Raw genomic sequence first — 57215 nt, 5'->3', positions numbered from 1 at the left:
GCGGACCGGCCCGGTTCGGTCTCGCCGCGCACAACGCCTGGGGTCAGGCCTGACAGGAGATAGGCAACGACCCGGACAAGGAGGTCCTGATCCTCACCGGCACCGGCGAGCACTGGCTCGCGCCCGACGCCGGCCGACCGCGACCCGCCACGACCGGTGAGGGCGAGGCCGGTCCGGCCGACCGGGCCAGGGCGCTCATGCGTGAGCCCCGCCCCAAGGACTTCGCCTACGAACACACCTATTACGACGCGGTCAAGCTGCTGGAGAACTTCGTCTTCGGGATCGACATCCCCACGATCGCAGCGATCAACGGGCCGAGCATCGCACACACCGAGTTCGCGCTGCTCTGTGACATCACGCTGGCCTCGGAGACCGCTACCATCGTCGATCCCCACCTGCCGACCGGAGTCGCACCCGGCAACGGGCAGCAGTTGACCCTGCAGGAACTCCTCGGCACGAAACGTGCCGCCTACCACCTCTACACCGGGGAGCCCATCGGGGCGCGACTGGCGCTCGAACTGGGCCTGGTCAACGAGGTGCTACCGGCGGAGCGACTGCTGCCACGCGCGTGGGAGATCGCCGAGAGCATCATGAGGAGCCCGCGGGCGGCCCGGCGGCTCACTCACACCATCGTGCAGCGCCGGCTGGTCAACGATCTCGCCTTCGGCGTCACCCACGAGATGTTCGGCATCTCCGCCGACCGGCTCCGGGGCTGAAGCAGGGGGAGAGGCGACGAACCCGCCCAGCCGTACGGCCGGCGACCGCTCACGGTCGACGGGCGGGCTCGCCCGGCCGGACGACTCCGTGGGTGAGGCCGTCGGCCACCAGGCGGGCCAGGTCCTCGCCGAGTGCCGCGGCCTCGCGCAGGGCCGCGCGGAAGTCCGCCAGGCGCCGGAACGCCTCGCCGTACCGGCGTTGCTCGGCCATCGGCAGCAACGGCACCTCCGCGCGTCGCACGTCCACCCGGTAGCGGGAGGACATGGTGCTGTAGTGACGCACGTTCATGGACGCGCACACGAACCCGGCGAGGAAGTAGGGGTCGAGCGCCTCCGGGTCCGGCCGCAGCAGGGAGAGGTACGGGCCGAGCAGGGCGTCGCCGGTCGTCAGGACCCGGGCGACCGGGGCGGCGACGACCTGCGGCACCACGACGTCACCAGGCCGCGTGACGATCGCCTTCTCCACGGCCCGCTGCGCCCCGGTGGCCGCACGTCCCTCCATCACGTCCTCGGCGGTGAGGACGGGCAGCCCGTACGGCGGCTCCGGTCCCTCCGCCACACCCGCGGGCCCCAGGGCGAGCATGCCCCGCCGCACGAGCTCGGGCAGCGGAACCAGCACGAGGTCCTCCGGCGGCCGCCCCCCGGCTCCGGGCATGAGGCCGGAGACCCGGTCGATCAGCCCGCCCAGCCGGTCACGCGCTCCGGTGATGCGTTCCGGTGACACGTCGTCGGCGGCGGTGGACAGATAGCGGGCCGGGGTGAGGTCCACGTCCTCGTCGAGCAGGTCGACGAGCGGGACCGACCGGCTCACCTCCGGCTCGTCCAGCTCGCGCCCCTCGCCGAACTCCCGCCACGCCTCGACGGCCACCCTGGCGTAGTCGTCCTGCCTGCCCGAGGTGTCGACCATCAGGACGTGGCTCGGCGTGCCGCCCTCCGCGGGCTGGCGGAGGATCCACAGCGCCAGCCCGACCGCGACGTTGGGCACGACGCCCTGCGGGAGCGCGATGACCGCGCGCAGCGCGCCGCGCCGCAGGAGCTGGGCCCTGATCCGCCGGCCGGACCTGCGGGCGGCGACGGCCGGCGGCATCAGCAGCACCGCCACGCCCTCGGGCGCGAGGTGGGCGAGGGCGTGCTGCACCCAGGCGAGTTCGGGTTCCACGCGCGGCGGCAGGCCGTACTCCCATCGGGGGTCGGCGGTCAGCTCCTCATAGCCCCAGTTGCGGTCGTTGAACGGCGGGTTGCACACCACCGCGTCCACCAGTTCACCGGGAAAGGCGTCCGCGCGCAGGGAGTCGCCCGCCCTGATCTGGACGTTGTCGCTGCGCAGCGCGAGCCGTACGGCGGTGAGCCGGGCCGACGCCGGGTCGACGTCCTGGCCGAACAGGCGGGCCCCGGGCGAGCGCTCCAACGCGCGGCCGAGGATGCGCCCGGAACCGCAGGCCGGGTCGAGCACCGAGCCGACGCGGTCGCCCACGAGGTCGAGCGCGAGCAGGACGATCTCGACCGGGGTGGAGTAGACGCGCCGGGTGTGCACCTCGAAGTACCGCTCGCGCAGGAACTCGAAGGTGGCGGACGCGCCGCGCTCCGCCGCCAGCGAGGCGATCGACCTGACCAGCGGCATCCGGGCCGGCGCGAGCGCCTCCGGGAACGCCCGGTCGCTGATGGTCTTGGCGCAGGCGGCCCTGACCCTGGCCGGGATCTCACGCGCGACCGTCTCGTCGTCTCCGGACGAGAGCCTCTCCCAGTCGTCCGCCTCGTGCTGCAGGTAGACGAGGAAGGCCCCGAGGTCGGCGATCAGGTCGGCGAGTTCGTCGTCGTCGGCCGTCGTGCGCAGTTCCTGCCAGAGCCACTCGTCCGGGGGCAGTTCCCTGCCCTCCGCGTGCCCGCGCAGCCAGTCCCGGACCTCGGCCAGCGAGAACGCGGGGCTGGTGGACGTGCCGCCCACGGGATGGGGGAAGTCGTCGTGGCGGCGTCGCCAGTTGCTCACCGCCGCACGGCCCACACCGGCCATGCGCGCGATGTCTGCCGCGGTGACGTGTACGTCTCGGCGCACGTCCACCGTCCTTCCCCCCCGTTCTACGAACAGAGGGGACGATAACCCACACCCGAGACACAGGCAACGTCGCGTCAAAGTCTGGTTGATGGCGTCAACACATGCTTCAATGGACGGCAAGCCCCGTCACAGAAGGGACCAGGGATCGTGACCTCTCCCATCACGCGACTCAGGTCGCTGCGCCGCGGACGCGCGATCCATCTCCTGGACATCGAGAACCTCGCCGGGTCCCCCCGGCCCACGACGTACGACGTGCGGCAGACGATGGGCGCCTACCGGCACGCGGTGCCGATCGGGCCGCTCGACCAGTTCATCGTGGCGGTCAACCACAACGCGCTGGTGCCGGTCGGGGTCGCCATGGGGCTCGCGCTCGGCGGCGTGCAGCTGCTGGTCCGCTCGGGTCCCGACGGCGCCGACCAGGCCCTCGACGAGGCCGCCCGTACGGACCGGGTCGACCTGCGCTTCGAGCGGGTCGTGATCGGGTCGGGCGACGGTTACTTCGCCGACCTGGCCGGGTGGCTGGCGGGACGCGGCCTGCACGTCACCGTCGCCTCCCGGCGCGACCGCCTGAGCTGGCGGCTCTACACGGCGGTCCCCGACACCGTCACCTTCTCGCTTCCCGTTCCCCAGGCCGCCTGACCGCGTTTCGATTTCGAGAAAAATTCATCGGCCGGTCCGCTGGGGAGACATTTCGGCGGCGGATACGCAAAGGGAGTTCCACGGTCGGGGCGAATCTGGGAATATTGCCGGGCCAGCCGAGTACGGCAGAGCTTCGGGCACGGAATGCGAGATGACGCATGAATGTCGAGCCATCCGGCACCTCCCCCCAATCGCCTCTCAGAGCCGCGTCGGCCCTGCGACGCACCCAGGCGTTGTTCGACGCGATGTCGGGCGACCATCTGTTCCGCGAACAGTTCGTGACCGATCCGGCGCAGATTTATTCGGAGTACGTCCAGAGCGCGCCCCTCGATCGGCATCGGGCGGACGTCATCAACCAGTTCGTCTACGCCGTGCTGGCCAGCGACGAGCTGATGCAGTGGATCATCCGTTACCGCGGCGAGCGGAACGGCGTCGCGCCGTCGGACGGTGAGCTCGCGACGCAGTTCGCCCGGGCGGTGGTCGACACGAACGCGCACCACGTGGCGCTCGCCCTGATGCGAGCGGCGACCGAGCAGCAGCCGATCTTCCCGCTGGACAGGTCGATCAAGGATCTGATCTTCGGTGGCGTCGGGATCGGCCAGGGCCGTACCGGAATCCAGCTCACCGGAACCGCGGAAGGCACCGGCACCGTCACCGCCGAGACCAACACGGGAACCGGCACAGAGATGAGCACCGGAACCGGCACAGGCACCGGCACAGAGATGAGCACCGGGACAGGCACCGGCACAGAGATGAGCACCGGGACAGGCACCGGCACAGAGATGAGCACCGGGACGGGCACCGGCACTGGAACGGAGATGAGCACCGGGACAGGCACCGGCACTGGAACGGAGATGAGCACCGGGACAGGCACCGGCACTGGAACGGAGATGAGCACCGGGACGGGCACCGGTACGGGAACCGGAACCGAGCCAGGGACGGAAACCGGAACAGGCACGGGAACGGGAACGGGAACAGGCACCGGGACGGAAACAGGCACCGGCACTGAGACCGGCCCCCCGGCCACCATTCCCGGCACCGATGTGACATTCACCTTCGGAAGCACTGAAGAGCATACATTTCCCCCAATTACCCATACGACCGAAATCACGTCAATCACCCAAATCACCACGCTGACGCCGCCGGGCACGTCCCCCGGGACATTCGGCGGAACGTCCCCGGGAACGTTCGGCACATTCGGCGGGACATTCGGTGGCACCTTCGGCGGAACGTTCGGGCACTTCAACATCAACGCCCTCGACTCGGGCGCGGCGCAGGTCACCCTGGAAACCCTGCGTGAATTCGCCGCTCAACTCCGCGATTCCGGTGTGCTCGACGAGATCGGGGGCGGCGGATGACCACCACCGGCACCGGCTCCCTGCGACAGACGACCCGGGCGCTGCTGGAAGCCGGCCACCAGAGCGAGGCCTTCGCGCTGTGGTCAGGCGCGGACTTCTCCGACGACGATCTGGGCTGGCTGTCCGAACAGACCGGCGAACTGATGCGGTCCACGGACCTCACGCTCGCGGGCGAGTTCGCGCATCTGCTGGCCTCCATCCGCCGGGGCAGCCGGTGGTTCCCCGTCCAGAGCGCGGACGGCGCCACGCGCCCGGTCAACCGTTTCATCACGATCCACAAGTTGCGGCACGACATCGAGCAGTTCACCTACCTGCTGGAGTCGGGCATCCTGGGCGGCGAGTTCGGGGCGGTCGTCCAGGCCTACACGGACACGGTCGACCGCCTGCTGGAGGCCGGCGTCGATCCCGACCAGCACGTGCCGTTCGACGAGCAGGCGGAGGCGGCGATAGGGGACGTCTTCAACCGCATCGTCACGCTTCAACCGGCGCCGCGCCTGCCGCGGGCGCTGTCGGCTTCGTGGAACGGCCGGGAGGTCACCGAACGCTACCTGGCCAGTCGTGCCGGGCTGGTCGTCGTGGACGACTTCCTCTCCCCGGCCGCGCTGGACGCCGTCCGGCGCTTCTGCCTCGGGTCGACGGTCTGGTTCGGCAACCGCTACGCGAACGGCCGGCTCGGGGCGTTCTTCCACGACGGCTTCAACTGCCCGCTGCTCCTGCAGGTCGCGGAGGAACTCCGCGGCACGCTGCCGCAGGTGCTCGGCCCCTATCCGCTCCGCCAGCTGTGGGGATTCAAGAACAAGGACTACCTGCCCGGTGACACCACGACGCACGCCGACTTCGCCGCGGTCAACGTGAACTTCTGGATCACACCGTCGGAGGCCAACCTGGACGAGAGCAGCGGCGGCCTGATCGTGTACGGGGTCGACGCGCCGCCCGACTGGAACTTCCACATGTACAACGGCCGCCAGGACCTGATCAAACCCTTCCTGGCCCAGCGGAAGGCGGAGGCGGTGCGGATTCCGTACCGCGCCAACCGGGCGATCATCTTCAACTCCGACCTGTTCCACGCGACCGCCGAGGTGCGCTTCCGGGCCGGTTACGAGAACCGCAGAGTGAACATCACCATGCTCTACGGCGAACGGGCCGACGACGTCCACCACCCCAGCCTGTCGCGGCAGGCGACGCCGAACCAGCTCCCCTACCGTCCGGCGTGGCGCTCCAACGCGCTGGCCCGGCGGCGAGCGGGACGTTGACGTCGCACGGTGACGTCGCAAGGTGACGTCACAACATGGCCAGGACGCCTACGTACTCGCCGCCCTCGGGCACAAGCGGGCGGGATACTTCCTGGATTCGGGCGCCTCGAATGGGGTCCGATGCAGCAACACCAGGCTGCTGGAGCAGGAATACGGCTGGACGGGAATCTGCGTCGAGCCCAATCCGCACTACTACGCGGAGCTGACGGCGAACCGCCGCTGCCTCTGCGTGAACTGCTGCCTGTACGACCACGATGGCACGGTGGAGTTCGTGGAGGCGGGCACCATCGGCGGGATCCCCGGCGAGTACTCCCCGCAGCTGATCCCGTACGTGCGCCGGGCCCTGGACCTGCCGGACGACGCGCCGATGCCCGCGACGGTCATGCCGTGCCGGACGGTCGGCTCGCTGTTGCGGCAGTTCGACGCTCCCCGTGTGATCGACTACTGGAGCCTGGACACCGAGGGTTCCGAGCTGGCGATCCTCCGCACGTTCCCCTTCGGCCGATACCTGCTGCGGATGCTGACGGTGGAGCACAACTGGGGGCCCCAGCGCCGCCCCATCCGCGAGCTGCTGGCGCGGCACGGCTATCTGCGCGTCGCCGAGCTGGGCTGCGACGACGTCTACGCGCACCGGTCGGTGGTGTCCCGGAGCGGGAGCGGGGTGTGGCGATCACGGGCGTCGCCGGTCCGCGGACGCCCCCGCTCGTCCTGATCCCCCGCCCCGGCCCGGCTCTCAGATCTCGGCGACGGCCAGGGAACGCGCCGGCAGGTCGAGGACGTGATCGGTCAGGCGGGCCGACTCGTCGGAGGCGAGCAGGAGGCGCGACGCGGCGAGCCGTACGGAGACCGGGTCGAAGGCGAGGTTGGCGGCGACCCGCAGCGAGCCGCGCTCGATCACCACGACCCGGCGCTCCTCGTCCACGTCGACCCGCACCCGGTCCATCCGGGGGTCGGTGAGGTCGGGATGTGACCTGCGCAGGGCGATCAGGGCGCGGTACCAGCCCAGCAGGGAGGCGTGCTCGTCCTTCGACAGCTCCTCCCAGTCGAGCTTGGACCGCAGGAAGGTGTCCTCCTCGCCCGGCTCGGGGGCCTTCCAGTCATAGCCGAAGCCCTCGAACTCCTTCCTGCGCCGCTCGCCCTCGCCCTCGGCGAGGTGCCGCTCGAAGTGGTCGGTGAAGAAGTAGAACGGCGTCGTGGCGCCCCACTCCTCGCCCATGAACAGCATCGGCGTGAACGGTGAGGTCAGCAGCAGACCGGAGGCCAGGCGGAGCTGGTCGGGCCGCATGCGGTCGCCCTCGGGCCGGTTGCCGATCTGGTCGTGGTTCTGCGCGCAGCAGACGAACCGGTGCCCCGGGATCCCGGCGGCCGGACGGCCGTGCGAGCGGCCCCGGAAGGACGAATAGGTGCCGTCATGGAAATATCCGGAGGTGAGCACCTTGGCCAGGGACGACAGCGTGCCGAAGTCGCCGTAGTAGGCGTTCGTCTCCCCGGTGACGTTCGCGTGGATGGCGTGGTGGACGTCGTCGTTCCAGCTCGCGTGCATGCCGAGGCCGCCCGCCTCGCGCGGGGTGACCATGCGGGGGTCGTTGAGGTCCGACTCGGCGACGAGCGTGAGCGGGCGGCCCACCGCGGCGGACAGCGCGTCGACCTCCACCGACAGTTCCTCCAGGAAGTGGACGGCGCGCTTGTCGTGCAGCGCGTGCACGGCGTCGACGCGCAGCCCGTCGACGTGGTAGTCGCGCAGCCACTGCAGGGCGTTCTCGATGAAGTAGCGCCGCACCCCGTCCGAGCCGTATCCGTCCAGGTTGACCGCGTCGCCCCAGTAGGACCCCTTCGCGTCGTGGAAGTACGGCCCGAACTTGGCCAGGTAGTTGCCCGACGGCCCGAGGTGGTTGTAGACGACGTCGAGGATCACGCCGAGACCGGCCCGGTGACAGGCGTTCACCAAGCTCTTCAACCCGTCCGGCCCGCCGTACTCCTCGAAGACCGCATACAGCTCCACGCCGTCGTAGCCCCAGTTGCGGGTGCCCGGGACGGGCGGGACCGGCATGAGCTCGACGAAGTCGACGCCGAGGTCCACGAGGTGGCCGAGCCGGTCGGCCACCCCCTGGAAGGTGCCCTCGGGCGAGAACGTGCCGACGTGCAGCTCGTAGATCACCCCGCCGCGCAGGTCCCGGCCGCGCCAGTCCTGGTCGGTCCAGGCGAACCTGTCCTGGTGGTAGACCCGGCTAGGGCCGTTCACGCCGTACGGCTGCCGCCGGGTCCTGGGGTCGGGGAAGGGACCCTCGCCGTCCACGTGGAAGGCGTAGTCGCGGTCGTGCTCGTCGCCGGGCGCGGTCCACCAGCCGCCCTCGCCCGGCGACATCGCGTGCCGGGCGCCCTCGTACTCGACCTCGACCCGCGCCGCCCCCGGCGCCCAGACCTCGAACATGCCTCTTCTCCCCTTACCGACCAAGCCCCTGCCGACCAGCCCTGATGATCACGCTTCGAGAATCGCGACCGGATGAGCGGACAGCAGGTCGGCCATCCGCACCTCCCCGGTGTGCTCCGCCCCGGTGAGCAGGTCGCGCCAGCGTCCCGGCGGCAGCGTGATCTTCTCACTCCCCCAGCCGCCCCGGCGCTCCAGCCCGGCCGGCAGCCGGGTCGCGACCACGGCCGCGGCCGTTCCCCGCCCGGGAACGCCCCTGGTGAACGCGACCGCGTGCTCCCCCGCCTCGATCGGCGCGTACGGAGCCTCGGGGTCGAGCCGTCCCCGCAGGCCGAGCGCGGCGGCGGTGACCCGGATCTTCTGGCCGTCCCAGCTGTCGTCGGGCTCGGCGAGCAGCCGGCGGCGGCGCTCGAAGTCCACCGGCCGCCGGTTGTCCGGGTCCACCAGCGAGAAGTCGGTGATCTCGTTGCCCTGGTAGACGTCCGGGATGCCCGGCATCAGGAGCTGGACGGCCTTCTGCCCGAGCGAGTTGACCCGGGCGTACCGGTCGACGACCTCGGTGAACGAGGCGACCGAGTAGCCGCAGGCGTCGATCGCCCGCCGGGCGAAGTCCCTGATCCCCTCCTCGTACGCCGGGTCCGGGTCGACCCAGGAGATGGCGGTCTTGGCCTCCCTGGCCGCCTTGAGCAGGTAGTCGGTGAAACGGTCCAGGCTGATCGGCCAGGCCGCCATCAGCGACTGCCAGGCGAGGTAGTCGAGCCGGGGGTCGAACGACACGGCCGCCGACCAGGAGTCGACGGCCATCGTCCACTCCTCGGGCAGCTCCGAGAGCACCGCGAGACGGGCGCGCACGTCCTCCGACCGCTTGGTGTCGTGGGTGGACAGCGTGGTCATCGTCCGCGGCGGCAGCTCGGCGCAGAACTCGTGGAACTCGGCCGGCGAGACCCCGAACCGGTCGGGCTCCCCGCCCACCTCGTTGAGGCAGGCCAGCGGATACCACCGGTAGAGCGCGGTGTCCTCCACGCCCTTGGCCATGACGGGCCCGCAGGTCTGCTGGAAGCGGGTGACCGCGTCCGGCGGGCCGTACAGGACCAGGTCGGCGGCCTTGGCCACCGCGTCGGGGTCGGCGCGGCCGGCCGCGAGCCGCGCCGCCTCCGCGACGATCGCCTGCGCGTCGGCGGACGGCCGCTCACCCGGGTTCACGTACGCCCGGTAGACGGGCATCGCGGCCAGCAGCTCCACGACGGCCTCGCGCAGCGCCGGGTCGCCGAGGTCGGTGGTCAGCCGGTCGACCTCCCCGCGGAAGAACAGGTCGATGACGTGCTTCTTGGCGTCGTGACGCACGGTCTCGTAGTCGTCGCGCACGCCGGTGTGGCGGCCGAAGGTCTCGACCAGCGCGTCGCGCCCCGCCGGGTCCACGAACAGCCGGGTGATCATGTTGAGCGCGTCGTAGCCGGTGGTGCCGTCGCACGGCCAGTCGGCGGGCAGCCTCTCGCCGTCGATCAGGATCTTCTCCACCCACAGCGGGCCCGGCACGTGCGGGCGCAGCCACCGGAGGTAGCCGCGGGGGTCGGCCAGGCCGTCGGGGTGGTCGACGCGCAGCCCGTGGATCACGCCTTCCTCGATGAGGCGGAAGGTCACAGCGTGGGTCTCCCGGAAGACCTCGGGGTCCTCCACCCGCAGGCCCATCAACGACGACACGTCGAAGAACCGCCGGTAGCCGGGGCTCTCCCGCCAGTGGGCCAGCCGGTAGTGCTGGGCCTCCAGCAGGTCCGGCAGCGGCAGGTGCCCTGTGCCGGGCCTGATCGGGAACGCGTGGTCGTGGTAGCGCAGCACCTGACCGTCCACGCCGCTTTCGACCCGGAGCGCCTCGTCGGCGTCGTCGCCGAGCAGCGGCAGGGTGACCGGCCACTGGAAGTCGAACCACCGGGAGGCCGGCGACCCCGGGCCGTCCCGCAGCGCCGCCCACAGCCGCGCGTTGTCCGACTCCGGCACCGGCACGGTCATGTGGTTGGGCACGATGTCGGACACCAGCGGCATGCCCTCGGCCGCCAGCGCCCGCAGGCCCTCCTCGCCGCCGAACTCCTCGCGTACGCGGGTGTGGTCGGTCACGTCGTAGCCGTGCAGGGACTCGCGGCACGCCTGCAGGATCGGCGAGAGGTAGAGGTGGCCGGCGCCCAGCTCCCGGAGATATCCGACGAGGCCGGCGGCCTGCGTGAAACCGAAGTCAGGCGTCAGTTGCACGCGGTAGGTAGAACTCACTGGACCGCCCTTCGAAACACGTTCCCGGCGTGGAGAACCGCCGGGCAGTGACCGTTCTTGCCCGCCTGCCCGGCGGCTCACACCATCGGCACTCTAATCGGCCGTCCTCGCTGGTCAGGCCGTTCTCGTCCAGGCCGTCACGACGTGCGGCGGACGCGGCGCAGGACCCGCACCGACCGGCCGGTGACCGGCACCGCCTCACCGGCCCGGCACATCCGCGACTCGCTCTGCCCGGGCATCGCCGTGTCCAGCTCGGTGCACCACAGCTCGCCGTAGTTCTTCGGCACGGTGAACTTGAGCATCTCGTGGTGGGCGTTGAACAGCAGGAGGAACGAGTCGTCGGCGATCCGCCTGCCCCTGCTGTCGGGCTCGGTGATCGCGTCGCCGTTGAGGAAGACCGCCAGCGCCTTGGCGTAGCCGTTCGTCCAGTCGGCGTCGGTCATCTCGGTGCCCGACGGGGTGAGCCAGGCGATGTCGCTGAGCTCGTCGTGGGAGCCGCGCACGGGACGGCCGTAGAAGAAGCGGCGGCGCCGGAAGACGGGGTGGTCGCGGCGCAGCCGGGCGAGGCGCCGGGTGAACTCGAGAAGCTGCCGCCTCTCGACCGTCCCCGCGTCCTCCTCGGCGGTGGCCCCGGCCTCCAGCACGGCGCCCCAGTCGACCCAGCTGATCTCGTTGTCCTGGCAGTAGGCGTTGTTGTTGCCCTGCTGGGTGCGGCCGATCTCGTCGCCGTGCGACAGCATCGGCACGCCCTGCGACAGGAACAGCGTGGCCAGGAAGTTGCGCTTCTGCCGCTCGCGCAGCTGCGCGACCGGGCCGGTCGCGGGGCCCTCGACGCCGCAGTTCCAGGACCTGTTGTCGTCCGCGCCGTCGCGGTTGTCCTCGCCGTTGGCCTCGTTGTGCTTGCCGTTGTAGGACACCAGGTCCTGCAGGGGGAAGCCGTCATGGCAGGTGACGAAGTTGATCGACGCGGCGGGGCGGCGGCTGTCGTCCTGGTAGAGGTCGCTCGACCCGGTCAGGCGGCTCGCGAACTCGGGCAGCGCGGCGGGCTCACCCCGCCACAGGTCGCGGATCGTGTCGCGGTAGCGGCCGTTCCACTCGGTCCAGCGGGCCGGGAAGTTGCCGACCTGGTAGCCCCCCGGGCCGACGTCCCACGGCTCGGCGATGAGCTTGACCTGCGACAGCACCGGGTCCTGCTGGACGAGGTCGAAGAACGCGCTCAGCCGGTCGACCTCGTGCAGCTCACGGGCCAGCGACGCCGCGAGGTCGAAGCGGAACCCGTCCACGTGCATGTCCCGCACCCAGTAGCGCAGCGAGTCCATGATCAGCTGGAGCGCGTGCGGGCTGCGCATGAGCAGGCTGTTGCCGGTGCCGGTGGTGTCCATGTAGTAGCGACGGTCGTCCTCGACCAGCCGGTAGTAGTTGGCGTTGTCGATGCCCCGCATGGACAGGGTCGGGCCCAGGTGGTTGCCCTCGGCGGTGTGGTTGTAGACGACGTCGAGGATCACCTCGATGCCGGCCTCGTGCAGGGCCTTCACCATCGCCTTGAACTCCAGCACCTGCCCGCCGCGCTGGCCCGAGCTCGAGTACGCGTTGTGCGGCGCGAAGAAGCCGATCGTGTTGTAGCCCCAGTAGTTGGCCAGCCCCCGCTTCTCCAGCATGTGGTCGGTCACGAACTGGTGGACCGGCATCAGCTCGATCGCGGTGACCCCGAGCGCGGTCAGGTGATCGATGATCTCCGGGTGGCCGAGCGCCGCGTACGTGCCGCGGATGCGGTCCGGGATCTTGGGATGGGTGATCGTCAGGCCGCGCACGTGCGCCTCGTACAGCACCGTGTCGTGGTACGGCGTGGCCGGGGGACGGTCGTGCCCCCACCCGAAGAACGGGTTGACGACCACCGACCGCGGCACGTACGCCGCCGAGTCGCTGTCGTCCCGGCTGTCCGGCTCGCCGAAGCGGTAGCCGTACACCGCCTGGTCCCAGTTGACCGAGCCCTCCACCGCCTTGGCGTACGGGTCGATCAGCAGCTTGTTGGGGTTGCACCGCAGGCCCTCGGCGGGTGAGTAGGGCCCGTGGACGCGGTAGCCGTACCGCTGGCCCGGGCCGACGCCCGGCAGGTAGCAGTGCCAGACGAAGCCGTCGACCTCGGCCAGCGACACGCGCTCCTCGTTGCCCTCGTCGTCGAACAGGCACAGCTCGACCCGCTCGGCCACCTCGCTGAAGAGCGCGAAGTTGGTGCCCGCGCCGTCGTACGTCGCCCCGAGAGGATAGGAATCCCCCGGCCAGATCTCCCTCACTGGACCTCCTCGCCGTCCGGCTCGGCGGTCCTGCCGGGAAGCCCCCGGAGTCCACCGGCTCTATTGTCGCGATCGTTCCTGGTCCGGTCCCGTCCGGGACGGCCGCTCACCCGATCGTGATGCTGAGTGTCGTTCACAAGACATCGTGCCTGCCCGCAAAAGGCTCCGACAGTCGCGCCACGTTAACTGCGTGTATGGCAAAGGGGTGAACCGGCCATCGGCGAGCAAAGCGCCGCCCGTTCCGGACGCCAACGCCGCTAGCTGGCCGTACTCGCCGAATGTGGGACACCTCACCCGTCCGCCGTCCGTACGGAGTCTCCCGGCCGGTCACCCACCGCAGTCGCGGGGGCCCGCACCGGCCCTGGATCGACCCGCTGATTAACGGTCCTTCCCGATGTGTCTTCCCCCTGGCGGGGTTACGGACACCGGAAACCGGCTGGTCATCGGACCGGCGAGGCGGCCGCGCCCCCTCGGGCGCGGCGCAGCAGGCCGCGGCGGGGAGCGCGGCCGTCGGTGCGCAGCCACAGGTTGACGCCGGTGCCGCCGAGCGCCGAGGGCTCGACGCGTACCCCGCCGCCCGTCGACTCCGCGAGGCGGCGGGCGATGTCGAGCCCCAGGCCGGTGGAGCCCGCCCCGCTGTTGCCCCGCCGCAGCGCCTTCTCCGGATCGGGGATGCCCGGGCCCGCGTCCGCGACGAGGACGCCCACGATCCCGCTCCCCCGGTGCAGGGTGACGCGGAAGGCGGTGCCCTGCGGGGTGTGCCGGAAGACGTTGCCGAGCAGCGCGTCGACCACCGCGCCGAGGTCGGCGGCGGCGACCGGCACGGGGGTGGTCTCGTCGGCGCCGACGAGCTGCCACGGCCGCCCCTGGTCCTCGGCGAGCGCCGACCAGAAGGCGAGCCGTTCGCACAGCACGAGCGCGGCGTCGCAGCCCGCGGGCACGGCCCGGCGGGAGGGCCGCCGGGACGCCTCGATGATCTCGTCGATCGCGTGTTCGAGCCGGTCGATCGCCAGCTTGCGCTGCTGCTCGGCCTCCGGGCCGCTGCCGCCGAGGTTGAGCCGCAGCGCGGTGAGCGGGGTGCGCAGCCGGTGCGACAGGTCGGCGGCGAGCTCACGCTCGGCCGCGAGCAGCACCGCCACCTGGTCGGCCATCGTGTTGAAGGCGTGCCCGGCGGCCACCAGCTCGGGCGGGCCGTCGGGGATGATGCGGACCGAGAGGTCGCCCGCGCCGAGCGCGGCGGCGGCCTGCCCGAGCCGCCGGGCGGCCCGGACCACCCGGGCCCCGAGCCGGTCGGCCACCACCACCGACCCCACCACCAGCGCGACGGCGACGCCGGTCAGCACGGCCCACGAGGTGGAGACCCCCTTCCTGGCGTCCGCCTCGGGCGCGTACGCCTCGATGACGGCGCTCCGGCCGCCGCCCAGCGCGACCGGCCTGAGCAGGACGTATCCCTTGGCGACCGGCACCGTCCTGGCCCGTTCCGCCGCGTTCGCCACGTCGGCGGGGCCGACCCGGGAGCGGCCGACGGTCCGCCCGCCGGACAGGTGGACGGCCAGGCGCGAGACCCCGGCCGGCGTGCTGGCCAGCGCGCGTTCGAGCGCGGCCACGTCGTCGGTGATCACCAGGGCGGGCACGATCGTGGCGGCCTGCCGTTCGGCGTCCGCCAGCGCCCGGCTCTCCGCGATCTCCATGACCCCCACGGCCAGCGGGATGAGGAAGGCCAGCGCGACCATCGCCGTCACGGCGACCGCCACCAGGGCCAGGCTCCGTCGCACCGCCTCTCCCGCCGCCGGCCCTCAGGCCTCTGCGGGAGGACTGAGACGTACGCCGACGCCCCGCACGGTGTGCAGGTAGCGGGGCCGCGAGGCGCTCTCGCCGAGCTTGCGCCGCAGCCACGACAGATGCACGTCGATCGTCTGGTCGTCCCCGTACGACTGCCGCCACACCTCGGCCAGCAGCTGCCTGCGCGAGATCACGCGGTCGGGGCGGGCGGCGAGATAGGCCAGCAGATCGAACTCCCTGCGGGTGAGGTCGAGCGGCACCCCGTCGAGCCGCGCCTCCCGGCGGTCGGCGTCGACGACCAGGCCGCCGACCTTGACGACCGACGCCGGCGCCCCCGGCCTGGCGCGCCGCAGCACGGCCTCGAGCCGGGCGTTGAGGTGGTCGCCGGAGAACGGTTTGACCAGGTAGTCGTCCGCGCCGTCGCGCAGCAGGCGGACGATCTGCGCCTCGTCGTCGCGCGCGGTGGCGACGATGACCGGCACGTCGGAGATCGCCCGGAGCATCTTCAGGGCCTCGGCGCCGTCGAGGTCGGGCAGCCCCAGGTCGAGGATCACCACGTCGGGGGCGACGTGGGCGATCTCCCGCAGGGCGTCGAGCGCCCGGCCCGCGCTGCGGACGGCGTGGCTGCGCCCCGTCAGGTCGCGGATGATCGCGGAACGGACGAACTCGTCGTCCTCCACCACCAGAACGGTCGCCATGGGGCAGAAACGTACACTCTTCACCCCTGTCGCGTCCGCCGAAGAGCGATGCGGAAGATGCGGATCAAGGGAGATATGCCCCACCCTTATGTCCATTGAGATCATCCGAAATCAGTCAAGGCATGGGCTCAGGACACGAGATAGAGTGAGCGGCCACATGAGACGGGCCACCGGTTACACGATCGCCTGGTGCGGGGCCACCGCACTGGCCGTCGGCGTGTCCTGGCTGGGCGTGCGCGACGTGCTGCGCAGCGCGGTCCTGGACGACGCCCCCCTCGCCCCGGTGGTGGCCGTCGCCGCCCCGGTCACCGCCTACGCGGCGCTTCCGTCCGCCGATCCGGGGACCGATCCGGACGCGGCCCCCACACCCGGCCCGCCCTCTCCGTCCCCGTCCCTGTCACGGTCGTTGTCACCGACGCCGCGTCCGGCGCGGCGGAACGCGACCGCCACCCCGTCGCGGACGGCCCGGTCCTCTCCCACGGCCCGCGCCGGCCGTCCGGAGGATCCGGCGGGATCGGCCCCTCCTCCGCCGAGCGCCCGGCCGCGCCGCGACCCGGCGGAGGAGACCCTGCACACGTTCACCCTGAAGGGCGGGCGGGCGACGATCGCCGTCACCTCACGGGACTGCCGGGTCGTCACGGCCACGCCGAACGACGGCTACCAGGTCAAGGTCTGGGAGGAGGAGCAGTGGCTGCGCGTCGCGTTCCTCCGGGAGGTGCACGAGTCGTCGGCGTTCTGCGCGTGGAACGCCCTGCCGCCCAGGCTCGACACGTACGAGCGCTGAGCGGGGGCCCGGCCGGGCGGCCGGGGGTCACTTCAGCTTGGCGAGGTACTCCTTCAGCTCCTTGACCTCGGCGGACAGGGCCGTGGAGATGGCCGTGGCCAGCGCCTTCCCGCCGTCGAACGCGCCCTTCTTCTGCTCGACGCCGGCGATCGCGATCGCCCCGCCGTCATGCTTGATCATGAGGGTCGTGAACCGCTTGTCGAAGGCGGGGCCGCTGAGCTTGGCGAGGGCGTCGATCTCGGCCCGCGTCTGCATGCCGGGCATCTTGTGGTCGCGCGGCAGCGGCTCGGCGCCCCACATGTCGAGCCAGCCCTTCAGCGTGCGGATGTCGGTGTCGCGGGCCGAGAGGATCCGCGACGCCATGTCCCTGACCCAGGGGTCACCGGCCCGCGACTGGGCGAGCGTGGCCAGATCGACGGCCTGGAGGTGGTGCGGGATGATCCGGCCGGCGAACGCCACGTCGGCGGCGTTGTGATCGGCCGGCGCGTCCGTGGCGCCCGGCTCGGCCGGCGTGGCGGTGACGGTCGCGTCGTTCGAGGGCACGGCGGCGGCCGCCGAGGCCGGGGCGGGGGCCGGAGAGGGGGAGGCGCCGTCGGCCCCTCCGCAACCGGCGAGGAGGACCATCGCGAGCACGGCGGTCATCGTGCCCGTCAGGCCGGGGTTTACAGGGAGCGGACGGCGGGGGGCGGTCGTCACTGGAGAGCCTTTCGGGTTGGGGCTGGGGGACGGCGGGCACGGCCACCGGGACCGGGCGTGGGCTTCCGGCTCGGGTCGCCGCCGACCCTGCGCCGCACCGGCCCTGGTTCCTGGCGGAGGACCCTACCGCCATACCGCCACCGTCACCATGCTGTTACGGGCGTCCACCACCCGCTGAGCCGTCCGCTTTACGGCACATTTACTCAGATTTACGGACAAGGTGGACATACGGGGTCAAAGCGAACTTTGACTACCCCAAGCAACCCCTGTGCTCTAGCCTCCAACTATGTCAAACGGGAGCGAAACTCTACGAAAGGTTTCACACCGAGGAAACCTCTGTTGACACGAGCGAAACAGTGATACTTTCGCTTGGGAGCGCTCCCAAGCCGTGTGAACCTTCGGGCCGAGGAGACCGGATGGCCGATCTTCCCACCCTCGCAGAGGTAGCCGCCGCAGCCGGCGTCTCCCCGGCAACAGCTTCCCGGGTCTTGACCGGCTCGGTACGCGTGACCACATCGACCCGCCGGCAGGTCCATGACGCGATGTCGCGTCTGGGCTATGTCCGCCGCCGTGCCCCTCGGGGTTCGGCGGGCAGGCGGGCCGAGCAGATCATTGCCGCGGTCGTCTGCGAGCACAGTCCACGCCTATTCACCGAGCCGTTCTATGCCAGGCTCCTGTCCGCGTGCGAGGAGGTGCTGGCGACCCACGGGGTGCCGATGGTCGTGATGACCGCGACCCCCGCGACCGCCTCCATCGCCGCGCCACCGCTGGTCGCGGGCGCCGTCGACGGCGTGCTCCTCATCGGAGCGCGAGCGCGGCACCCCCTCGCGGTAACGCTGGCGGCGTCTGGCGTCCCGGTGCGCTGTGCCGGGCGGCCGCCAGACGGGATCGACCTCCCGTTCGTCGACATGGACAACCGTGACGGCGGACGGCAGGCGGCCGAGCACCTGCTGCTCAACAACCGCAAGCACATCGCCACGATCGCCGGGCCGCCGACCCTGCCGGCCGCCCGCGACCGGCTGGAGGGCTTCCGGCAGACGCTGCGCGACGCGGGGGTGCTCGACATGCCCGTGGCGTACGGCGACTTCACCCACGCCTCGGGCGCGCACGCCATGCAGTGGCTGCTGCAACGGGCGCCGCACCTCGACGCCGTCTTCGCGGCGTCGGACGTGATGGCGGCCGGGGCCATGCAGACGCTGCGCCGTGCCGGCCGCAAGGTGCCCGACGACGTGGCCGTGATCGGGTACGACGACGCGCCGGTGGCCCGGCACACGTCGCCGACTCTGACCACGGTCCGGCAGCCCGTCGAGGAAATGGCCACGCTCGCCGCACGACTGCTTCTCATGACACTCGGGGACGGGGAGAATCCCAAGGGCAATCCGGTGCTCCCCACGGAACTGGTGGTTCGTGAATCGGCCTGAGCTTCGAGAAGGCGACATCCTGACCCGTCGTTACCTGCTCCAGGAGCGGTTGGCGACGGGCGGGATGTCGGTCATCTGGCGTGCCTTCGACCAGTCACTGCAGCGCATGGTCGCGATCAAGGTGCTGGACGGCTCGCTCGACGACGAAAACCCCGGCCGGGAACTCATGCGCAGGGAGGCCAGGGCCACCGCCCGGCTGATCCATCCCGACGCGATCGAGGTCTACGACTACGGGGAGACGGTCACGAACGGCGGCAGGCTCGCGTCCTTCGTGGTCATGCGGTTGCTGGAGGGCCGGTCGCTGGCCGACCGGATCATGGAGGGTCCCCTGCCCTGGGCCGAGGCGACGCAGATCGCCGCCGGGCTGGCGCAGGTGCTGGCGGCGGCGCACGACCGGGGCATCGTCCACCGTGACGTCACCCCGGAGAACGTGCTGCTCGCCGCCGACGGGCCCAAGCTGCTCGACTTCGGGATCGCCGCGTTCATCGGCGAGGCCGACGACCAGCTGGTGGCCGACTTCGGCACGCCACCCTACGTCGCGCCCGAGCGGCTGAGAGGGACGACCGCCGATCCGGCGGTGGACGTCTACGCGCTCGGCGTGCTGCTGTTCGAGATGCTGACCGGTCACCTGCCGTATCCCGAGAAGACCTGGGAGGCGATCGAGGCGGCGCGGCGGGAGGGCCCGCCGCCGGTCCCCGAAGGGGTGCCCGGCCTGCCGCAGGAGGTCGCCGACCTGTGCCGGCGCTGCCTGTCCGGCGATCCCGTCGACCGGCCGAGCGCACGGGCGGTCGCCGCCGCCCTGGCCTCGGTGCGGAAGCCGCCGGGGCCGCGAGGCGCGGGCTGGGGCGCCGCCGCCGTCGGAGCCGCCGCTCTCGGCGGCATCCTGTGGGTCTCCCAGTCGGGCGGCCAGGGCCTCGGCGCCGCCGCCGTGCTCAACCCGGCGATCGCGCAGCCGGCGCAGGCCACCGCCACGCCGTCGGCCGCGCAGGCTGAACCCGTGACCGAACCCATGACCGAAGCCCGCCATACAGCGGGGCCGGTCGCCCGGCACACCGCGAAGCCGGTGGCCGACCCCGGGCGCCGGCACGGGCCCACTCCCTCCCCCTCCGCGACGAAGACCAGGGTCAAGAGCCGGCACGGCGGCGACTCCGCCCAGCCGCGCGCGACGGTCACCCGCAAACCCGGCGTGACCACGTTGCCCCTGGCCACTCCCGCCCCCTACCTGGCGGTCGAGACCGCGGTCCGCCGCTTCGCGCTTCTCGTGGACGGCGCAGAGGCCACCCATGACATCGACGACGACGTGGCGCTCGACCTCAAGCAGGTGCTGCGCAACGCGGTGGCGGCGGGACAGGGAGTCACCGAGGTGCGGACCAAACTGGAGGTCCGCTACGGCGAGGGACGGCTGCCGCTCCTGCTGAAGCAGGAGCTGCACCACGCGCTGGACGGCGTTGAGGCGGCCCTCGCCCGTTCTACTGGTACCTGATTTGGGAGCGCTCCCAGAACAACTTTCTGTTGCTTTCTGTCAGACCCGATAGTCGGAGCGCGTCCGAAAAACACCCCGGCTCGGACCGAAATAATCGTCTGTTCGTCCGCCGGGCGGGCCCACCGCTTCGCCCGGCCCGGCGACGACAGGGTCTATCACCCTCCCCGATCCGCGTCAAGTCCTTGAATAGCGGTGGCAAAACCGGATACCTCGTTTCCTCATGAGCGGATTCAAGAAGTTCCTGATGCGGGGCAACCTGGTGGAGCTCGCCGTCGCCGTGGTCGTGGGCGCGACGTTCAGCGGGCTGATCCAGGCTCTCGTCAAGGACCTCATCACGCCCCTGATCGCGGCGATAACCGGAGGCAAGGAGCCCGACTTCTCCGGCTACACGTTCACCGTCAACGGCGCGGAGTTCAAGTACGGCGACTTCATCAACAGCCTGTTGTCGTTCCTGATCGTCGCCGCGGTGGTCTACTGGCTGGTCGTCCTGCCGATGACCCGCTTCCTGGCGCTCTTCGAGACCAAGAAGGAGGCCACCGAGAAGCAGTGCCCCGAGTGCCTGTCGGACATCCCCCTCGACGCCCGGCGTTGCGCCTTCTGCACGGTCGAACTGTCCACGGTCGCCGCGGCGGACAAGCCCTCCGCCTGACCTTCACCGCCCTCACCGGCCCTCGATGGACCCTCCATCGGGGGCCGGCGCGTCTCCACGGCAGGAGATCTCTCGATCCTTATCCTCGCTTAACATCTATATGCCTAAAGTACTAGGCACCTAGATAAATGGAGCTATGGTGATCGAGTTCTATTTGGACGGCCGGTCCGGTGTCTCGCCCTACCTGCAGCTGGTCCAGCAGGTACGGCACGCGCTGCGGCTGGGCCTGCTACGCGAAGGCGACCGGCTTCCGACCGTCAAGGACGTCGTGGCGCGGCTGGCGCTCAACCCCAACACCGTGCTCAAGGCGTACCGGGAGCTCGAACACGAGGGCCTGGTGGCCGCACGGCCGGGGATCGGGACGTTCGTCACCAGGACGCTGACCGACGCCTCCCTGGCCGCGCACGGCCGGCTGCGCACGGACCTGCTGCGCTGGCTGGCCGCGGCCCGCCTGGCCGGCCTCGACGACGAGAGCATCGAGGCCCTGTTCATGAGCGCCTTCAGGACCTCCTCCCAGGAGGACATCGCATGATCGGGCGATCGGCCGGTCCGGCCTCGGGAGAGCCGATGACCCCCGTCCTGCGGGCCCGGGGACTCGGCAGGAGGTACGGCAGGCGGTGGGCGCTGAGAGACTGCACCCTCGACATCCCGGGCGGGCACGTCGTCGGCCTGGTGGGCCCCAACGGGGCCGGCAAGACCACGTTGCTGAAGCTGGCGGGCGGCCAGCTCGCGCCGACCGCGGGAAGCATCACCGTGCTCGGCGGCCATCCGGCGGGCGGCGCGGCGCAGCAGGCCAGGATCGGGTTCGTCGCCCAGGACACCCCCGTCTACGCGGGACTGAGCGTCGCCGACCACCTGCGGCTGGGGGCCGGGCTCAACCCCGGCTGGGACGCCGCTCTCGCCCGAGAACGCGTCGAACGGCTCGGCCTCGATCCCGCGCACCGGGCGGGCAGGCTGTCGGGGGGCCAGCGGGCCCAGCTCGCCCTCACCCTGGGCCTGGCCAAGCGGCCCGAACTGCTGATCCTGGACGAGCCGGTCGCCGCGCTGGACCCCCTGGCCCGCCGCGAGTTCCTCCAGGGCCTGATGGAGGCCGTCGCCGAGCACGAGTTCAGCGTGGTGCTGTCCTCACACCTCGTCTCCGACCTGGAACGGACATGTGACTACCTGATCGTGCTGGTCGACTCGCGCGTCCGGCTCGCGGGACAGGTGGACGACCTGCTGGCCACGCACCACCGGCTCACCGGCCCGCGACGCGACCCCGACCGGCTCCCGACCGGCCAGCACGTCGTCTCCGCCAGCCACACCGACCGGCAGAGCACGTTCGTCGTCCGCACCGAGGACCCGATCCACGACCCCGCCTGGACCGTCAGCCGGCTCACCCTGGAAGACCTCGTCCTGGCCTACATGGAGGGGCCGGCTCCCGCCCAGGGCCGCCCGGTTCTGGAGGTGCGGCGATGATCTGGCTGACCTGGCGCCAGTTCCGCGGCGCGGCCGCGACCACGGGCGCCGCACTCGTCGTGCTCGCCGTCGCCCTGGCGCTGACCGGGCCGGAACTGGCCTCCGACTACTCCGCCGGGATCACCGCCTGCGCCCGGGACGGCGGCTGCGGGCAGTTCTTCGACCGGTTCTTCGACGACTACCAGGCCCCCTTCCAGGCCGCCACCGTCATCGTGCTGCTCCTGCCGGCCCTGGCCGGTCTCTTCTGGGGCGCGCCGCTGGTCAGCCGTGAGCTGGAGGCCGGCACCCACCTGCTGGTGTGGAACCAGAGCATCACCCGCACCCGCTGGCTGGCCGTCAAACTCACCGTCGTCGGCGGCGCCGCCGTGGCCGCGGCCGGCCTGTTCAGCCTCGCGGTGACCTGGTGGTCCGCCCCTCTGGACAAGTCCGCCTCCCCGGGCTTCACGCTCATGGACCCCCTGGTGTTCGGCGCGCGCGGCGTCGTCCCCATGGCCTACGCGGCATTCGCGTTCGTTCTCGGCGCGACCGCCGGGCTGGTCGTCAGGCGAACCCTGCCCGCCATGGCCGTCACCCTGGCCGTCTTCGCGGCGATCCAGATCGTCATGCCGTTGACGGTCCGGCCCCATCTCCTCCCTCCGGTCAGCTCCGCCTTCGAGCTCGGCCCGGAGAACGTGGACTCGTTCGGCAAGTCCAGCGACAGGGAGTTTCCCGAGGTGGTCCTCGATTCGGCGATACCGGGCCACACGGGCGCCTGGGTGCTGTCCAGCCGCCTCGTCGATCCGTCCGGGCACGTGGTGGGCGGCGACGGCGTCCCCGTCACCGTCCGCGTGTCCGTGACGTCGGGGCCGTGCGCGCCGTCGCAGCAGGCTCAGGAGGAGGGACGGGGCATGGACGGCTGCATCGCCGAGATCAACCGGCTCGGCTACCGGCAGCGGGCGACCTACCAGCCGTTCGAGCGTTTCTGGGCGTTCCAATGGATCGAGACCGGGGTCTACGCGCTCCTCACCCTCGGCCTCACCGCCTTCTGCTTCCGGTGGCTCCGGAGGCGGCTGTCGTGACCGTCAGGTCCGTGGCGTCCGGGCTCGTCCTCCTGCTCACGGTCGCCTGTACGGCACAGACGCCGCCCCGCGCGGAGCCCGGCCCGACGACCGCCGGTGGATCGGCCGTGTGCGCGCCGCCCCGGGGCGCTCCCGCGCCGGAGACGCCCACCACGATCGACGTGGTCGAGCAGGCGTACTTCTGCATCCTCGCCGACTACTACGGCGGGGCCACACTGGACGCGCGTTCGCTGCTGAGCGCGGGATTCGTCGCGTTCACGCAGGAGCTCAACCGCGGCGGGCGCGACGTGCCCGAGGCCACGATGCCGGCGTTCACCGGTGACCGGAAACGCGACTGGGCCGCGTTCGAGACGGTCTACCGGCGAGTCGTCGACCGCTTGCCGGACGACGCCGGGCTCCGGGAGAAGCTCGCCGCCGCCACGCTGGAGGCCGTCGTGGCCGCCCTGGACGACGACCACGCCCGCTGGAACCACGGCCGCCGGCGTCCGCCGGACTCCTACGACGACGACCAGTACGGCCTGGGCCTGCGGGCCAGCGCCGGTCCCCAGGTGAACGTCAGCCCCGGGACCGCCCTGCCCCCGTTGTTCGTCACCGCCGTCCTGGGCGGACCGGCGAAGGCCGCGGGGCTGCGCCCGGGCGACGTCGTCGAATCGATCGACGGATCGGCGCCCTTCGTCGACGGAACGGTCACCCCTGCCGCCGTCACCGCGCTGTACCCGCAGTACCCGGAAGACCGGCCGGTCCGGCTCCGGTTGCTGCGGCAGAGCAGCGGCCGGCGCTGGACGGTGACGCTCAGGCCGGGCCTTTACCAGCCCGATCCGGCCGCCGTGCAGGTGGTGACGTCGAAGCTCCTGGGGGACGGCGTCGCCTACGTACGGCTGAGCGGCTTCGCGCCCGGCGTCGCGGACCGGTCGCTCAGAGCGATCTCCAGGATGGGCGGCGGCCGCACCCTGACCGGTGTCGCCTTGGACCTGCGCGGCAACGGCGGCGGCAGCCCCGACGAGGTGAACAGGTTGCTCGGCGCGTTCGCCCACGACAAGGTCACCGCGTACCAGTGCGCCGCGGACGGCGGGTGCGAAGCCATGAGGACCGACGACAGCGTCGCGCTGCTCGGCCTTCCGCTGGTCGTGCTCACCGACCGCGGCTGCGCGTCGGCCTGCGAGCACTTCAGCTCCGCCGTCAAGGACCTCCGTCTCGGCCGGCTGGTGGGGACGCGGACCGCGGGCGCCGTCTCCGGCCCGGCGCAGCCGTACCTCCTCGGCGACAACACCCTTCTGGCGTTCCCGTCGAGGCATCACCTGGCCCCCGGCCGCGAGGTGATCGACCGGGTCGGCGTCGCACCCGACTACCACGTGCCGCCGACCCCCGAGGACGCCGCCGCCGGGCGCGACCCCGCTCTGGACAAGGCCCTGGCCCTGCTGCACGGGTGACCCGCCCATCTCCCGCCGTGCCCCGAAAGGACGGATGCTTCATGAGTCATGCCGTCGGATCGGCGCCGGTCCCGCGCGGTGGCCTGCCGGCCGCCTCCGGACTGGTCGCCTTCTCCATGACCGCTTTCTCCCTGGCCGCTTTCTCCCTGACCGGCTGCTCCACGCCCGCCCTCCCCCGGTCCGTCCCGGCCGCCGCGTCCGCCCGTCCGCCCGCCACCGGTGTCCCGGTCATTCCCGCGCCGACCGCCGGCGGGCGGCCCGTCGGGACCACCACCCTGTATCTGAAGGACGCCTCCCGCCCCGACCCGTGGGTGCCGGAGGCGGAGGCCAGGGAGCTCATGGTCACCCTGTGGTACCCGGCGCGGGCGAGCGGGGGCCGGCGGGCCCCGTACATGACCGCGAAGGAGTCGGAGCTCACGCTGAGGGGCAAGAAGGTGACCGGCGTGCCGTACGACCTGCTGAGCAGGACGCGCACCAACGCCTACCAGGACGCGGAACCGGCGGGGCGCAGGGCGGGCCTGCCCCTGGTCGTGCTCTCCCCGGGCTTCACCATGCCCCGCGGCACGCTCACGGCGCTCGCCGAGGAGCTGGCCGCCGGTGGGTACGTGGTGGCCGGCGTCGACCATGCCTACGAGAACTACGCGACGACCTTCCCGGACGGGCGGGTCGCCGAGTGCGTCGCCTGCGACAGCGACGGCGACCCCGGTTTCGGCACGAAAGTGGTCGGGGTCAGAGCGGCCGACGTGTCCTTCGTGCTCGACCGGCTCACCGGGCGGGGCGCCAGGTGGGAGGGCTCCGCGCTGATCGACGCGTCCAGGATCGCGATGGTCGGCCACTCCATCGGCGGGGCGAGCGCCGTGGCGGCCATGCTGAAGGACCCCCGGATACGCGGCGGGATCGACATGGACGGCACCACGTACGCCCGGATCCCGAAGCGCGGCCTGTCGCGGCCGTTCATGTTCATGGGGTCGGCGGGCCACGCGCCCGGAGGCCGCGACAACTCCTGGGACCGCGACTGGAGACTCCTGACCGGATGGAAGCGCTGGGTCGTGCTCCCCGGCGCGGATCACCAGTCCTTCACCGACGTTCCGCTCCTGGCGGGCGCTCTCGGCCTCGGCGTCCCGGGGACAGTGTCCGCGGCCCGCGGCGCCGAGATCACCCGCGCGTACGTCCGCGCCTTCCTCGACCTGCACCTGCGCGGCGAGCCGCGGCCTCTCCTGGACAAGCCCTCGTCCCGCTACCCCGAGGCCGAGCTGTGCGCCCCGGAACGCAAGACCTGCGAATAGGCGGATGTGGCCCGGGTTCCGTCCCCAGCCGGAACCGCTCTCTCAAAGGGCCTCCTCCGTGATCCAGACGGCGGTGTCGCGGGGAAGCAGGTCGCCACCGAGAGTGCTGCCGTGCCGGCTCACGAGAGGGCCGCTGGCCAGCACCACCGAGCCCCGGACCGGGAACGGCACCGGCTCCGCGCCGAAGTTCACCACGCAGACCAGGCCGGAGTCGCGACGGAAGGCGATCACGTCGTTCCCGGCCGGCAGCCAGGTCATCGTGCCGTCCCCGAGCAGCTCACGCCGCAGGTGCAGGGCGGAGCGGTACAGGCACAGCATGGAGCCGGGGTCGCGCTGCTGGGCCTCGACGGTGAGGTCGCGCCATCCGGCCGGCTGGGGCAGCCACGGCTCGCCCGTGCCGTATCCGAACGGAGGTTCGGTGCCCGACCACGGCAGCGGGACGCGGCATCCGTCGCGTCCCGGGTCGGTGTGACCCGACCGGGCCCAGATCGGGTCCTCGCGCAGGTCGTCCGGAATATCCTCGACCTCCCACAGGCCGAGCTCCTCCCCCTGGTAGACGTAGACGCTGCCCGGCAGGGCCATGGCCAGCAGGGCCGCCGCCCGCGCCCGCCGCCTGCCCAGCTCCGGGTCGGAGGGCGTGCCGTGCTTGCGGTCGGCGTGGTCGAACGAGGTGTCCCGCCTGCCGTACCGCGTGACCGGGCGGGTCACGTCGTGGTTGGAGAGCACCCACGTCGCGGGAGCGCCGATCGGCACGTGCGTGGCCAGCGTCAGGTCGATGCTGCGGCGCAGGGCGGCCGGCTCCCAGGGGCACGAGAGGAAGTCGAAGTTGAACGCCGTGTGCATCTCGTCCGGGCGCAGGTAGAGGGCGAAACGCTCCTGGTCGGGCAGCCACACCTCCCCGATCAGGACCCGGCCGCCGTACGCGTCGCTGAGCCGCCGCCACTCGCGGTAGATCTCGTGGACGTCGTCGTGGTCGGTGTACGACTCCTCCACGCTGTCGAGGTCCTTGACCAGGACGGCCGCCGAGTCGATGCGGACGCCGTCCACGCCCCGGTCGAACCAGAAGCGCAGCACGTCGAGGAACTCCTGACGCACGTCCGGGTTGTTCCAGTTGAAGTCGGGCTGCTCGGGGGCGAACAGGTGGAGATACCACTCGCCGTCCGGCACCCGGGTCCAGGCCGGGCCGCCGAAGATCGACTGCCAGCCGTTCGGCGGGCCGTCGCCGACGCCGGGACGGAACCAGAACCGCTCCCGGGCCGCCGAACCGGGACCGGCCGCCAGGGCCTCCCGGAACCAGGCGTGCCGGTCGGAGGCGTGGTTGGGGACGACGTCCACGATCGTGCGGATGCCCAGGTCGTGGGCTTCCGCGATGAGCTTCTCCGCCTCGGCGAGGGTGCCGAAGACCGGCTCGATGGCCCTGTAGTCGGCGACGTCGTAGCCGCCGTCGGCCATCGGCGAGGGATACCACGGATTCAGCCAGACGGCGTCGACGCCGAGGTCGGCGAGGTAGGGCAGGCGTGACCGCAGCCCCGCCAGGTCGCCGGTGCCGTCGCCGTTCCCGTCGGCGAAGCTGCGCAGGTAGACCTGGTAGATCGCGGCCCCGCGCCACCATTCGGGGGTCGAGGTGTTACCGGGCATGCTGGATACAACTCCTTGTGGATGACGGCGATAGGAGGCCTGCTCAGCCCTTGAGGCCGCCGGCGGTGAGACCGGCCATGATGTGCCGCTGGAACAGGAAGAAGACGACGATGGTGGGCAGGCTCGCGATCACCAGGGAGGCCGTGAGCGCGTTCTGCGGCATGGTCTGCGACAGCGAGTTGATCGCCACGCTGATCGTCGTCTTCTCGGTGTCGGGCAGCGCCAGGAGCGGCCAGACGAAGTCCCGCCAGACGTTGACCACCGTGAAGATCGACACCACGCCGAGGATCGGCCGGGAGATCGGCAGGACGATCGACCAGAGGATCCGCGCCGGGGAGGCGCCGTCCATCTCCGCGGCCTCCAGAAGCTCACGGGGGATCGAGTCGAAGAACCGTTTGAGCAGGAAGACGTTGAATCCGTTAGCGGCGGCCGGCAGCCAGATCGCCCACGGCGTGTTCAGCAGGTTGACGTGCAGGATCGGCAGGTCGAGCACGGTGACGTAGGTCGGCAGCAGCAGCACCATCGGAGGGATCATGAGCGTGGCCAGCATGCCGCCGAGGATCACCCGGCCGAGCACGGGCCGCAGCTTCGACAGCGCGTAGGCCGCGGTGACGTCCACCGCCATCGTGAAGATCCAGGCTCCCGCGGCGTACAGGACCGTGTTCCCGAGCAGCCTGCCGAGGTCGAGAAGCTCCCACGCCTCCCGGTACGCGTCCCAGTTGAGGCCGTCCGCCGGGAAGAGCGTCGGCGGGATCTGGTCGAGCTCCTGCGGCGACTTCAGCGCGCCGGTGATCATCCAGTACAACGGGAAGACGAACACCAGCGTGAACGTGACCAGCGTCGCGGCCAGGACGGTCCAGTAGAGCACCCGGCCGCGCCCCCTGCTCAGCCGGTGCGGGGAGACGAGTGTGCGGACCTGGGGGGTGGCGTCGGGCATCAGGGACGGTCCTCCCGGGCGACGCGCAGGTAGACGACCGAGAACACCATCAAGACGATCATCAGCATCAGCCCGAGCGCGCCGCCCCCGCCGAAGTTCCCGAAGTTGAAGGCGTACTGGTACATCAGGTAGGCGACGGTCACGGTGGCGTTCTCCGGGCCGCCCCCGGTGAGCATGAACGGCTCGATGAACACCTGCATGGTCGCGATGACCTGCAACAGCAGCATGACGAGCAGGATGAGCCGGGTCTGCGGGATCGTGACGTGCCACAGGCGCCGGAGGATCCCCGCGCCGTCGAGCTCGGCCGCCTCGTACAGCTCGCCGGGGATCGTCTGCAGCGCGGCGAGGTAGATCAGCGTGCCGCTGCCGAGGTTCATCCAGGTCGACACGATGACCAGGGACACCAGGGCCGTGCCGGACGAGTCGAGCCAGCTCAGCGGCGGGACGCCGAAGAACCCGAGGATCTGGTTGAACAGTCCGGCGCCGGGATCGTAGAACCACTTGAACAGTAAGACCGACACGGCCGGCGGCAGCATGACCGGCAGGTAGACCACGAACCGCAGGTACGCGCGGGCGTGCCGGAGCTCGTTGAGCACGATCGCGGACGCGAACGGCACGAGGTAGCCGATCACCAGCGCGAGCAGGGTGAACACGGCGGTGTTGCGCCAGGCCGGCCAGAACGCCGAATCGGCGAAGACGGCCCTGAAGTTGTCGAACCCCACCCAGATCGGGTCGCTGACGAAGTTGTTCTTCTGGAAGCTGAGGAAGACCTCCCGGATCATGGGATACCAGGAGAAGAACGCGAAGCAGATCAACGCTCCGCACAGGAAGCCGTACGCGGTCAGATTTCGCTGTACGTCACGCTTCGTGGCGACGTTCATGTGGTGTCTCTTTCGGGTCTCTCCCGGTCGGGGGGTGGACGTGGGAGACGGGGGTGCCGGTGGGGTCCCGGCACCCCGGACGGTCAGCCCGCCCTGGCGAGCAGGTCGTTCACCTTCTTCTCCGCGTCCGCGAGGAGCTCGTCGACGTTCGCGTCCTGCCGGGTGAGCACCGCCGACATGGGCGTGTCGAGGATCTGGTAGATCTGCTGGGTCATCGGGGGCTCCAGCTTGAGCGGGATGGCCCCCGATCCTTCCGCGTACGCGCCGTAGTTCGCCAGCGGCAGCGTGGCGTACCGCTTACGCAGGTCGAGCAGCGTGCGTCCCGAGGGGCTGTCTCCCCAGGGGTTGTTGTCGGGGAGGCCGACGGCCCGGCCCCTGGCCTTCTGCCGCTCGTAGTCGAACTGGCCCCGGCCCGGCGCCAGCATGTAGTAGTCAAGCCACGCGATGCCGGCTCTGATCTGCTCGGGCGTGTCCTTGACGTTGAACATGTAGCCGTCACCGCCGCCCAGGGTCGCCTTGGCCTCGGGGAACGCCGCGAGGCCGAAGTCCTCGTACTTGGCGTGCCGGTTGTCGTGCAACTCGGTGATGACGTCGGGGGCGCCGAGGATCATGCCCATCTTGCCGGCGCCCATCAGGCGCATGAGGTCGTCCCACTGGTAGAGCTGCTTGGTGCCCATACTGTCGTCGGTCCAGCGCATGTCCTTGAGGTTCTGCAGGACCGCCCTGCCCTCCGGGGTGTTGAACGCGGCCCGCCTGCCGTCGGGACTCACCACGTCGCCGCCGCGGCCGTAGATCTCCTGGGTGAAGTGCCAGCCGCCGGTGTTGCCCGCGCTGTACTCGCCGTACCCGACGTAGCCGGGCCCGAGCGCGGCGATCTTCCTGGCCGCCTCGCGGATCTCGGCCCAGGTCGTCGGCGGGTTGTCCGGGTCGAGGCCCGCCCGGGTGAACAGCGTGCGGTTGTAGACGAGCCCGACCTTGTACGTCGTCCTGGGCAGGCCGTAGATCCGGCCGTTCACCGTGAAGGCCCGCATGACGCTGGGGTCGATGTCCTTGAACGTCTTGACGTCCTTGACGTAGTCGGTGATGTCGGCGGCCTGACCCGCCTTGATCGCCGGCTGCACGTCGCCGACGTACCCGTAGAAGACGTCCTCCATCTGGCCACCCGCGAGCTTGGCGTCGTACGTCTTCACGTCGTGGCAGGGGAAGCCGTCCTTGCTGTCGATCGTGATGCCGGGGTGCAGCTTCTGGAACGCCGCGACGTCCTCGTTCCACTCGTCCCGCTGCACGGGGTTGGTCTTCGGCGGCTGACAGCCCACCGAGATCGTCACCTTCGCTCCGCCGGGCGCCCCGCCGGCCTTGTCACCACTGTCGCCGTCGCCGGAGCCGCACGCGGCGGCCGCCGCCAGGGCGAGTCCCGAGACCAGCAGTGTCGAGAGCTTCTGGGATTTCATCCTCGTTCCCTTCTGGAACCGCGCGCCACGACCCGTCGGAGCACACGGCTCGGGGCCGACTGGAGCGCCCCGATCCGCTCGGTTGCGAGAAACATACAGAGACGTGCAGAACTGAGCAATAGTCAGTAATTAACACTGCAAAAAAGTGACATTGATCCCTAGAGTGGTCGTACGGGCGCCGTGGAGGCCCGCACGACCAGCTCGGGCTCGAACAGCAGCTCGTCGCCCGGCACCACGGCCGCGTCGATCTGGGCCACCAGCAGCTCGACGGCGGCCCGGCCCATCGCGTCGATGGGCTGGCGGACGGTGGTCAGTGGCGGGTCCACGCAGCTCATCAGCGCCGAGTCGTCGTATCCGATGACGGAGACGTCACCGGGCACCGACAGACCGGCCCGGCGGGCCGCCCTGATCGCGCCGAGGGCGAGCACGTCGCTGGCGCAGACGATCCCGGTCACGCCGCGGGCGACCATACGCGCCGCCGCGGCGTGCCCGCCTTCCAGCGAGAACATCGTGTGCTCGACGTGGTCCGCGTCGAGTTCGAGGCCGGCCTCGGCGGCATGCGCCCGGAACGCGGCCAGCTTGCGCCGGGACGGCACGTGGTCGGGCGGGCCGAGGAGCATGGCGACCCGCCGGTGGCCGAGCGCCGTGAGATGGGCCAGCGCGATCCGCGCCGCGGCGACGTCGTCGCACGAGACCTGGGGGAACCCGAGGTGGTCGACCGCCGCGTTGACGAGCACGGCGGGCAGCTTCCGTTCCAGCACTCTGCGGTAGTGGCGGTGCGAGGCGTCCGCCTGCGCGTACGAGCCTCCCGCGAAGACCATTCCGGACACGTGCTGCTGGAGGAGGAGGTCGACGTAGTCGGCCTCGGAGACGCCGCCGACGGTTCTGGTGCACAGCACCGAGGTGAACCCCTGCTGGGCCAGCGCACCCCCGACGACCTCGGCGAACGCCGGGAAGATGGGATTCTGCAGCTCGGGCAGGACCAGGCCGACCAACCGGCCGCGCTCCCCGCGCAACTGCGTCGGCCGCTCGTATCCCAGCACGTCGAGCGCCGTCAGCACCGCCTCCCGGGTGGCCTCCGACACCCCGGCCTTGCCGTTCAGGACGCGACTCACGGTCGCCTCGCTCACGCCCACCTTCTTGGCAACTTCCGCAAGCCGTCGTGTCATGAACGCAACTGTACGACAATGTACGCAAGATTTTGCGGGCGGCTTGCCCTCAGGCGACGGGCACGCCGGCCCGTCCGGTGGAGGAGCGGACGACCAGCTCCGGCTCGAACAGCAGCTCTCCGGTCGCGACGGCGGTGCCCTCGATCTGGCTCACCAGCAGCTCCACCGCCGCCCGGCCCATCGCCTCGATCGGCTGACGCACCGTCGTCAGCGGCGGGTCGACGCAGGTCATCAGGGCGGAGTCGTCGTATCCGACGACGGACACGTCCTCCGGCACGCGCCTGCCCGAGCGCCGGGCGGCGCGGATCGCGCCGAGAGCCAGCGGGTCGCTGCCGCAGACGATGCCGGTGACCTCCTGCCGCACCAGCTTCAGGGCCGCCGCGTGGCCGCCCTCCAGTGAGTGCATCGTGTGCTCGACCAACTCGCCGCCCAGGGCGCGGTACGCCTCCAGCTTGCGCGCGGACGGCATGTGGTCGGCGGGGCCGACGATCAGGCCGATGCGGCGGTGGCCGAGGGCGCGCAGGTGACCGAGCGCCTGCTCCACCGCGATCGCGTCGTCGCAGGAGACGCGGGGGAAGTCCCAGTGCTCGGCGGCGGCGTTGACCAGCACGGTGGGCAGCCGGCGTTCGACGAGCCGCAGGTAGTGCTCGTGGACGACGCCGGTCTGCGTGTAGAGGCCTCCGGCGAACACGACCCCCGACACGTGCTGTTGCAGCAGCAGGTCGACGTAGTCGGCCTCGGAGATCCCGCCGACGGTTCTGGTGCACAGCACCGGGGTGAACCCCTGCTGGGCCAGCGCACCCCCGACGACCTCGGCGAACGCCGGGAAGATGGGGTTCTGCAGCTCGGGCAGGACCAGGCCGACCAACCGGCCGCGCTCCCCGCGCAACTGCGTCGGCCGCTCGTATCCCAGCACGTCGAGCGCCGTCAGCACCGCCTCCCGGGTGGCCTCCGACACCCCGGCCTTGCCGTTCAGGACGCGACTCACCGTGGCCTCGCTGACCCCGACCTTCTTCGCAACCTCCGCAAGCCGCCGCGTCATGGCGGCAAGCATACGACGCGCACCTGCGCTGCAAGCGGCTTGAAAGCGGAGCGAAAGGGGGCGTCCGTAGTGTCCGGGGCGTTGCAGATCACTCAGGAAGGCGTCATGAACATCCTCAGGAACAGCCTCGCCGTCGTCGCGGCGTCCGCCCTTCTCAGCCTGACCGCCGCTTGCGGCGGCGGCCAGACGGCCGTCTGCGAGGAGGCGACCAAGGCGTTCACCGACTACAGCACCAAGGCCGCCGCCGCGGCCGGCGACATCAAGGGCCTCAACACCGCGACCGGCGACCTGGCCGCCCAGCTCAAGGACCTGTCCGGCAAGGCCGACGGCGACCTGAAGGTGGCGCTCGCCGGCATGGCCGACTCGTGGGGCTCTTTCAAGATCGACCTGTCGGACCCGGCGGCCGCGGCCAAGCTGAGCGAGTTCGGTAAGAAGGCCACCCAGGCGACCCAGGAACTCGCGAGCGCCTGCTCCTGAACCCGGCTCACGGGTCACCCACGAACTCCCGGCCGGTCCCGGCGATCCGGGCGAGGCACGCGCGGTGTGGCGCACCACCGCCGCCCTCCCCGTCGCCGCGGGCCGGCCGGGCCTCATCCGTCAGTATTCGAGTCCCCAGTCGTGCGCGCCGAGGAGGTAGGCGTCCCCCTTGGGGACCAGCCTGCCGCCCTCGACCAGGGTGTCGAGGCACCGCCGTACGTCGTCCTCGCCGAGCGCGGTCATCTCGGCGACCTCCGAGACGGTCGCGGAACGCTCGTCCACGTTCAGCGCGGCGACGGCCTCGTAGACCGTCAGCTCGGTCCCCGACATCTCCTGGGCGTCGCCCAGGCTCTCCTCGTCCTCACGCACTGCGCTGCCTCGCCCCCTCCCGCAGCCGCTCCGGATCGACCTGCCGGTCCGGGTAGCGTTCGAGGTACTCACCCTCCAGCTCCTGCGTCCGGGAGGTGTGGCGCTCCAGTGCGTCGTCCGACCCGTGGAAGAACGTCTCGCTGCGGGTCTCGTGCAGATGGCGCAGTTCGCGGAGCAGATCCTCGTCGCCCAGGTCCCGGGGGTCGACACCCATCGTCATCACCGTTCTCCTCACACCTCTGTCGGTTTGTCCCAGCGCTCGTCCGGCTTTCCGTCGTCCGGCTTGGCGTTCGGCGGATCCGTCTCCGACGGCATCCACTCGCCTGCGATGTCCGGCTCGTCCGCGTCGATATCGATATAGCGACCGTCTTCTCTTCGCATGCCAGGTCTCCTGCCCGGTGAGACGAGCCCCATACCGGCCCGCCCGCAAAGGCCGCGACCGGGATGACGATCTCCATGGACGTCTCCGGCCGGCATCCGCCCCTCTTCCCCCGCGCCGCGCTCCCCCTTATCTCACGAAAGGAGACCATGCAATCGCATTCGCCATATTGCGGAGCCGAATTGCAAAGTGCAGGATGAACGCAGTCTTACATCGGCCTCGATTCCCCGACGGCAGGCGGGTGCACAGGGAGCTATCACGGGATGACAATTCTCAACCTCTCGGGGAGAATCGCGATCTCACGCCCCTTCTCGGGAGACCCGTCCCAGGTGCGGGCCGCCCGGCGGTTCGTGGCCGCCCGCCTCGGCGACGGCCACCCCTGCCGGGACGACGCGGTGCAGCTGATCGGCGAGCTGATCGCCGAGTCCCTGCGGCACGCCGACTCGTGCGGCCGGCCTCCGGGCTACGGCGTGTCCGTCCTGGCCACTCCCGGAGCCGCCCGGGTCACGCTGTCCACCCAGGGCTGCGGCTGCTGGACGTCTCCCAACCTCACGCCGGGGCGCGGCGTCCACCTGGTGGACCTGTTCACCAGGCACTGGGGCGTGTCGGCCAGCCGCGCCGGAGTCTGCGTGTGGTTCGAACTCGGGCACGACGGCGTGGTCCCGCCGCCCGGAGGCGTGGGGAGTGAAGGCGCCCGGACGGTCTGACGTGAATTTCCGGCCCGATATCGGGTAGTCGGCCGCCATATCTTCCGAAGAAGGGGACGATATGGCGCAGATTAGTACCGACATTCCCGCGCGGCTGGATCGGCTCCCCTGGGCTCGCTGGCACTGGCTGGTGCTCATCGGCCTCGGCACCGTCTGGATTCTCGACGGGCTCGAAGTGACCATCGTCGGGGTCATCGGCCCGCGCATCACCGACCCGGGCAGCGGGCTGGGACTCACCGACAGCGAGGTCGGCGTCGCCGCCGGCGTGTACGTCGCGGGAGCCTGCCTGGGCGCTCTCTTCTTCGGCCACCTGACGGACCGGTTCGGGCGCAAGAAGCTCTTCCTGGTGACGCTCGCCGTCTACCTCGCCGCCACCGTGGCCACCGCGTTCGCCCACGACGCCTGGTACTTCTACCTGTGCCGGTTCTTCACCGGCGCCGGCATCGGAGGCGAGTACGCCGCGATCAACTCGGCGATCGACGAACTCATCCCGGCCCGCGTGCGCGGCACGGTCGACCTGGTGGTGAACGGCTCCTTCTGGCTGGGCACGGCGCTCGGCGCCCTCATCGCGATCCCGGCGCTCGACACGGGCCTGCTGCCGGCGGACCTCGGCTGGCGTCTGCTGTTCGGGCTGGGCGCCATCCTCGGTGTGGCCATCCTGCTGGTCCGCCGTACGGTGCCGGAGAGTCCGCGCTGGCTGTTCATCCACGGCCGGGAACGGGAGGCCGAGGAGATCGTCCGCGAGATCGAGACGAAGGTCCGCGACGAGAGCGGCAAGACGCTCGAACCCGCGCACGGGGAGATCAGGATCACCCAGCGGGAGCACACCCCCCTGACGGAGGTGGCGGCGACACTGCTGCGGCGCTACCCCAAGCGCACGGTCGTCGGCCTGTCGCTGTTCGTCGGCCAGGCGTTCCTCTACAACTCGATCTTCTTCACGTACGCGCTGGTGCTCTCGACCTTCTTCAAGGTGCCGGACGGCAGCACGCCGTGGTACCTCATCCCGATCGCGATCGGGAACTTCCTCGGCCCGGTCCTGCTCGGCCGGTTCTTCGACACGATCGGCCGCCGCACGATGATCGCGGGCAGCTACGTGGTGTCCGGCCTGCTCCTGCTCGGCACCGCCGCGCTGTTCAACGCGCAGGTGCTCTCGCCGGTGACCCTCACGATCTGCTGGATGGTGGTGTTCTTCTTCGCCTCCGCCGGGGCGAGCAGCGCCTACCTGACGGTCTCGGAGATCTTCCCGATGGAGACCAGGGCCCTCGCCATCGCCCTGTTCTACGCGGTCGGCACCGGGCTCGGCGGCATCATCGGGCCGGTGCTGTTCGGCCGCCTGGTGGAAAGCGAGAGCGTGGGCAACGTCGTCGTCGGCTACGTCATCGGCGCCGTACTGATGATCGCGGCGGGGCTGGTGCAGTGGTTCATGGGCGTGGAGGCCGCCCGGCGCTCGCTGGAGGACATCGCCGCCCCCCTCAGCGCCGAGCAGCACCAGATGGCCTGACCGTACGGAGGCACGCTCCGGCTCTCCGGCACAGGCACCTGTCTCACGGCAGGTGCCTGTGCCCGTCCGCGCCTCCCTCGTCCTGGATACTTGGAAGGCCGTGGAGCCGATCTCGCACACTGGAGGGCCGCCCGTGAGGCTTGGAGTCGTCTTCGACCGCGACCTCCCGCCGGAGTCGCTCCCCCGGTTCGCCCGGGAACTCGACGGCACCGCGGTCTCCGACCTGTGGGTGGTGGAGGACCTCGGCTGGACGGGCGCGATCTCCTCGGCGGCCACGGCGCTGGCCGCGACCACACGCCTGCGTGTGGGCATCGGCATCACCCCGGCGCCCCTGCGCAATCCCATGCTGCTGGCGATGGAGCTGGCCAATTTGGCCCGCCTCCATCCCGGGCGGCTGGCCGCCGGGATCGGGCACGGAGTGCAGGCGTGGATGCGTCAGGCAGGCGCCGCCGCCTCGTCACCGCTGTCGCTGCTGGAGGAGACGATCACGTCCGTACGGGCGCTGCTGCGCGGCGAGACCGTCACCCTGCACGGACGCGAGGTGAGCCTGGACGGCGTCCGCCTCGTCCACCCGCCGGCCGAGCCGCCGCCCGTCCTCGCCGGAGTGGTGAGCCCCCGCTCGCTGGCCCTGTCGGGGCGGGTGGCCGAGGGCACGATCCTCCCAGAGGGGCTGGGCCCGGAGCGGCTGCGTTCGGTCATCGAGCGCGTCGGCGCGACCGGTGATCACGAAGTGGTGGCGTTCGTCTACCTCTGCGTCGGCGACGACGCACGCGAGGTCATGCGGCCCGCGGCGGAGTGGCAGGCGGCGTTCCTGCGGGTCGCGCCGGAGGAGGTCGCCATGGCGGTGGGCTCCCCGCAGGAGGCGTCCGCGCACGTCAGGGCGTTGTGGCAGGCGGGCGTGACCACGGTCGCCGTCCGCCCCGTGGGCGCCGACCCGCTCTCCCACGTCCGCGAGCTCCTGTCGGCCCTCTGACCCAGGAGTGACCCCCTCACCCGCGGCTCCGCACGGGCGGCATGGGCGGATGCCCGGGAGGTCGGCGGATCGGGCAGAGTTGAGGCGTGGACGTCCCGACCCTCCGACCCCCTCGGCACCGCGTGAGCCGCACCGCCATCTGGTACTGGGCCGCGCGGGCCGCTCTGGGCTGGCTCATCCTTCTTGCGGCCCAGGTGATCTGGCTGGTGGCCGACGATGCGGGCGTGCCGCTCTCCGCGCACGTCATCGGCCTCGCCGCGACCGCCGTCGTCGCGGCGGCGCACGTCACGCTCATGCCGCTGTGGCGTTACCGGGTGCACCGCTGGGAGGCCACCCCGGCGGCGGTGTTCACCCAGTCGGGGTGGTTCCGGCAGGAGTGGCGCATCGCCCCCGTCTCCCGCATCCAGACGGTGGACAGCGAGCGCGGCCCGCTGGAGCAGCTCTTCCGCCTCGCCAACGTCACCGTCACCACGGCCTCGGCCGCCGGTCCCATCAAGGTCGGCGGTCTCGACCGGGACACGGCCCAGCGCCTGGTCGCCGAGCTCACCGCCAACGCGCAGGCGACGGCGGGCGACGCGACATGAGCGGCTCGGTGAGCAGCTCGATGACCGGTCCCGTAAGCGGCCCGGCCCCGACCGACTGGCGGCGGCTCAGCCCGCGGATGCTGCTGGTCCACCCGGTCCAGGAGGTCGTACGGGCCGCCCCGGCGCTGCTCGGCCTGCTGGTGGCGGGAACGAGCAGCGGCGGGAAGGGCCACCTGTGGACCCTCGCGGGCGTCGGCCTGACGGTCCTGTTCGGCATGCTCCGCTGGTTCACCACGACGTACCGGATCTCCCCCGAGCACGTGCAGGTCAGGCGCGGGTTGTTGAACCGGAAGGTGCTGACCGTGCCCCGCGACCGGGTCCGCACCGTCGACGTCACCTCCCACGTGCTGCACCGCGTGCTCGGCCTGGCCCGGGTGGAGGTGGGGACGGGCACCTCCGACCGCAGGCACGACAGCCGGCTCAAGCTCGACGCGCTGAGCGCCGCCGAGGCCGCCAACCTGCGCGTGGAACTGCTGCACCGCTCCCCCGCCGCCCAGCCCGCGGCGGCCCGGTCCTCCGCGACCCAGTCCTCCGCGGCGTCGCCGGTGCCGCCGCCCGCCGGGAGCACGCCGGAGACCGAGCTCGCGCGGATGCGTCCCGGGTGGGTCAGGTTCGGGCCGTTCACCATGTCCGGGCTGGTCACCGTGGGCGTCGTCGGCGGCTTCGTGTCCCGCCTGGTCTCGGAGGGGAACATCGACCTCGACCGGGTTGGGCCGGTCCGGGAGACCTGGCGGTGGTTCAGCGCGATGTCGCTCGCGCTGGAGATCGCGACGGTGGTGCTCGTGCTCGTGGTGTTCGTGGGCGTCGCGTCCACGCTCGGCTACGTCCTGGCGTACGGGAACTTCCGGCTGACCCGGCACGCCGAGGGCACCCTGCACGTGACCCGGGGCCTGCTGACCCGGCGGGCCACCACCATCGAGGAACGGCGGCTGCGGGGCGTCGAGGTCGACGAGCCCCTGCTGCTGCGGGCCGTACGCGGAGCCCGCTTGTCCGCGGTGACGACCGGCCTGCGCTCGGGGCAGGGCGGCCAGCGCGGCGGCTCGATGCTGCTGCCGCCCGCGCCCCGCGCGGAGGCCGCCGCGGTGGCCCGGCTCGTGCTGTCCCACGCGCCCGGCGCCACCGGCCCGGCACCCCTGACCGAGCCCTTCACCGAGCCCTTCACCGAGCCCCTGACCGCGCCCCTCATCCCGCACGGGCCCGCAGCGCTGCGCCGCCGGTTCACCCGCGCGTTCGGCGTGCACGTGCCGATCCTGGCCGCGCTGCTCCTGTTGTGGGCGCTGGGCGAGCCGCCCCTGTGGCCCTGGCTCACCGCCGCCGCCCTGCTGCCGGTGACGGCGCTCCTCGCCGCCGACCGCTACCGATCCCTCGGACACGCCCTGACCTCGGGATATCTGGTGACCCGATGGGGCTCGCTCGTCCGCCGCCGGGTCGTGCTGCGGTGCGACGGCGTCATCGGCTGGACCGTCGAGCGGTCGTTCTTCCAGCGGCGGGCGGGCCTCGCCACGCTGACGGCGACCACCGCGGCGGGCGGGCAGAGCTACCAGGTGCGCGACGTCGAACTCGCCGAGGCGCTGCGCCTGGCCACCGCGGGCACCCCCGGCCTGCTCGACCCGTTCCTGCAACATGCCGGTTCTGTCAGCCAATAGCATGTGATGTCCGATAAGACCGATTGACTGCCAGGAGTGGGATGAGCCGCTACGGCCAGATGTTCGGCCCCGACATCACCTTCCTCGGGGTCGAGCGCTGCGACCTCGACGACCCGGCCGGTTACGCGGGAGCCGACGTCGTGATCCTGGGCGCGCCCTTCGACGGCGGCACCTCGCACCGCCCGGGGGCCCGCTTCGGCCCGAACGCCATCCGCCAGACGTGCTATCTCCCCCACGACGGCTCCCGCCCCAGCCTGGCGCTGCGCGTGGACGCCCTCAAGGACCTGCGTGTGCTGGACGCCGGGGACGTGGAGACCTACGCCGGCGACATCGAGGGCAGCCTGCGCGCGATCGAGGACGCCGTCGCCCGCATCGCGGCCTCCGGGGCCGTCCCCGTCGTCCTCGGCGGCGACCACACGATCGCCCTGCCCGACGCGACCGGCGTGGCGCGGCACCACGGCTTCGGCCGCGTCTCCATGATCCACTTCGACGCGCACGCGGACACCGGCGACATCGAGTTCGGCCACCTGCACGGCCACGGGCAGCCGATGCGGCGGCTGATCGAGTCGGGCGCGATCCGGGGCGACCGCTTCCTGCAGATCGGCCTGCGCGGCTACTGGCCCGGCCCCGAGATCCTCGACTGGATGGCCGGTCAGCGGATGCGGTCGTACGAGATGGCGGAGATCGTCGCCAGGGGGCTCGACGAGTGCCTCACCGAGGCGTACGCGATCGCGCTCGACGACTGCGACGGGGTCTACCTGTCGGTCGACGTGGACGTCTGCGACCCCGGCCACGCGCCGGGCACCGGCACGCCCGAGCCGGGCGGCCTGTCGGCCCGCCAGCTTCTCGACGCCGTCCGCAGGACCTGTTACGAACTGCCGGTCGTCGGGCTGGAGATCGTCGAGGTGGCCCCGCCGTACGACCACGCGGACATCACGGCCTACCTCGGCAATCGGGTCGTCCTGGAGGCGCTGTCGGCCATCGCCCGGCGCCGCAGGGACGCCGCCGAGGGCACCCGCTGGGACCCCAGGCGTCCCCTCCTCGACGGACGCTGACCCGCTCCATCTGATAGTCATGGCCGGGTGACGCGATCGAGAACCGCCGCACCCACGGCCGCATCGACTGCCTTGGCCGTCGTGCTCACGGCGCTCCTGACGGCCTGCTCGGCGAACGGCACCCCCGCGGCCGCCACCGCCGCGACCACCGCGAAGCCGGCGCCCCAGGCGGCCGCGCGAGCAGCCGTGCGGTCGTCGGCGAAACCGGTGCGGGTACCGGCCGGAGTCACGGCGGGATACTCGATGGTGGACCTGGCGACCGGCAGGACCGTCGCGCAGCATCTGGCGCACCACCGGTTCCGGTCGGCGTCGGTGGTCAAGATCCTCATCGCGACCGACTACCTGGAGCGGCACCGGGGCGCGATCCCCGCCAGGGACAGGGCGCTGCTGACGCCCATGCTCCGCGGCAGCGACGACGACGCCGCCACCGCCCTGTGGCGGCGCGGGGGGCAGGGCGAGATCGTCCGGCGGATGGCGCGCCGGATCGGCCTGTCCGAAACCTCCCCGCCGCCCGCGGCCAAACCCGGCTTCTGGGGCTACACCGCCATCAGCGCGGCCGACATCGCGCTCGTCTACCGATATCTGCTGAAGCGGGCCGAACCCCGCGTCCGCGACTTCGTCCTGGGCAACCTGCGCCAGGCCTGGCGGTGCGCGAGCGACGGCTTCGACCAGTACTTCGGCATTCCCCGCGCCGTCCCCCGACCCTGGGCGATCAAGCAGGGATGGTCCGGGTACGGCTCGGTGCCCCCGGTCCGGTGCGCCCGCGCGAAGGCCGCGTCATACCGTATCGGGCCGGTCACGATGGGCCGCGAACCGGTTGATTTCGGCCGTCCGGTGCTCCACACTACAGGCGTGATCAGCGACCGGCTGATCATGGTCGTGCTCACCCTGCAGCCCTCGGGGGCGTCCTTCGCGAAGTCGGCCGAACGGGTGACGAAGCTGGCGAGAGACCTCTATCTCAGCGTCACCTAGCGGCCCGCTTTCGTGCGGATGTGTTCTGTTTCAGAGGCGGGGGCGGCGGGCAGCGATCACGCGTGCTCTCCCTCCTCTCTGAAAGCTGGTCGCCGATGGGTTTCCCGTGGGGATTGCTCGGCCGGGACATGGCGGTCGACCTCGGTACGGCCAACACGCTGGTGTACGTGCGCAAGAAGGGCGTCGTCCTGGACGAGCCCTCGGTCGTGGCGATCAACCTGCACAGCGACCGGATCGTGGCCGTCGGGACCGCCGCGAAGGAGATGATCGGGCGGACCCCGCCCCACATCGCGACTCTGCGCCCGCTCAAGGACGGCGTGATCGCCGACCTCGACGCCGCCGAGCGCATGCTGCGGCACTTCATCCAGCTCGCGCACCGGAACCGCTACCTGGCCAAGCCCCGCGTCGTCGTCGCCGTGCCGAGCGGCACCACCAGCGTCGAGCAGCGCGCGGTCCGCGAGGCGGCGTACGAGGCGGGCGCCCGGCGCGTCCACATCATCGAGGAGCCCATGGCCGCGGCGATCGGCGCGGGCCTCAACGTGGGCGACACGACCGGCAACATGGTCGTGGACATCGGCGGCGGGACCACCGAGGTCGCGATCGTCTCGCTCGGCGGGGTGGTCGTGTCGAAGTCGGTGCGGGTCGGCGGCGACGAACTCGACGAGGCGATCGTCAACTACGTCAAGAAGGAACACTCCCTCCTGCTCGGCGAGCGCACGGCCGAGCACATCAAGATCACCATGGGCAGCGCGCGGCCGGGCGGCGACGACACGACGACGCGGCCGATCCGGGGCCGCGACCTGGTCACCGGCCTGCCCAAGACGGCGACGATCACCAGGGGCCAGGTCAGGGAGGCCATCGAGGACCAGGTCCAGACGATCGTCGACGCCGTCCAGACCACGCTGGACCAGTGCCCGGCCGAGCTCGCGGGCGATCTGCTCGACAACGGGATCGTGCTGACCGGGGGCGGGGCGCTGCTCGAAGGCCTCGCCGGGCGGCTCGAAGAGGCGGTCGGCATGCCGATCCACCTCGTCGACCAGCCGCTCCAGTCGGTCGTGCTGGGCGCGGGCCGCTGCACCGAGCGATTCGACGACATGCGGGACGTGTTCCTCCCCGAAACCCGCAGATGAGGACGGCAGGTCACCCAGGCCGCCCCGGTCGCAGGGTGCCCGTGCTGCTGGTGCTCGCCGCCGTCGCGCTGATCGCGGCGGACACGGTGATCCCGCTGGACCCCCTGCGGGTGTTCGGGTCGGCCGTCTACGGCGGGCTGGAGGACGCGGCGTCCTCCGGCGTCCGCTGGGCGTCGGGCGCGGGCCGCCTGGAGGACCTCGAACGGGAGAACGCCCGGCTGCGCGCCGAACTGCTCGCCGCCCGCCGGGCCACCCCGCCCCCGGCCGAGGGGAACGGCTATCAGGTCGTCTCGGCCCACGCCGTCGGCTTCGGCCGGGACGGCACCGTCACGATCGACGCCGGCGCCGACGCCGGGGTGACCCCCGACATGACGGTCTTCGACGCCGACGGGCTGGTCGGCCGGGTCCTGCGGACCGGCCCGGGGACGGCGACGGTGCAGCTCGCCACCGCCTCCGGCGCCTCCGTCGGCGCCCGCCTGGAGGGCTCGCGGGAGGTCGGCCTGGTGACCGGCGTCCCCGAGCACGGCCTGCTGCGGCTGGGCCTGCTCAATCCTTCGGCCGACGTGAAGCCGGGCGACCGGGTGGTGACGCTGGGCTCGCGCGACCTGCGGCCCTTCGTGCCGGACGTGCCGATCGGCACCGTCGTCACGGTCGAGCCGGCGGCGGACGCCCTGACCAGGACCGCGCTCGTGCGCCCCTTCGCACGGTTCACCGCGCTGGAGAACGTCACGGTGGTCCTCGGGCCGCTGCCGGACGCCCCGGCCGTCACGGACACTTCCACGAAGGAGCCCGAGAAGAAGTCCGAGAAGACCAACAAGTCCAAGAAGTCGAAGAAAAAGAAGAAGGCGAAGAAGAAGGACACGTCCGGGCACGCGGAGGGGGCTCGATGAGGGCGGTCATCCTCTCCGTGCTCCTCGTCCTCGCCGCGCCGGTTCTCCAGGTCACCGTGGTCAACGGGTGGGCGCTTCCCGGGGGAGTGCCCGACATCGTGCTGATCTGCGTCATCGCACTCGTGCCGCTGCTGCGGGCCAGGGCTGTCGCGGGCGCGGGGCCGGGCACCGGGGCCGGAGCGCTCCTGGGGTTCGCCGCGGGCCTGGCCGCCGACGTCGCCCCGCCCGCCGACCACACCATCGGACGGCTCGCGCTGGTGCTGTGCCTGGCCGGCTGGGCGGCCACGCGGATCCCCGCCGACGACGGGGCCGCGCGCCGTGTCGCGGGCGCCGCCCTCGTGGCCCTCGGCGCGTCACTCGCCGAGGGCGTGCTCGCGGCCCTGCTGGACGGGACCCCCTGGGCCGCCGCGCTCGCCCCCGGCGCGATCGCCTGGACCACCGGCGGCGCCGCTCTCGTGACGGCCGGGCTCGCCCTCCTCCCCCGGCGCCGGTCCTTCGGACGGGTGCCGGCCTCCCGCCCCCTGTACCCGCGCGGGGGACGGCGTGCGTAGCGGCGCCCCCGGCGGCATCCGGGGAAACGCCAACCGGGGGCGCCTCACGGTGGTGTTCGTCGTGGTCACCACGCTCATGCTGACTCTGCTCGGCCGCCTGTGGTACCTGCAGGTCGTCACCGGCTCGTCGTATTCGAGGGCCGCGACGGAGTCGCGGGTGCGCTCGGTGGTCCTGCCGCCCGTGCGCGGGCAGATCCTCGACGTGCGCGGCCGGCCGCTCGTGGCCAACGAGACCCGGCCGCAGGTGTCGGTGGACTACATGGCCCTCCTCCACCAGCCCGACGGCGGGACGGACGTGCTGACCAGGCTGGCGCGGGCCCTGGGCCGGCCGTACCAGGAGCTCGCCGACCGGGCCCGGCTGTGCGGCAGGGACGTGCCGCGGCCGTGCTGGCCCGGCTCGCCGTACCAGCCGATCGTCGTCGCCGACGACGTCAGCGTCCGCACGGCGCTGTGGATCGCGGAGCGGCAGAACGAGTTCCCCGGCGTCAGCACGGCGCTGCGGCCGGTCCGGACCTATCCGCTCGGCCCCGCCGCGGCGCACGTCCTCGGCTACCTGCAGCCGCCCTCCCCCGACGACCCCGAAGGGGGTCCGGAGCTGATCGGCCGCGACGGCCTCGAAGCGCGGTACGACCGCGACCTGGCCGGCCGGACCGGGATCAGGGAGGTGGCGGTGGACAGCACCGGCAAGGTCACCGGCCTGATCCGCGAGGAGGCCGCCGTACCCGGCGAGACGCTGGTGACCAGCATCGACGCGCGCGTCCAGGAGGTCGCCGAGCGGGCGCTGGCCCGGGCGGTGACCGGCGCGCGCCGGCGCGGCGAGCCCGCCGACAGCGGCGCGGCGGTCGTGCTGGAGGCGAGGACCGGGCGGGTGACGGCGATCGCCGACTACCCCAGCTACGACCCCGGCGTGTGGACCGGCGGCATCTCCCAGCGCGCCTACGAGGACCTGCCGCTGATCAGCGCCGCCGTGCAGGGGCAGTGGGCCCCGGGGTCGACGTGGAAGGTCACCTCGACGGCCGCGGCGGCGAAGGCGGGCTACGGGCTGCGGGACTCCTACGACTGCCCGGGCGGCTACAAGATCGGTGGCCGGGTGTTCCACAACTTCGAGAGCGCCGAACTGGGCCGGATGGACATGCGGCGGGCCCTGGTGGTCTCCTGCGACACGATCTTCTACCGCTTCGCGGAGCGGATGTGGAAGCGCGACGGCGGGCTGACGCCCGTGAAGCGGCCCAAGGACCCGATGCAGGAGATGGCGAAGGAGTTCGGGTTCGGCACGCCGACCGGGATCGACCTGCCGCACGAGGCGGCCGGGAGGGTGCCCGACCGGGCCTGGAAGAAGGCCAACTGGGAGCGGACCCGGGCCGACTCCTGCCGCCGCGCCAAGAGCGGCTACCCGGAGGAGTCCGACCGCGGGCGGGCGGCCTACCTCAAGGCGCTCGCGGCCGACAACTGCCGCTCCGGCGGGGTCTGGTGGGCCGGCGACGCGGCCAACTTCTCCATCGGCCAGGGCGACGTGCTGGTGACGCCGCTCCAGCTCGCCCGGGGCTACGCCGCGCTCGCCAACGGCGGCACGGTCTTCAGCCCGAGGATCGGCAAGCGGATCGAGCGTCCCGACGGCACGGTGGTCCGCACCATCGCCCCGCCCGTCGTGGGCAGGATCGACGTCTCCCGGAAGACGTTGCGCTTCATCCGCGACTCGCTGGCCGGCGTGCCGCGCGAGGGAACCGCCGCCGCCGCGTTCGCGGGGTTCCCGCTCAAGCGCTTCCCGGTGGCCGGCAAGACCGGTACCGCCGAGGCGTACGGCAGGCAGGACACCTCGTGGTTCGCCTCCTTCGCCCCCGCCAAGGACCCCAGGTACGTCGTGGTGGTCGTGGTGTCGCAGGGCGGCACGGGCGGGACCACGGCGGCCCCCGCGGCCAGGGAGATCTGGGAGGGCATCGACGCGCTCACCCACCACAAGAAGCACCCCAAGAAGCACAAAAAGGGTGGTGGGCGATGACGACGCTGGGTCCCCTGTCCGTACGGCTGCCGCCGGCCCGCTCGACCCGCCGGCGGGCCTCGGCGGGCGTCACCCTCCCCGCCCTGGGACTGGTGCTGCCCGCCGCCGCACTGTCGGCGATCGGGCTGCTGCTGGTGTGGTCGGCCACCCGCGGCCGGCCGGGCTCCACGCTGCCGGAACGGCAGGCCATCAGCGTGGGCATCGGCTTCGCGCTGATGTGGGCCGTCTCACGGATCGACCTGCGGCTGCTGCGGGCCTACGTGCCGCTGCTCTACCTGCTCGGGCTCGCCGGGCTGGTCGCCGTGCTGACCCCGCTCGGCCGCACGATCAACGGCTCGCACGCCTGGATCGTCCTCGGGAACGGCCTCCAGTTCCAGCCGTCCGAGTTCGCCAAGGCGGCCACGCTGCTCGCGCTCGCGACGATCCTCGGTGAGCTGCGCGACGGGGAGCGGAGGCCGGGCGCGGGGGCGGTGCTGCTCGCGCTGGGAGTGGCCGCGGTGCCGGTCGGCCTGATCGCGCTGCAGCCCGACCACGGCACCGCCCTGGTCTTCCTGGTCCTCACCTTCGGGATGATCGCCGTCTCCGGCGCGCCCAAGAGGTGGTTCGCGGCGTTCGCCGCGGCCGGCGCCGCCGGGGTGCTGCTGGTGTGGCGGCTCGACCTCATCCGGCCCTACCAGCTCCAGCGACTGATGGTGCTGGCCGACCCCGACGCCGACCCGATGGGCGTCGGCTACAACGCCACGCAGGCGAGGATCGCGATCGGCTCGGGCGGGCTGCTCGGCAAGGGCCTGTTCCACGGCGAGCAGACGGCCGGCCACTTCGTGCCCGAACAGCACACCGACTTCATCTTCACGGTGGCCGGCGAGGAACTCGGCTTCCTCGGCGGCGCCTGCGTGATCCTGCTGATGCTCGCCCTGCTGTGGCGGGGTCTGTGGATCGCGGCCAGGAGCCCCTCCCCGTTCGGCACGGTCCTGGCCGGCGGGGTGGTGTGCTGGCTGGCGTTCCAGACGTTCGTCAACGTGGGGATGACGATGGGCCTGCTGCCCATCGCCGGGCTGCCGCTGCCGTTCGTCTCGTACGGCGGGTCGGCCACGATCTCCAGCCTGGCGGCCGTGGGGCTGCTCGCCGCCGTGAACCGCCGCACCCGCACGCCCCGCATACGGCAATCTAGGAGGAGTGCGTAGCAAGCTCGGCGGACGGGTGGCCCAGGCGGCGGAGATCGCCCTGGCCAACCGCAGATACGTGACCCCCATCGACGTCCTCACCGGCCTGCGCTGGCTGCACGACCGCCATGTGCAGACCTGGCGGCAGGGCCGCGTGGACAGCCTGGAACGGCTGGCCGCCGTGGACGCGGACCGGATGGAGGAGGCCCTGTCGCATCTGCGGGAGTGGGCCCGGTCGCGGAACCTCCTGGAGAGCGAGGCGGCGTACACGGCCGGGACCCGCGACCGGCGGCCCCTGCGCTTCACCGCCGTGGGCGGCGAGGAGACGGAGCGCGCCTTCCGGATCCACTGGCTGTCGCCCGACCTGAGCGAGGCCCGGCGGCGGCAGATCGAGGACCGGCAGGGCCGGGCCCCCGACCTCGTGGTCGTCGCACCGTCGGAGGCGTGGACCTGCGCCGGCTGCGCGGAGAGCGGGCCGTACCTGATCATGGAGGACGACGCGCCGCACTGTCTGACGTGCGCCGACATGGACCATCTGTGCCTGCTGCCCGCGGGGAACGCCGCGCTGAGCCGCCGCGCCAAGAAGGAGAGCGGGCTGTCGGCCGTCGTGGTCCGCTTCAACCGGCGGCGCAAGAGGTACGAGCGGCTCGGCGTCCTCGTGGAGGAGGAGGCGCTGGCGCGGGCCGAGGAGCAGTGCCTGGCCGACGAGGAGGTGCGGCTGCGCCGCCGGGAGCGCGACCGCGAGCGCCGGGCGGACGAGGACGCCGGGTTCCGGGACCGGATGGCCGCGGAGATCCGCCGGCTGTTCCCCGGCTGTCCCGCCGGGCGGGCCGAGGCCATCGCCGGGCACGCCGCCGTACGCGGCAGCGGGCGGGTCGGCCGCACCGCCGCCGCCCGCGCGCTGGACGAGGGCGCCGTCACGCTCGCCGTGGTCGCGAGCGTGCGTCACCTGGACACCGACTACGACGTGCTGCTCATGTCGGGGGTGCCGCGGATGGCCGCCCGCGAGCGGATCCGCTCCCGCGTCGACGAGGTGCTCACCGCCTGGCGGGCCTGAGCGGCTCTCGGTGCGTCAGCGGACGCGGCCGATCATCTGGGCGTACATGCGCCCCGGGCTGGGCACCGACGACGGGTTGAGGAAGCCGGGCAGCGGGGGCAGGTCCACCGCGAACGGCTGCAGCCGCTCGAACAGGGTGTACGCGTCGGACGGGCGCCGGTCCGGGTCCTTCTCCAGCAGTTCGGCGATCAGGTGGTCGAGCGCGGCGGGGACCCCCGGCACGCGGGGCGGCCGCTCCTTCACCTGCTTGTCGAACACGGCGTACTCGGTGGGCCCGGTGAACAGCTGGTTGCCCGTCAGCATCTCGTGCAGCACGCAGCCGAGGGAGTACAGGTCGCTCTTCGGCCCGGCCACCCCGCGCTGGATCTGCTCGGGCGACATGTACGCCGGGGTGCCGAGGATCTGCCCGATCCGGGTGAACTGGGCCGCCACCCCCGCGCGGTCTGGCTCGCGGAGCATCGCGAGCCCGAAGTCGAGCAGTTTCACGCTGCCGTCCGGGCAGAGCATGAGGTTGGTCGGCTTGAGGTCCCGGTGGCAGATCGACAGCTTGTGCGCGGCGGTCAGCACGGCGCAGGCCTGGGCGGCGACGGCCGCCGCCCAGGGCACCGGCAGCGGGCCGTGCTCGCTCAGCAGGTCGGCCACGGTCACGCCCTCGATGAACTGCATGACCTGGAAGAGCCGCTGCTCGTAGGTGCCGAAGTCGTACAGGACGGGCGCCCCGGGATGGTCGAGCTTCGCCAGGATGCGCGCCTCGCGGATGAACCGGCGCTGCAGCTCCTCGTCGGGGCCGTCGGGCAGGCGCAGGAACTTCACCGCCACCTTGCGGTCGAGCCGCCGGTCGTGGCCGCCGTAAACGGCGCCCATTCCTCCCTGGCCCAGGGGAAGGTCGTCCAGCTCATACCGGTCGCCGATGACCATGCGCCCCTCCCGTCGACCTTTCGGGGAAAAAGCTACACCGTTACCCGCGCGGGCGAAGACGTCCGCCGACCAGCCCTTCGACGCCGAGGCGGGCGAGCGCCTCCCCGGCGGCGGCCACCTCCCGCAGGCCGTCCTCCAGCGCGAGCAGCCGGCGGAAGGCCGCGCCGTACTCCCGCTGGACGGTCAGGGGAAGCTGAGGGACCCGGGCCCGGCGGGCCTCCACCCGGCCGCTGCCCGGGTGCGGACGGCCCCCGCCCGCCGCGTACCGCAGGAACCCGGCGAGGAACTCGGGGTCCACCTTGCCGGGATCGACCCGGAACAGGCTGAGGTACGGGCCGAGCACCGCACCGTCCGCCGTGACCACACGCGCGGTCAGCGCGGACGCCACGACGTCCCCGGGCCGTACGGCGACCAGGCCGGGGGCGAGGGGAATCCGCCGCGCCGGCGCGGCCCCCGTCACCCCAGCGGCACCCGTCGCCCCGGCCGCCAGGTCGTCGGCCGTCAGCACGGGCACGCCGTCCTCGCCGTCCTCGGGGGCGTCGCCGTCCGGGAGGGCTCTCAGCGGCGAATGCCGGATGGCGACCAGCCCGGACCTGGCCATCTCCGCCACGGTCGACCAGGAGACGTCCCAGCCCGCCCCACCCCCGGTGAGCACCTCCAGGTCCGGCAGGCCGTCGGCCAGGGCCGCCGACACCTCCCGGAAGCGGTCCCGCGCGGCGGGGAAGCCACGGGTGTCGACGCGCGGAGACAGGTGCCGCGCCGGGCTCACGTCCACCTCGTCGTCGAGGATGTCGATGATCCGGACGACGCGGCCGCCGCGCGGCGGTTCGGTCTCGGTGAGGTGGGCCCGCCAGCACCGCTCGACGGACTCCGGGTCGTCGCCCGCGTCGCCCACGACGATCGTGGCGGGCCCCCGCTCGCCCGGCTCCGGCCTGCGCAGCAGCCACAGGTCGGGCCCTCCCGCGGCCAGCGTGAAGACGGCGCGCAGCGCGCCCGCCCGCAGCAGGTTCGCGCGGATCCGCCGGCCCGGGCGGCGGCTCGCCGCGGCGGCCGGCATCAGGATCGCCACCAGCCCGCCGGGCCGCACGTGGGCGAGGCAGTGCTGCACCCAGGCCAGCTCCGACTCGCCCCGCGGCGGCATGCCGTGCTGCCAGCGCGGGTCGCCGACGAGGTCCTCGTGTCCCCAGGCCCGCTCGTTGAACGGCGGGTCGCACACGACCGCGTCGACCGGCCGCTCCGGCGGGAAGGCGTCGTGGCGCAGCGCGTCCCCGGGCACGATCCGCGCGTCCCGCCCGCGCAGCAGCAGCCGCAGCGCGGCCAGCGCCGCCGCCGTCTCGTTGACGTCCTGGCCGAGGAGCCGTACGCCGTCCGCCTCCCCTGCCGGGCCGGTCATGATCTCGGCGGCGCCGAGCAGGAGCGTTCCCATGCCGCAGGCGGGGTCGAGCACGGTCCGCGCCTCCGCGCAGGCCAGCCGGGTCATGAGGGCGGCCACGTCGGGCCGGGTCAGGGCGAGCCTGCGGCTGTGCGCCTCGGCGTACCGCTCGCACAGAAACTCGAACGTCGCGGCCGCGCCGTGCCGCTCGGCCATGGCCGCGACCAGGCGGAGCAGCCCCGGTTCCACACTCGACGCGTCCCCCGGGAACAGGTCGCCGGTCGCCTCGGCCACGGCACGCGGGAGCCGTACGGCGAGGTCGGCGGACCTGGCGAGCCGCTTCCAGCCGCCGGGGTCGCGCTGGACGTAGAGCAGGAAGGCTCCCGCCTCGCGGATCACCTCGCCCAGCCGCAGGTCGTCGGCCGAGGCGCGCAGCCGCTGCCAGACGCGGTCGCCCTGGGACACCTCGAACGACTTGCCGTTCCTGCGCAGCCACGCCTCGACCTCGGGCAGCGAGAAGAGCGGGCTGGACGCGGTTCCGCCGACGGGCTGGGGGAAGTCGTCGTACCTGCGTCGCCAGTTGCTGACCGCGGCCCTGCCCACGTCGGCCAGCCGGGCGATGTCACCCGCGTTCACGGTCGCTTCGACGCCGGCGTCCGCCGGGGCCTCGTGATCCATGAACATGAGCCTAGCACCATGCTTGTGAAGTGACTCAACCAATGGTTTACTCAAAACCATGACGCACAGCCGCATTCGGTATGCCGCGGGGTCGGACGTGGGACGCTCGCGTGCCAAGAACGAGGACTCGGTGCACGCGGGCGAGCGCCTGCTCGCCATCGCCGACGGAATGGGCGGTCACGGACACGGCGAGGTCGCCAGCGCCGCCGTCATCTCCGAACTGGCCCGCCTGGAGGACGATCCCGCCCCCGGCGACCCGGTCGCCGCCCTGGCGGACGCCGTGCGCGAGGCCGGGCAGCGCCTGGGCGATCTCGCCGCGCAGGACCCCACGCTCGAACGGATGGGCACGACCGTCACGGCCATGCTGTGGGACGGCGAGGGGAGGTTCGCCCTGGCCCACGTCGGCGACTCCCGGGCGTACATGCTGCGGGACGGCGCCCTCTACCAGATCACGCGGGACCACACCCTGGTGCAGTCGCTGGTGGACGACGGGCGGATGAGCCCCGACCAGGCCGCCCGTCACCCCCGGCGGTCCCTGCTGCTGCGGGCGCTGGAGACGAGCGGCCTGGCCGAGCCCGACCTGTCGCTGCGGGAGGCGTATCCGGGCGACCGTTACCTGCTGTGCTCCGACGGCCTGACCGCCGTCCTCGAGGCGGAGGCGCTGCACAACGTCCTCAGCACGGTCGCCGACCCCCGTGAGGCGGTCGACCGGCTGATCGAACTGGCCAACGAGGGCGGCGGTCCCGACAACATCTCCTGCGTGGTCGCCGACGTCGAGCCCGCCGAGGCCTGAGGCCGTCCGGACGCCGCTCGCGACGTCCGTCAGACGGTCCAGCCGCCGTCGACGTCGATCGTCGCGCCGGTGACGTACCGGCCGCCGTCGCCCGCGAGGTGGGCCACCATCTCGGCGATCTCCGCCGGCGCCGCGTAGCGGCCGAGGGCCGTCAGCCCCCGGATCGTGTCCGCCATCGGGCCGTCCGCCGGGTTCAGGGCGGTGTCGGTCGGGCCAGGGTTGACGAGGTTGACCGTGATGCCCCGCGGCCCGAGGTCGCGCGCGAGCCCCTTGGTCATCCCGATCAGCGCCGTCTTGCTCAGCGCGTACAGGGCGAACCCGGGGAAGGGCGTCCGCTCGGCGACGTTGCTCCCGATGCTGACGATACGGCCGCCCTCGGTCATGTGGCCCGCCGCCGCCCGCGCGGCCAGGAACGGCCCCCGCACGTTGACCGCGAGCGTACGGTCGACCTCCTCCGGCCCGAGGTCCTCGATCGGCGCGACGGGGAAGACCGCCGCGTTGTTGACGAGGACGTCGAGCCTGCCGAACGCCGCGGCGGCCTCGTCCACCGCCGCTCCGACGGCCGCCGCGTCGCCGCCGTCGGCCCTGATGGCCAGCGCCCGCCGGCCCATCCCCCTGACCTTCTCGGCCACCCGCGCCGCGCTGTCCTCGTCACGCTCATAGGTCAGCGCCACGTCGGCGCCGCGCTCGGCCAGCTTCAGCACGACCGCCGCGCCGATGCCCCGCCCACCCCCGGTGACCAGGGCCGCCCTGCCGTTCATGTCGTCGATGTGGTTCGTCTCGTTCATGGCGTCGAGCCTGCCGGAAGGGCGGCGGGCGGGTCCGGCGGCGATCGGACCTGTCACTAGGACCTGTCACTCGGTGCTGTCACTCGGGCCCGTCACCAGGGCGTCAGGCGCCCCGGGCGCGGAATGCGGCGGTCTTGACCCGGTTCTGGCAGGCGGTCGAGCAGAAGCGGCGGGTGCCGTTGCGGGAGGTGTCCACGTACACGCGGTCGCAGTGAGGCGCGGTGCACACGCCCAGCCGGTCGTGCAGCTCGCTGCCCAGCACGACGGCGAGGCCCGTCGCGCAGCCGGCCGCGTAGTTGCCCGCGAGAGTGCCGCCCGCGCCGTGGAAGTGCAGGTGCCAGGGCTCGCCGTCGTGCCGGTCGAGGTGCGGCCGGGCGTCGGTCTCGGCCAGCAGGCGGTTGACCGTGAGCGCCGCCGTGTCGACGTCCCCGCGCGACACCGCCTCGAACACGCCGCGCAGCGCCCGCGCGGTCTCCGCCAGCGCACCGGCCTCCGCCTCGCCGATCTTGACTGCCCCGCCGCGCCCGGCGTCGAGGATCTCGGCGACGACCTCGGCCCGCGCCCCGTCCGCGGGCGGCTCGTACGGACGCCCTCGCGCCTCGCCCGCCGTCAGCGCGTTCACCAGACCGACGGCGATGACCACCACGGCGTCGGTGTGACTGTTGAAGTTCACGGTTACGCCTTCACATTCCAGTACGTGACTGGCTAAATCCTACATGACAGTTACAAAAGACCCGGCACGGTCCACGGCTTGTCCAATCGCAATATTTCGATAAAAATCCGAAACATTCGGCCTTCGGCTCGCGGCGTCGCCGCACCTGGTCATGGCTCAGGATCCCAGAGGAAGGACGTACCACCGTGAAACGTCCCAGTGTCCTGGCACCATCAGCGGCCCCCGGCGTGCGCCGCGCGCTCGTCGCGGGCGTGGTCGCGGCGCTCTCCTTGGGTATCGCGGTCGCGGGGACGACCGGCGCGAACGCCGCCGGTTCGGCGCCCGTCGCGAGCCCCAGCCCGGCTCCGCCCCCCGGCACGACCCTGGGCACGGCGGCGGCCCGCAGCGGGCGTTACTTCGGCACCGCGATCAGTGCGAGCAAGCTCGGCGATTCGGCCTACACCACGATCGCCGGCCGCGAGTTCGACATGGTGACGCCCGAGAACGAGATGAAGCTCGACGCCACCGAGCCCCGGCAGGGCCAGTTCGTCTTCACCGCCGCCGACCGGATCTTCGACTGGGCCGTGCAGAACGGCAAGCGGGTCCGCGGCCACACCCTGGTGTGGCACGCGGCGGAGCCCTCGTGGTTGCAGAGCCTCACCGGCAGCGCGCTCCGCCAGGCGATGATCGACCACATCAACGGAGTGATGTCCCACTACAAGGGCAAGATCTACGCCTGGGACGTGGTCAACGAGGCCTTCTCCGACAGCACCGGCGGGCGGCGCGACTCCAACTGGCAGCGGACCGGCGACGACTGGATCGAGGTGGCGTTCCGCACCGCGCGGGCCGCCGACCCGGCCGCCAAGCTCTGCTACAACGACTACAACATCGAGAACTGGTCCTGGGCGAAGACGCAGGGCGTCTACAACATGGTCAAGGACTTCACGTCCCGCGGCGTGCCCATCGACTGCGTCGGCTTCCAGGCCCACTTCAACAGCCTCACCCCGTACAGCGCCGACTTCCGCACCACGCTGCGGAACTTCGCCGCGCTCGGCGTCGACGTCCAGATCACCGAGCTGGACATCCAGGGCGCCCCGGCCACGACGTACGCCAACGTGGTGAACGACTGCCTGGCGATCCCCCGCTGCGCCGGCATCACCGTGTGGGGCGTCCGCGACCCCGACTCCTGGCGGTCGAGTGACACCCCGCTGCTCTTCGACGGCAGCGGCGGCAAGAAGCCCGCGTACACCGCCGTGCTGGACGCCCTCAACGCCGCCGGCACCGACCCGTCGCCGAGCCCCACCCCGCCGGTGAGCCCGAGCCCGACGCCGCCCGCCGGGAGTTGCACCGCGGCCCTCAAGGCGGGTCCGAAGTGGTTCGACCGGTACGACCTCGTCGTCACCGTCACAGGTTCGGACGACTGGATCGTGACCATGACCCTGCCGTACCCGGAGAGGTTCGTCTCGGCCTGGAACGCCGCCACCACCGTGAACTCCGCCCGGAGTGTCATGACGGCCCGGCCCGACGGTCACGGCGACACGTGGGGCGTGTCGATCAGGCACAACGGAAACCGGACCTGGCCCACGGTCACCTGCCGGCCGGCCTGACGTGTTTGCGGGGCGGGACGCCGGGGAGACGGATCGCCATGACACCGGTCGTGCTCACGGTCAACGCCGGCTCCTCCAGCCTCCAGCTGCACCTCGTGCGGGAGGGCCGGGTGCTGCGCGGCGAGCACAGCGAACAGAGTCCCGACCCCGCCGCCGCGGAGCGCACGCTGTCGGACTTCCTGTCCGGCGCCCTGTCCGGCACCGGTGCGGAGGTCACCGCGGTCGGTCATCGGCTCGTGCACGGCGGGGAGGCCGTGCGCGCGCCCACGATCGCCGACGACGCGGTGGTGGAGGCGGTGCGCGGCTACGCCGACCTCGCGCCGCTGCACGTGCCGCCCGCGCTCGCCCTGGCCGAGGCGGCCCGGCGGGTGCTGCCGTCCGTGCCCCACGTGCTCTGCCCCGACACCGCCTTCCACGCGGAACTGCCCGACGCCGCCGCCACCTACGCGCTGCCCGCCGAGTGGCGGCGCCGCTGGGGCCTGCGCCGGTACGGCTTCCACGGGCTGTCGTACGCCTGGGCGACCCGGCGGGCGGCGGAGCTGCTCGGGCGCGAGGACATGCGGCTCGTCGTCACGCATCTCGGCGGCGGATGCTCGGTGTCCGCCGTACGGGCCGGGCGGAGCGTGGACACCTCCATGGGGTTCACGCCCCTGGAGGGGGTGCCGATGAGCAAACGGTCGGGCAGCGTCGATCCCGGCATGCTCCTGTGGCTGCTGTCCGGATCGCGGCTCACGCTGGAGGAGCTGCGCGACGGGCTGGAGCACTCGTCCGGGCTGCTCGGGCTCTCCGACGGCCTGTCCGGGGACACCCGCGACCTCGTCGCGTCGGGCGCTCCGGCCGCCGCGCTGGCGCTCGACGTGTTCGCCCACCGGGTGAGCCGCGAGATCGCCGCCTCGACCGCCGCCCTGGACCGGCTCGACGCGCTCGTGTTCACCGGCGAGATCGGCTGGGACCAGCCCGAGGTGCGTGAGGCGGTGTGCCGGAGGCTGTCGCCGCTCGGCGTGGCGCCTCCCGCCGTCGGCGCCGTGGACCGGGACGGCGTCGTCAGCCCGGAGGGCGCCCGGGTGCCGGTCCTCGTCGTACGGCCGCGCGAGGAGCTTCAGGTCGCCCGGGAGACCCTCGCCGCCCTCGGCCACCCCACCTGACCGCCTGATCGCGCGGGGCGACCGTAGAATCAGCCGGCATGCGCGTCTTCACCGTTGACTCCTTCACCGACCGGCCGTTCCGGGGCAACCCGGCGGCGGTCTGCCTCCTCGACGACACCGTGCCGGACGAGTGGATGCAGGCCGTCGCCGCCGAGATGCGCCACTCTGAGACGGCCTTCGTACTGCCGCAGGACGACGGGCCGCGCTCGCTGCGCTGGTTCACCCCGGCCGTCGAGGTCGCGCTGTGCGGGCACGCGACCCTGGCGGCCGCGCACGTCCTGTACTCCCTTGGCGAGTCCGGGCGACTGGAGTTCGCCACGAGGAGCGGGGTGCTCGCCACCGAGCAGACCGGTGACGGCCTGATCGCGATGGACTTCCCGGCGAAGCCGGCCACGCCCGGCCCGCCGCCGGAGGGCCTCGTCGAGGCCCTCGGCGTCACTCCGGTGTGGACCGGGCGCAGCGAGTTCGACCTCCTGGTCGAGGTCGGGTCCGTCGCGGACGTGCGGGCCGTGCACCCGGACATGGAGCGACTGATCGGGGTGGAGGCCCGCGGCGTCATCGTTACGGCCTCCGGCGAGGGCACCTCCGCCGACTACGTGTCACGGTTCTTCGCCCCCCGGGCGGGCGTGCCGGAGGATCCCGTCACCGGCTCGGCCCACTGCGTGCTCGCGCCGTACTGGTCGGCCAGGCTGGGCCGGGACGCGCTCGTCGGCGAGCAGGTGTCGGAGCGCGGCGGGACCGTGCGCACGACCCCGCAGGGTGACCGCGTCGAACTCGCCGGCCACGCCGTGACCATCTGGTCGGGCGAACTGGAGGTCTAGAAGATCACTGAAAATCTTGCGTTCTGGCCTCGCTTGGGACAGCACGGGGCCAGACTTCGTCGGCATGCAGGGTGAGTGGACCGGGGAGCCGGTCGGACCGGATGTGTGGGTGACCTGCCGGG

General features: G+C 72.1%; 52 protein-coding genes. 32 read left to right on the top strand and 20 right to left on the bottom strand.

What is annotated here, in order from left to right; genetic code table 11:
- The first annotated feature begins 197 nt into the window (after positions 1 to 197).
- Positions 198 to 716 (top strand): enoyl-CoA hydratase/isomerase family protein, encoded by a 519-nt coding sequence (locus HHX33_RS35320; RefSeq protein WP_220502395.1) that lies wholly within the window; start codon positions 198 to 200, stop codon positions 714 to 716.
- Positions 717 to 765: 49 nt separating this feature from the next.
- Here the strand turns inward: HHX33_RS35320 and HHX33_RS31155 are convergent, their stop codons facing one another.
- Complete coding sequence (locus HHX33_RS31155; protein ID WP_310741606.1) at positions 766 to 2769, bottom strand: N-6 DNA methylase; 2004 nt, start codon at positions 2767 to 2769, stop codon at positions 766 to 768.
- 147 nt (positions 2770 to 2916) lie between these two features.
- Here HHX33_RS31155 and HHX33_RS31150 point away from each other — a divergent pair, with 147 nt between their 5' ends.
- The 4 genes from HHX33_RS31150 (at position 2917) to HHX33_RS31135 (ending at position 6731) form a co-directional block, all read left to right on the top strand.
- On the top strand, positions 2917 to 3408 hold the full coding sequence (locus HHX33_RS31150; protein WP_182877711.1) for a hypothetical protein: 492 nt from the start codon (positions 2917 to 2919) through the stop codon (positions 3406 to 3408).
- A gap of 158 nt (positions 3409 to 3566) precedes the next feature.
- The gene (locus HHX33_RS31145) at positions 3567 to 4766 is read left to right on the top strand and encodes a hypothetical protein (protein WP_182877710.1); all 1200 of its coding nucleotides are present in this window, start codon (positions 3567 to 3569) and stop codon (positions 4764 to 4766) included.
- Complete coding sequence (locus HHX33_RS31140; protein WP_182877709.1) at positions 4763 to 6019, top strand: hypothetical protein; 1257 nt, start codon at positions 4763 to 4765, stop codon at positions 6017 to 6019. Before HHX33_RS31145 ends, HHX33_RS31140 begins: the two co-directional genes overlap by 4 nt.
- Before the next feature lie 22 nt (positions 6020 to 6041).
- A complete protein-coding gene (locus HHX33_RS31135; protein ID WP_182877708.1) occupies positions 6042 to 6731 on the top strand; it encodes an FkbM family methyltransferase in 690 nt (229 codons plus the stop codon).
- A 21-nt stretch (positions 6732 to 6752) separates the two neighbouring features.
- Here the strand turns inward: HHX33_RS31135 and treZ are convergent, their stop codons facing one another.
- The 5 genes from treZ to HHX33_RS31110 all read right to left on the bottom strand — a co-directional run bounded on the left by treZ (position 6753) and on the right by HHX33_RS31110 (position 15483).
- Entirely contained in the window at positions 6753 to 8450 is a 1698-nt protein-coding gene (gene treZ / locus HHX33_RS31130) for a malto-oligosyltrehalose trehalohydrolase (RefSeq protein ID WP_182877707.1), read from the bottom strand.
- A gap of 48 nt (positions 8451 to 8498) precedes the next feature.
- The gene (treY, locus tag HHX33_RS31125) at positions 8499 to 10709 is read right to left on the bottom strand and encodes a malto-oligosyltrehalose synthase (protein WP_310741605.1); all 2211 of its coding nucleotides are present in this window, start codon (positions 10707 to 10709) and stop codon (positions 8499 to 8501) included.
- 137 nt (positions 10710 to 10846) lie between these two features.
- Entirely contained in the window at positions 10847 to 13003 is a 2157-nt protein-coding gene (glgX, locus tag HHX33_RS31120) for a glycogen debranching protein GlgX (protein ID WP_182877706.1), read from the bottom strand.
- Between the two features lie 440 nt (positions 13004 to 13443).
- Positions 13444 to 14778, bottom strand: coding sequence for a sensor histidine kinase (locus HHX33_RS31115; protein WP_117409968.1), 1335 nt, complete (start codon positions 14776 to 14778; stop codon positions 13444 to 13446).
- A 21-nt stretch (positions 14779 to 14799) separates the two neighbouring features.
- On the bottom strand, positions 14800 to 15483 hold the full coding sequence (locus HHX33_RS31110) for a response regulator transcription factor (protein ID WP_117409967.1): 684 nt from the start codon (positions 15481 to 15483) through the stop codon (positions 14800 to 14802).
- 157 nt (positions 15484 to 15640) lie between these two features.
- Here HHX33_RS31110 and HHX33_RS31105 point away from each other — a divergent pair, with 157 nt between their 5' ends.
- Positions 15641 to 16267, top strand: coding sequence for a hypothetical protein (locus tag HHX33_RS31105; RefSeq protein WP_182877705.1), 627 nt, complete (start codon positions 15641 to 15643; stop codon positions 16265 to 16267).
- 27 nt (positions 16268 to 16294) lie between these two features.
- Here HHX33_RS31105 and HHX33_RS31100 read toward each other — a convergent pair whose 3' ends face one another.
- A complete protein-coding gene (locus HHX33_RS31100) occupies positions 16295 to 16963 on the bottom strand; it encodes a DUF305 domain-containing protein (RefSeq protein WP_182877704.1) in 669 nt (222 codons plus the stop codon).
- Positions 16964 to 17379: 416 nt separating this feature from the next.
- Here HHX33_RS31100 and HHX33_RS31095 point away from each other — a divergent pair, with 416 nt between their 5' ends.
- The 8 genes from HHX33_RS31095 to HHX33_RS31060 all read left to right on the top strand — a co-directional run bounded on the left by HHX33_RS31095 (position 17380) and on the right by HHX33_RS31060 (position 25748).
- Positions 17380 to 18384 carry a LacI family DNA-binding transcriptional regulator gene (locus tag HHX33_RS31095; protein WP_117409964.1) on the top strand — a complete coding sequence of 335 codons (1005 nt, stop codon included), beginning with the start codon at positions 17380 to 17382 and terminating at the stop codon, positions 18382 to 18384.
- The gene (locus tag HHX33_RS31090; protein WP_138462233.1) at positions 18371 to 19867 is read left to right on the top strand and encodes a serine/threonine-protein kinase; all 1497 of its coding nucleotides are present in this window, start codon (positions 18371 to 18373) and stop codon (positions 19865 to 19867) included. The genes HHX33_RS31095 and HHX33_RS31090 overlap by 14 nt, the downstream gene beginning before the upstream one ends.
- 220 nt (positions 19868 to 20087) lie before the next feature.
- Positions 20088 to 20516 carry a large conductance mechanosensitive channel protein MscL gene (mscL, locus tag HHX33_RS31085; RefSeq protein WP_182877703.1) on the top strand — a complete coding sequence of 143 codons (429 nt, stop codon included), beginning with the start codon at positions 20088 to 20090 and terminating at the stop codon, positions 20514 to 20516.
- Positions 20517 to 20652: 136 nt separating this feature from the next.
- On the top strand, positions 20653 to 21048 hold the full coding sequence (locus HHX33_RS31080) for a GntR family transcriptional regulator (protein WP_182877702.1): 396 nt from the start codon (positions 20653 to 20655) through the stop codon (positions 21046 to 21048).
- A gap of 35 nt (positions 21049 to 21083) precedes the next feature.
- Positions 21084 to 21974: an ABC transporter ATP-binding protein gene (locus HHX33_RS31075; protein WP_182877721.1), complete on the top strand. Its 891-nt coding sequence runs from the start codon at positions 21084 to 21086 to the stop codon at positions 21972 to 21974.
- Positions 21971 to 23032 carry an ABC transporter permease gene (locus HHX33_RS31070; RefSeq protein ID WP_182877701.1) on the top strand — a complete coding sequence of 354 codons (1062 nt, stop codon included), beginning with the start codon at positions 21971 to 21973 and terminating at the stop codon, positions 23030 to 23032. Before HHX33_RS31075 ends, HHX33_RS31070 begins: the two co-directional genes overlap by 4 nt.
- Positions 23029 to 24462 (top strand): S41 family peptidase, encoded by a 1434-nt coding sequence (locus HHX33_RS31065; RefSeq protein WP_310741604.1) that lies wholly within the window; start codon positions 23029 to 23031, stop codon positions 24460 to 24462. The genes HHX33_RS31070 and HHX33_RS31065 overlap by 4 nt, the downstream gene beginning before the upstream one ends.
- Positions 24463 to 24503: 41 nt before the next feature.
- Positions 24504 to 25748 carry an alpha/beta hydrolase family protein gene (locus tag HHX33_RS31060; RefSeq protein ID WP_182877699.1) on the top strand — a complete coding sequence of 415 codons (1245 nt, stop codon included), beginning with the start codon at positions 24504 to 24506 and terminating at the stop codon, positions 25746 to 25748.
- Positions 25749 to 25790: 42 nt separating this feature from the next.
- Here the strand turns inward: HHX33_RS31060 and HHX33_RS31055 are convergent, their stop codons facing one another.
- The 6 genes from HHX33_RS31055 to HHX33_RS31030 all read right to left on the bottom strand — a co-directional run bounded on the left by HHX33_RS31055 (position 25791) and on the right by HHX33_RS31030 (position 32866).
- Positions 25791 to 27386 carry a glycoside hydrolase family 13 protein gene (locus tag HHX33_RS31055; RefSeq protein ID WP_182877698.1) on the bottom strand — a complete coding sequence of 532 codons (1596 nt, stop codon included), beginning with the start codon at positions 27384 to 27386 and terminating at the stop codon, positions 25791 to 25793.
- Positions 27387 to 27429: 43 nt separating this feature from the next.
- Positions 27430 to 28323: a carbohydrate ABC transporter permease gene (locus tag HHX33_RS31050; protein WP_182877697.1), complete on the bottom strand. Its 894-nt coding sequence runs from the start codon at positions 28321 to 28323 to the stop codon at positions 27430 to 27432.
- The gene (locus HHX33_RS31045) at positions 28323 to 29204 is read right to left on the bottom strand and encodes a carbohydrate ABC transporter permease (protein ID WP_182877696.1); all 882 of its coding nucleotides are present in this window, start codon (positions 29202 to 29204) and stop codon (positions 28323 to 28325) included. The genes HHX33_RS31050 and HHX33_RS31045 overlap by 1 nt, the downstream gene beginning before the upstream one ends.
- A gap of 83 nt (positions 29205 to 29287) precedes the next feature.
- Positions 29288 to 30655, bottom strand: a complete 1368-nt coding sequence (locus HHX33_RS31040; RefSeq protein WP_182877695.1) for an ABC transporter substrate-binding protein — start codon at positions 30653 to 30655, stop codon at positions 29288 to 29290.
- A 158-nt stretch (positions 30656 to 30813) separates the two neighbouring features.
- Positions 30814 to 31824 carry a LacI family DNA-binding transcriptional regulator gene (locus tag HHX33_RS31035; protein WP_182877694.1) on the bottom strand — a complete coding sequence of 337 codons (1011 nt, stop codon included), beginning with the start codon at positions 31822 to 31824 and terminating at the stop codon, positions 30814 to 30816.
- 49 nt (positions 31825 to 31873) lie between these two features.
- Entirely contained in the window at positions 31874 to 32866 is a 993-nt protein-coding gene (locus HHX33_RS31030; RefSeq protein WP_182877693.1) for a LacI family DNA-binding transcriptional regulator, read from the bottom strand.
- Positions 32867 to 32971: 105 nt separating this feature from the next.
- Between HHX33_RS31030 and HHX33_RS31025 the strand changes: the two genes are divergently transcribed.
- Positions 32972 to 33343: a hypothetical protein gene (locus HHX33_RS31025; protein WP_182877692.1), complete on the top strand. Its 372-nt coding sequence runs from the start codon at positions 32972 to 32974 to the stop codon at positions 33341 to 33343.
- Between the two features lie 120 nt (positions 33344 to 33463).
- Here HHX33_RS31025 and HHX33_RS31020 read toward each other — a convergent pair whose 3' ends face one another.
- The 3 genes from HHX33_RS31020 to HHX33_RS31010 are packed head-to-tail and all read right to left on the bottom strand — an operon-like array spanning position 33464 to position 34093.
- A complete protein-coding gene (locus tag HHX33_RS31020) occupies positions 33464 to 33712 on the bottom strand; it encodes a hypothetical protein (protein WP_182877691.1) in 249 nt (82 codons plus the stop codon).
- Positions 33705 to 33932, bottom strand: a complete 228-nt coding sequence (locus tag HHX33_RS31015; RefSeq protein ID WP_117408774.1) for a DUF6158 family protein — start codon at positions 33930 to 33932, stop codon at positions 33705 to 33707. Before HHX33_RS31015 ends, HHX33_RS31020 begins: the two co-directional genes overlap by 8 nt.
- Positions 33933 to 33943: 11 nt before the next feature.
- The gene (locus tag HHX33_RS31010; RefSeq protein ID WP_165900815.1) at positions 33944 to 34093 is read right to left on the bottom strand and encodes a hypothetical protein; all 150 of its coding nucleotides are present in this window, start codon (positions 34091 to 34093) and stop codon (positions 33944 to 33946) included.
- 261 nt (positions 34094 to 34354) lie between these two features.
- Between HHX33_RS31010 and HHX33_RS31005 the strand changes: the two genes are divergently transcribed.
- The 13 genes from HHX33_RS31005 to HHX33_RS30945 all read left to right on the top strand — a co-directional run bounded on the left by HHX33_RS31005 (position 34355) and on the right by HHX33_RS30945 (position 48319).
- Positions 34355 to 34798 (top strand): ATP-binding protein, encoded by a 444-nt coding sequence (locus HHX33_RS31005; protein ID WP_133306095.1) that lies wholly within the window; start codon positions 34355 to 34357, stop codon positions 34796 to 34798.
- Between the two features lie 61 nt (positions 34799 to 34859).
- Positions 34860 to 36299, top strand: a complete 1440-nt coding sequence (locus tag HHX33_RS31000) for an MFS transporter (protein WP_182877690.1) — start codon at positions 34860 to 34862, stop codon at positions 36297 to 36299.
- Positions 36300 to 36432: 133 nt separating this feature from the next.
- On the top strand, positions 36433 to 37272 hold the full coding sequence (locus HHX33_RS30995) for an LLM class flavin-dependent oxidoreductase (RefSeq protein ID WP_182877689.1): 840 nt from the start codon (positions 36433 to 36435) through the stop codon (positions 37270 to 37272).
- Between the two features lie 122 nt (positions 37273 to 37394).
- Positions 37395 to 37856, top strand: coding sequence for a PH domain-containing protein (locus HHX33_RS30990; RefSeq protein WP_244302238.1), 462 nt, complete (start codon positions 37395 to 37397; stop codon positions 37854 to 37856).
- Between the two features lie 20 nt (positions 37857 to 37876).
- Positions 37877 to 39502 (top strand): PH domain-containing protein, encoded by a 1626-nt coding sequence (locus tag HHX33_RS30985; RefSeq protein WP_182877688.1) that lies wholly within the window; start codon positions 37877 to 37879, stop codon positions 39500 to 39502.
- A gap of 41 nt (positions 39503 to 39543) precedes the next feature.
- On the top strand, positions 39544 to 40557 hold the full coding sequence (gene speB / locus HHX33_RS30980) for an agmatinase (RefSeq protein WP_182877687.1): 1014 nt from the start codon (positions 39544 to 39546) through the stop codon (positions 40555 to 40557).
- A gap of 81 nt (positions 40558 to 40638) precedes the next feature.
- A complete protein-coding gene (locus tag HHX33_RS30975; RefSeq protein ID WP_220502394.1) occupies positions 40639 to 41529 on the top strand; it encodes a hypothetical protein in 891 nt (296 codons plus the stop codon).
- Positions 41530 to 41624: 95 nt separating this feature from the next.
- Complete coding sequence (locus HHX33_RS30970) at positions 41625 to 42659, top strand: rod shape-determining protein (RefSeq protein WP_259403051.1); 1035 nt, start codon at positions 41625 to 41627, stop codon at positions 42657 to 42659.
- 35 nt (positions 42660 to 42694) lie between these two features.
- On the top strand, positions 42695 to 43549 hold the full coding sequence (gene mreC, locus HHX33_RS30965; protein ID WP_182877686.1) for a rod shape-determining protein MreC: 855 nt from the start codon (positions 42695 to 42697) through the stop codon (positions 43547 to 43549).
- Complete coding sequence (locus HHX33_RS30960) at positions 43546 to 44100, top strand: hypothetical protein (protein WP_182877685.1); 555 nt, start codon at positions 43546 to 43548, stop codon at positions 44098 to 44100. Before mreC ends, HHX33_RS30960 begins: the two co-directional genes overlap by 4 nt.
- On the top strand, positions 44093 to 46099 hold the full coding sequence (gene mrdA / locus HHX33_RS30955) for a penicillin-binding protein 2 (protein ID WP_310741603.1): 2007 nt from the start codon (positions 44093 to 44095) through the stop codon (positions 46097 to 46099). The genes HHX33_RS30960 and mrdA overlap by 8 nt, the downstream gene beginning before the upstream one ends.
- A complete protein-coding gene (gene rodA / locus HHX33_RS30950) occupies positions 46096 to 47283 on the top strand; it encodes a rod shape-determining protein RodA (protein WP_182877684.1) in 1188 nt (395 codons plus the stop codon). Before mrdA ends, rodA begins: the two co-directional genes overlap by 4 nt.
- A complete protein-coding gene (locus HHX33_RS30945) occupies positions 47276 to 48319 on the top strand; it encodes a DUF2293 domain-containing protein (RefSeq protein WP_182877683.1) in 1044 nt (347 codons plus the stop codon). The genes rodA and HHX33_RS30945 overlap by 8 nt, the downstream gene beginning before the upstream one ends.
- A 15-nt stretch (positions 48320 to 48334) precedes the next feature.
- Here HHX33_RS30945 and HHX33_RS30940 read toward each other — a convergent pair whose 3' ends face one another.
- Both HHX33_RS30940 and HHX33_RS30935 read right to left on the bottom strand, forming a co-directional pair.
- Positions 48335 to 49237 carry a serine/threonine-protein kinase gene (locus HHX33_RS30940; RefSeq protein WP_117408784.1) on the bottom strand — a complete coding sequence of 301 codons (903 nt, stop codon included), beginning with the start codon at positions 49235 to 49237 and terminating at the stop codon, positions 48335 to 48337.
- A gap of 40 nt (positions 49238 to 49277) precedes the next feature.
- Complete coding sequence (locus HHX33_RS30935) at positions 49278 to 51287, bottom strand: N-6 DNA methylase (RefSeq protein WP_182877682.1); 2010 nt, start codon at positions 51285 to 51287, stop codon at positions 49278 to 49280.
- 97 nt (positions 51288 to 51384) lie between these two features.
- On the opposite strand from HHX33_RS30935, the gene HHX33_RS30930 reads away from it, so the two are divergent.
- Positions 51385 to 52080: a PP2C family protein-serine/threonine phosphatase gene (locus HHX33_RS30930; protein ID WP_244302242.1), complete on the top strand. Its 696-nt coding sequence runs from the start codon at positions 51385 to 51387 to the stop codon at positions 52078 to 52080.
- Between the two features lie 29 nt (positions 52081 to 52109).
- Here the strand turns inward: HHX33_RS30930 and HHX33_RS30925 are convergent, their stop codons facing one another.
- Positions 52110 to 52868: an SDR family NAD(P)-dependent oxidoreductase gene (locus HHX33_RS30925; protein WP_182877681.1), complete on the bottom strand. Its 759-nt coding sequence runs from the start codon at positions 52866 to 52868 to the stop codon at positions 52110 to 52112.
- Positions 52869 to 52971: 103 nt separating this feature from the next.
- A complete protein-coding gene (locus tag HHX33_RS30920) occupies positions 52972 to 53541 on the bottom strand; it encodes a CGNR zinc finger domain-containing protein (RefSeq protein ID WP_182877680.1) in 570 nt (189 codons plus the stop codon).
- A gap of 185 nt (positions 53542 to 53726) precedes the next feature.
- Between HHX33_RS30920 and HHX33_RS30915 the strand changes: the two genes are divergently transcribed.
- From HHX33_RS30915 to HHX33_RS30905, 3 genes are read left to right on the top strand one after another with little or no spacing between them, the layout of a single operon-like run.
- Positions 53727 to 55127 carry an endo-1,4-beta-xylanase gene (locus tag HHX33_RS30915; protein WP_310741602.1) on the top strand — a complete coding sequence of 467 codons (1401 nt, stop codon included), beginning with the start codon at positions 53727 to 53729 and terminating at the stop codon, positions 55125 to 55127.
- Positions 55128 to 55165: 38 nt separating this feature from the next.
- The gene (locus tag HHX33_RS30910) at positions 55166 to 56272 is read left to right on the top strand and encodes an acetate/propionate family kinase (protein ID WP_138462250.1); all 1107 of its coding nucleotides are present in this window, start codon (positions 55166 to 55168) and stop codon (positions 56270 to 56272) included.
- Between the two features lie 38 nt (positions 56273 to 56310).
- Positions 56311 to 57093, top strand: coding sequence for a PhzF family phenazine biosynthesis protein (locus HHX33_RS30905; protein WP_182877679.1), 783 nt, complete (start codon positions 56311 to 56313; stop codon positions 57091 to 57093).
- Positions 57094 to 57215 lie beyond the last annotated feature (122 nt).

Origin of the sequence: Microbispora sp. H10670, from assembly GCF_014161385.1 — a bacterium.
Lineage (GTDB): Bacteria > Actinomycetota > Actinomycetes > Streptosporangiales > Streptosporangiaceae > Microbispora > Microbispora triticiradicis.
The sequence above is the reverse complement of the archived record's forward strand: the minus strand, read 5'-3'. Positions and strand labels throughout refer to the sequence as shown.

Bases quoted from the DNA above. Each gene is read 5' to 3' on its own strand.
- rodA (WP_182877684.1), top strand. From the start codon at position 46,096: ATGACGACGCTGGGTCCCCTGTCCGTACGGCTGCCGCCGGCCCGCTCG.
- HHX33_RS31000 (WP_182877690.1), top strand. From the start codon at position 34,860: ATGGCGCAGATTAGTACCGACATTCCCGCGCGGCTGGATCGGCTCCCC.
- mscL (WP_182877703.1), top strand. From the start codon at position 20,088: ATGAGCGGATTCAAGAAGTTCCTGATGCGGGGCAACCTGGTGGAGCTC.
- HHX33_RS31025 (WP_182877692.1), top strand. From the start codon at position 32,972: ATGAACATCCTCAGGAACAGCCTCGCCGTCGTCGCGGCGTCCGCCCTT.
- HHX33_RS30940 (WP_117408784.1), bottom strand. From the start codon at position 49,237: ATGGTCATCGGCGACCGGTATGAGCTGGACGACCTTCCCCTGGGCCAG.
- HHX33_RS31045 (WP_182877696.1), bottom strand. From the start codon at position 29,204: ATGAACGTCGCCACGAAGCGTGACGTACAGCGAAATCTGACCGCGTAC.
- treZ (WP_182877707.1), bottom strand. From the start codon at position 8,450: ATGTTCGAGGTCTGGGCGCCGGGGGCGGCGCGGGTCGAGGTCGAGTAC.
- HHX33_RS31055 (WP_182877698.1), bottom strand. From the start codon at position 27,386: ATGCCCGGTAACACCTCGACCCCCGAATGGTGGCGCGGGGCCGCGATC.
- HHX33_RS30925 (WP_182877681.1), bottom strand. From the start codon at position 52,868: ATGAACGAGACGAACCACATCGACGACATGAACGGCAGGGCGGCCCTG.
- HHX33_RS31015 (WP_117408774.1), bottom strand. From the start codon at position 33,932: ATGACGATGGGTGTCGACCCCCGGGACCTGGGCGACGAGGATCTGCTC.
- HHX33_RS30910 (WP_138462250.1), top strand. From the start codon at position 55,166: ATGACACCGGTCGTGCTCACGGTCAACGCCGGCTCCTCCAGCCTCCAG.
- HHX33_RS31095 (WP_117409964.1), top strand. From the start codon at position 17,380: ATGGCCGATCTTCCCACCCTCGCAGAGGTAGCCGCCGCAGCCGGCGTC.
- HHX33_RS30985 (WP_182877688.1), top strand. From the start codon at position 37,877: ATGACCGGTCCCGTAAGCGGCCCGGCCCCGACCGACTGGCGGCGGCTC.
- HHX33_RS31110 (WP_117409967.1), bottom strand. From the start codon at position 15,483: ATGGCGACCGTTCTGGTGGTGGAGGACGACGAGTTCGTCCGTTCCGCG.
- HHX33_RS30905 (WP_182877679.1), top strand. From the start codon at position 56,311: ATGCGCGTCTTCACCGTTGACTCCTTCACCGACCGGCCGTTCCGGGGC.
- HHX33_RS31040 (WP_182877695.1), bottom strand. From the start codon at position 30,655: ATGAAATCCCAGAAGCTCTCGACACTGCTGGTCTCGGGACTCGCCCTG.
- HHX33_RS31105 (WP_182877705.1), top strand. From the start codon at position 15,641: ATGAGACGGGCCACCGGTTACACGATCGCCTGGTGCGGGGCCACCGCA.
- HHX33_RS31070 (WP_182877701.1), top strand. From the start codon at position 21,971: ATGATCTGGCTGACCTGGCGCCAGTTCCGCGGCGCGGCCGCGACCACG.
- HHX33_RS31140 (WP_182877709.1), top strand. From the start codon at position 4,763: ATGACCACCACCGGCACCGGCTCCCTGCGACAGACGACCCGGGCGCTG.
- HHX33_RS30960 (WP_182877685.1), top strand. From the start codon at position 43,546: ATGAGGGCGGTCATCCTCTCCGTGCTCCTCGTCCTCGCCGCGCCGGTT.
- speB (WP_182877687.1), top strand. From the start codon at position 39,544: ATGAGCCGCTACGGCCAGATGTTCGGCCCCGACATCACCTTCCTCGGG.
- HHX33_RS31145 (WP_182877710.1), top strand. From the start codon at position 3,567: ATGAATGTCGAGCCATCCGGCACCTCCCCCCAATCGCCTCTCAGAGCC.
- HHX33_RS31030 (WP_182877693.1), bottom strand. From the start codon at position 32,866: ATGACGCGGCGGCTTGCGGAGGTTGCGAAGAAGGTCGGGGTCAGCGAG.
- HHX33_RS31010 (WP_165900815.1), bottom strand. From the start codon at position 34,093: ATGCGAAGAGAAGACGGTCGCTATATCGATATCGACGCGGACGAGCCG.
- HHX33_RS35320 (WP_220502395.1), top strand. From the start codon at position 198: ATGCGTGAGCCCCGCCCCAAGGACTTCGCCTACGAACACACCTATTAC.
- HHX33_RS31005 (WP_133306095.1), top strand. From the start codon at position 34,355: ATGACAATTCTCAACCTCTCGGGGAGAATCGCGATCTCACGCCCCTTC.
- HHX33_RS31050 (WP_182877697.1), bottom strand. From the start codon at position 28,323: ATGCCCGACGCCACCCCCCAGGTCCGCACACTCGTCTCCCCGCACCGG.
- HHX33_RS31035 (WP_182877694.1), bottom strand. From the start codon at position 31,824: ATGACACGACGGCTTGCGGAAGTTGCCAAGAAGGTGGGCGTGAGCGAG.
- HHX33_RS31060 (WP_182877699.1), top strand. From the start codon at position 24,504: ATGAGTCATGCCGTCGGATCGGCGCCGGTCCCGCGCGGTGGCCTGCCG.
- HHX33_RS31075 (WP_182877721.1), top strand. From the start codon at position 21,084: ATGACCCCCGTCCTGCGGGCCCGGGGACTCGGCAGGAGGTACGGCAGG.
- HHX33_RS31080 (WP_182877702.1), top strand. From the start codon at position 20,653: ATGGTGATCGAGTTCTATTTGGACGGCCGGTCCGGTGTCTCGCCCTAC.
- HHX33_RS30935 (WP_182877682.1), bottom strand. From the start codon at position 51,287: ATGGATCACGAGGCCCCGGCGGACGCCGGCGTCGAAGCGACCGTGAAC.
- HHX33_RS30970 (WP_259403051.1), top strand. From the start codon at position 41,625: ATGGGTTTCCCGTGGGGATTGCTCGGCCGGGACATGGCGGTCGACCTC.